Origin of the sequence: Streptomyces sp. NPDC001728 (assembly GCF_040297565.1) — a bacterium.
GTDB lineage: Bacteria > Actinomycetota > Actinomycetes > Streptomycetales > Streptomycetaceae > Streptomyces.
This window is the reverse complement of record NZ_JBEOZK010000012.1, coordinates 1-56403: the sequence shown is the minus strand read 5'-3', so window position 1 is coordinate 56403 and position 56403 is coordinate 1. Positions and strand designations below refer to the sequence as shown.

At 71.9% G+C, this 56403-nt stretch carries 49 protein-coding genes and 2 pseudogenes (1 of these 51 only partly in view); 22 read left to right on the top strand and 29 right to left on the bottom strand.

Going from position 1 to position 56403, the window contains the following annotated elements; translation table 11 throughout:
* Positions 1-800 carry the 5' portion of a dihydroxyacetone kinase subunit DhaK gene (gene dhaK, locus ABT154_RS19445; protein WP_351858067.1) on the bottom strand. Its footprint begins 193 nt before the window's first position, so the window shows 800 of its 993 coding nt (coding positions 1-800); the start codon lies at positions 798-800; its stop codon lies beyond the left edge, outside the window.
* Positions 801-977: 177 nt separating this feature from the next.
* On the bottom strand, positions 978-1355 hold the full coding sequence (locus ABT154_RS19440; RefSeq protein WP_351858066.1) for an ArsR/SmtB family transcription factor: 378 nt from the start codon (positions 1353-1355) through the stop codon (positions 978-980).
* A 122-nt stretch (positions 1356-1477) separates the two neighbouring features.
* Here ABT154_RS19440 and ABT154_RS19435 point away from each other — a divergent pair, with 122 nt between their 5' ends.
* A complete protein-coding gene (locus ABT154_RS19435) occupies positions 1478-3445 on the top strand; it encodes a heavy metal translocating P-type ATPase (protein ID WP_351858065.1) in 1968 nt (655 codons plus the stop codon).
* A 50-nt stretch (positions 3446-3495) separates the two neighbouring features.
* Here the strand turns inward: ABT154_RS19435 and ABT154_RS19430 are convergent, their stop codons facing one another.
* Positions 3496-5487 carry an APC family permease gene (locus tag ABT154_RS19430; RefSeq protein ID WP_351858185.1) on the bottom strand — a complete coding sequence of 664 codons (1992 nt, stop codon included), beginning with the start codon at positions 5485-5487 and terminating at the stop codon, positions 3496-3498.
* Positions 5488-5770: 283 nt separating this feature from the next.
* On the opposite strand from ABT154_RS19430, the gene ABT154_RS19425 reads away from it, so the two are divergent.
* Together ABT154_RS19425 and ABT154_RS19420 are read left to right on the top strand one after the other, a co-directional pair.
* Positions 5771-6655, top strand: coding sequence for a maleylpyruvate isomerase family mycothiol-dependent enzyme (locus ABT154_RS19425; RefSeq protein ID WP_351858064.1), 885 nt, complete (start codon positions 5771-5773; stop codon positions 6653-6655).
* 123 nt (positions 6656-6778) lie between these two features.
* Positions 6779-7078, top strand: coding sequence for a DUF1876 domain-containing protein (locus ABT154_RS19420; RefSeq protein WP_351858063.1), 300 nt, complete (start codon positions 6779-6781; stop codon positions 7076-7078).
* A gap of 163 nt (positions 7079-7241) precedes the next feature.
* Here the strand turns inward: ABT154_RS19420 and ABT154_RS19415 are convergent, their stop codons facing one another.
* The gene (locus tag ABT154_RS19415) at positions 7242-7847 is read right to left on the bottom strand and encodes a CBS domain-containing protein (RefSeq protein WP_351858062.1); all 606 of its coding nucleotides are present in this window, start codon (positions 7845-7847) and stop codon (positions 7242-7244) included.
* Positions 7848-8037: 190 nt separating this feature from the next.
* Between ABT154_RS19415 and ABT154_RS19410 the strand changes: the two genes are divergently transcribed.
* Positions 8038-9330, top strand: a complete 1293-nt coding sequence (locus ABT154_RS19410; RefSeq protein ID WP_351858061.1) for a YncE family protein — start codon at positions 8038-8040, stop codon at positions 9328-9330.
* 59 nt (positions 9331-9389) lie between these two features.
* Here ABT154_RS19410 and ABT154_RS19405 read toward each other — a convergent pair whose 3' ends face one another.
* From ABT154_RS19405 to ABT154_RS19385, 5 genes are all read right to left on the bottom strand, one after another.
* Complete coding sequence (locus ABT154_RS19405; protein ID WP_351858060.1) at positions 9390-11459, bottom strand: discoidin domain-containing protein; 2070 nt, start codon at positions 11457-11459, stop codon at positions 9390-9392.
* Between the two features lie 158 nt (positions 11460-11617).
* A complete protein-coding gene (locus ABT154_RS19400) occupies positions 11618-12211 on the bottom strand; it encodes a TetR/AcrR family transcriptional regulator (protein ID WP_351858059.1) in 594 nt (197 codons plus the stop codon).
* 70 nt (positions 12212-12281) lie between these two features.
* On the bottom strand, positions 12282-12860 hold the full coding sequence (locus tag ABT154_RS19395; RefSeq protein WP_351858058.1) for a 3'-5' exonuclease: 579 nt from the start codon (positions 12858-12860) through the stop codon (positions 12282-12284).
* Positions 12861-12901: 41 nt separating this feature from the next.
* Positions 12902-13594 carry a GntR family transcriptional regulator gene (locus ABT154_RS19390; protein WP_351858057.1) on the bottom strand — a complete coding sequence of 231 codons (693 nt, stop codon included), beginning with the start codon at positions 13592-13594 and terminating at the stop codon, positions 12902-12904.
* 83 nt (positions 13595-13677) lie between these two features.
* Positions 13678-14871: a CaiB/BaiF CoA transferase family protein gene (locus ABT154_RS19385; RefSeq protein ID WP_351858056.1), complete on the bottom strand. Its 1194-nt coding sequence runs from the start codon at positions 14869-14871 to the stop codon at positions 13678-13680.
* Positions 14872-15007: 136 nt separating this feature from the next.
* Here ABT154_RS19385 and ABT154_RS19380 point away from each other — a divergent pair, with 136 nt between their 5' ends.
* Positions 15008-16207, top strand: coding sequence for an acyl-CoA dehydrogenase family protein (locus ABT154_RS19380; RefSeq protein ID WP_351858055.1), 1200 nt, complete (start codon positions 15008-15010; stop codon positions 16205-16207).
* Between the two features lie 122 nt (positions 16208-16329).
* Here the strand turns inward: ABT154_RS19380 and ABT154_RS19375 are convergent, their stop codons facing one another.
* The 3 genes from ABT154_RS19375 to ABT154_RS19365 all read right to left on the bottom strand — a co-directional run bounded on the left by ABT154_RS19375 (position 16330) and on the right by ABT154_RS19365 (position 20416).
* Complete coding sequence (locus ABT154_RS19375) at positions 16330-16833, bottom strand: FBP domain-containing protein (RefSeq protein ID WP_351858054.1); 504 nt, start codon at positions 16831-16833, stop codon at positions 16330-16332.
* An 84-nt stretch (positions 16834-16917) separates the two neighbouring features.
* Positions 16918-18387, bottom strand: a complete 1470-nt coding sequence (gene yczR / locus ABT154_RS19370) for a MocR-like transcription factor YczR (protein WP_351858053.1) — start codon at positions 18385-18387, stop codon at positions 16918-16920.
* Positions 18388-19123: 736 nt separating this feature from the next.
* A complete protein-coding gene (locus tag ABT154_RS19365) occupies positions 19124-20416 on the bottom strand; it encodes a DUF6777 domain-containing protein (RefSeq protein WP_351858052.1) in 1293 nt (430 codons plus the stop codon).
* Positions 20417-20672: 256 nt separating this feature from the next.
* On the opposite strand from ABT154_RS19365, the gene ABT154_RS19360 reads away from it, so the two are divergent.
* Positions 20673-22022: a streptophobe family protein gene (locus ABT154_RS19360; RefSeq protein ID WP_502969542.1), complete on the top strand. Its 1350-nt coding sequence runs from the start codon at positions 20673-20675 to the stop codon at positions 22020-22022.
* 38 nt (positions 22023-22060) lie between these two features.
* Here the strand turns inward: ABT154_RS19360 and ABT154_RS19355 are convergent, their stop codons facing one another.
* From ABT154_RS19355 to ABT154_RS19345, 3 genes are read right to left on the bottom strand one after another with little or no spacing between them, the layout of a single operon-like run.
* Positions 22061-23047, bottom strand: coding sequence for a serine/threonine-protein kinase (locus ABT154_RS19355; RefSeq protein ID WP_351858050.1), 987 nt, complete (start codon positions 23045-23047; stop codon positions 22061-22063).
* Positions 23047-23835 carry an SH3 domain-containing protein gene (locus ABT154_RS19350; protein WP_351858049.1) on the bottom strand — a complete coding sequence of 263 codons (789 nt, stop codon included), beginning with the start codon at positions 23833-23835 and terminating at the stop codon, positions 23047-23049. The genes ABT154_RS19355 and ABT154_RS19350 overlap by 1 nt, the downstream gene beginning before the upstream one ends.
* 5 nt (positions 23836-23840) lie before the next feature.
* Positions 23841-26525 (bottom strand): FHA domain-containing protein, encoded by a 2685-nt coding sequence (locus ABT154_RS19345; RefSeq protein ID WP_351858048.1) that lies wholly within the window; start codon positions 26523-26525, stop codon positions 23841-23843.
* A 102-nt stretch (positions 26526-26627) separates the two neighbouring features.
* Between ABT154_RS19345 and ABT154_RS19340 the strand changes: the two genes are divergently transcribed.
* On the top strand, positions 26628-27293 hold the full coding sequence (locus ABT154_RS19340) for a TetR/AcrR family transcriptional regulator (RefSeq protein WP_351858047.1): 666 nt from the start codon (positions 26628-26630) through the stop codon (positions 27291-27293).
* Here ABT154_RS19340 and ABT154_RS19335 read toward each other — a convergent pair.
* Positions 27257-28063, bottom strand: a complete 807-nt coding sequence (locus ABT154_RS19335; RefSeq protein ID WP_351858046.1) for a class II aldolase/adducin family protein — start codon at positions 28061-28063, stop codon at positions 27257-27259. The genes ABT154_RS19340 and ABT154_RS19335 overlap by 37 nt on opposite strands.
* A 112-nt stretch (positions 28064-28175) precedes the next feature.
* Positions 28176-29042, bottom strand: a complete 867-nt coding sequence (locus ABT154_RS19330; RefSeq protein WP_351858045.1) for a DUF3626 domain-containing protein — start codon at positions 29040-29042, stop codon at positions 28176-28178.
* A gap of 122 nt (positions 29043-29164) precedes the next feature.
* On the opposite strand from ABT154_RS19330, the gene ABT154_RS19325 reads away from it, so the two are divergent.
* Positions 29165-29833, top strand: coding sequence for a ThuA domain-containing protein (locus ABT154_RS19325; RefSeq protein WP_351858044.1), 669 nt, complete (start codon positions 29165-29167; stop codon positions 29831-29833).
* Between the two features lie 139 nt (positions 29834-29972).
* Here ABT154_RS19325 and ABT154_RS19320 read toward each other — a convergent pair whose 3' ends face one another.
* On the bottom strand, positions 29973-30710 hold the full coding sequence (locus ABT154_RS19320; RefSeq protein WP_351858043.1) for an alpha/beta hydrolase: 738 nt from the start codon (positions 30708-30710) through the stop codon (positions 29973-29975).
* Positions 30711-31111: 401 nt separating this feature from the next.
* Between ABT154_RS19320 and ABT154_RS19315 the strand changes: the two genes are divergently transcribed.
* From ABT154_RS19315 to ABT154_RS19305, 3 genes and pseudogenes are all read left to right on the top strand, one after another.
* On the top strand, positions 31112-31570 hold the full coding sequence (locus ABT154_RS19315; protein WP_351858042.1) for a MarR family winged helix-turn-helix transcriptional regulator: 459 nt from the start codon (positions 31112-31114) through the stop codon (positions 31568-31570).
* Positions 31571-31596: 26 nt separating this feature from the next.
* A complete protein-coding gene (locus ABT154_RS19310; RefSeq protein ID WP_351858041.1) occupies positions 31597-33039 on the top strand; it encodes an MFS transporter in 1443 nt (480 codons plus the stop codon).
* A 534-nt stretch (positions 33040-33573) separates the two neighbouring features.
* Positions 33574-33701 (top strand): annotated as a pseudogene (locus ABT154_RS19305) (IS5/IS1182 family transposase); the annotation flags it as partial.
* A gap of 40 nt (positions 33702-33741) precedes the next feature.
* Here the strand turns inward: ABT154_RS19305 and ABT154_RS19300 are convergent.
* The 5 genes from ABT154_RS19300 to ABT154_RS19280 all read right to left on the bottom strand — a co-directional run bounded on the left by ABT154_RS19300 (position 33742) and on the right by ABT154_RS19280 (position 36815).
* The gene (locus ABT154_RS19300) at positions 33742-34512 is read right to left on the bottom strand and encodes a hypothetical protein (protein WP_351858040.1); all 771 of its coding nucleotides are present in this window, start codon (positions 34510-34512) and stop codon (positions 33742-33744) included.
* Positions 34496-35725 carry a hypothetical protein gene (locus tag ABT154_RS19295; RefSeq protein ID WP_351858039.1) on the bottom strand — a complete coding sequence of 410 codons (1230 nt, stop codon included), beginning with the start codon at positions 35723-35725 and terminating at the stop codon, positions 34496-34498. The genes ABT154_RS19300 and ABT154_RS19295 overlap by 17 nt, the downstream gene beginning before the upstream one ends.
* 33 nt (positions 35726-35758) lie before the next feature.
* On the bottom strand, positions 35759-36082 hold the full coding sequence (locus tag ABT154_RS19290) for a hypothetical protein (protein ID WP_351858038.1): 324 nt from the start codon (positions 36080-36082) through the stop codon (positions 35759-35761).
* 47 nt (positions 36083-36129) lie between these two features.
* Positions 36130-36291 carry a hypothetical protein gene (locus tag ABT154_RS19285; RefSeq protein ID WP_351858037.1) on the bottom strand — a complete coding sequence of 54 codons (162 nt, stop codon included), beginning with the start codon at positions 36289-36291 and terminating at the stop codon, positions 36130-36132.
* A 140-nt stretch (positions 36292-36431) separates the two neighbouring features.
* A complete protein-coding gene (locus ABT154_RS19280) occupies positions 36432-36815 on the bottom strand; it encodes a VOC family protein (RefSeq protein WP_351858036.1) in 384 nt (127 codons plus the stop codon).
* Positions 36816-37050: 235 nt separating this feature from the next.
* On the opposite strand from ABT154_RS19280, the gene ABT154_RS19275 reads away from it, so the two are divergent.
* Positions 37051-38448: an NADP-dependent succinic semialdehyde dehydrogenase gene (locus tag ABT154_RS19275; RefSeq protein ID WP_351858035.1), complete on the top strand. Its 1398-nt coding sequence runs from the start codon at positions 37051-37053 to the stop codon at positions 38446-38448.
* 84 nt (positions 38449-38532) lie between these two features.
* On the opposite strand, the gene ABT154_RS19270 is transcribed toward ABT154_RS19275, so the two are convergent.
* Together ABT154_RS19270 and ABT154_RS19265 are read right to left on the bottom strand one after the other, a co-directional pair.
* Entirely contained in the window at positions 38533-39558 is a 1026-nt protein-coding gene (locus tag ABT154_RS19270; RefSeq protein ID WP_351858034.1) for a PHP domain-containing protein, read from the bottom strand.
* A gap of 11 nt (positions 39559-39569) precedes the next feature.
* Positions 39570-41645: a SpoIIE family protein phosphatase gene (locus tag ABT154_RS19265; RefSeq protein WP_351858033.1), complete on the bottom strand. Its 2076-nt coding sequence runs from the start codon at positions 41643-41645 to the stop codon at positions 39570-39572.
* A 149-nt stretch (positions 41646-41794) separates the two neighbouring features.
* Between ABT154_RS19265 and ABT154_RS19260 the strand changes: the two genes are divergently transcribed.
* The 7 genes and pseudogenes from ABT154_RS19260 to ABT154_RS19230 all read left to right on the top strand — a co-directional run.
* Positions 41795-45283, top strand: a complete 3489-nt coding sequence (locus ABT154_RS19260) for an ATP-binding protein (RefSeq protein ID WP_351858032.1) — start codon at positions 41795-41797, stop codon at positions 45281-45283.
* 8 nt (positions 45284-45291) lie between these two features.
* On the top strand, positions 45292-45492 hold the full coding sequence (locus tag ABT154_RS19255) for a hypothetical protein (RefSeq protein ID WP_351858031.1): 201 nt from the start codon (positions 45292-45294) through the stop codon (positions 45490-45492).
* 346 nt (positions 45493-45838) lie between these two features.
* On the top strand, positions 45839-47017 hold the full coding sequence (locus ABT154_RS19250) for an acyl-CoA dehydrogenase family protein (RefSeq protein ID WP_351858030.1): 1179 nt from the start codon (positions 45839-45841) through the stop codon (positions 47015-47017).
* 661 nt (positions 47018-47678) lie between these two features.
* The gene (locus ABT154_RS19245; protein WP_351858029.1) at positions 47679-48215 is read left to right on the top strand and encodes an EF-hand domain-containing protein; all 537 of its coding nucleotides are present in this window, start codon (positions 47679-47681) and stop codon (positions 48213-48215) included.
* Positions 48212-49342, top strand: coding sequence for an isocitrate/isopropylmalate family dehydrogenase (locus ABT154_RS19240; protein WP_351858028.1), 1131 nt, complete (start codon positions 48212-48214; stop codon positions 49340-49342). Before ABT154_RS19245 ends, ABT154_RS19240 begins: the two co-directional genes overlap by 4 nt.
* On the top strand, positions 49339-49983 hold the full coding sequence (locus tag ABT154_RS19235) for a cysteine hydrolase family protein (protein WP_351858027.1): 645 nt from the start codon (positions 49339-49341) through the stop codon (positions 49981-49983). Before ABT154_RS19240 ends, ABT154_RS19235 begins: the two co-directional genes overlap by 4 nt.
* Positions 49926-50855 (top strand): annotated as a pseudogene (locus ABT154_RS19230) (class I SAM-dependent methyltransferase); the annotation flags it as partial. The gene ABT154_RS19235 and the pseudogene ABT154_RS19230, both read left to right, overlap by 58 nt.
* Here the strand turns inward: ABT154_RS19230 and ABT154_RS19225 are convergent.
* Together ABT154_RS19225 and ABT154_RS19220 are read right to left on the bottom strand one after the other, a co-directional pair.
* Positions 50840-51391, bottom strand: coding sequence for an ATP-binding cassette domain-containing protein (locus ABT154_RS19225; protein WP_351858184.1), 552 nt, complete (start codon positions 51389-51391; stop codon positions 50840-50842). The pseudogene ABT154_RS19230 and the gene ABT154_RS19225 overlap by 16 nt on opposite strands.
* 47 nt (positions 51392-51438) lie before the next feature.
* A complete protein-coding gene (locus ABT154_RS19220; protein ID WP_351858026.1) occupies positions 51439-51858 on the bottom strand; it encodes an arsenate reductase ArsC in 420 nt (139 codons plus the stop codon).
* A gap of 71 nt (positions 51859-51929) precedes the next feature.
* Between ABT154_RS19220 and ABT154_RS19215 the strand changes: the two genes are divergently transcribed.
* The 3 genes from ABT154_RS19215 (at position 51930) to ABT154_RS19205 (ending at position 54454) form a co-directional block, all read left to right on the top strand.
* Complete coding sequence (locus ABT154_RS19215) at positions 51930-52238, top strand: ArsR/SmtB family transcription factor (RefSeq protein ID WP_317874394.1); 309 nt, start codon at positions 51930-51932, stop codon at positions 52236-52238.
* Positions 52235-53320 carry an ACR3 family arsenite efflux transporter gene (arsB, locus tag ABT154_RS19210; RefSeq protein ID WP_351858025.1) on the top strand — a complete coding sequence of 362 codons (1086 nt, stop codon included), beginning with the start codon at positions 52235-52237 and terminating at the stop codon, positions 53318-53320. The genes ABT154_RS19215 and arsB overlap by 4 nt, the downstream gene beginning before the upstream one ends.
* A gap of 75 nt (positions 53321-53395) precedes the next feature.
* Entirely contained in the window at positions 53396-54454 is a 1059-nt protein-coding gene (locus ABT154_RS19205; RefSeq protein ID WP_351858024.1) for an ArsO family NAD(P)H-dependent flavin-containing monooxygenase, read from the top strand.
* A 254-nt stretch (positions 54455-54708) separates the two neighbouring features.
* Here ABT154_RS19205 and ABT154_RS19200 read toward each other — a convergent pair whose 3' ends face one another.
* The gene (locus tag ABT154_RS19200) at positions 54709-55122 is read right to left on the bottom strand and encodes a hypothetical protein (RefSeq protein ID WP_351858023.1); all 414 of its coding nucleotides are present in this window, start codon (positions 55120-55122) and stop codon (positions 54709-54711) included.
* A 7-nt stretch (positions 55123-55129) separates the two neighbouring features.
* Positions 55130-56403 (bottom strand): polymorphic toxin type 27 domain-containing protein (locus ABT154_RS19195; protein WP_351858022.1); only part of this gene is annotated, 1274 nt, incomplete at its 5' end.

Here is a 56403-nt window from a genome sequence, read left to right as displayed (position 1 = left end):
AGTTCGAGGAGCGGGGTCGCTCCCATCCCGTTCACCAGGGCGATCACCGGCCCCGACGGGCGCAGGTCCGTCAGGACGGCGTCGACGGCGAAGTCCGCGATCTCCCGCGAGGTCATCATCGGCCGCCGCTCGCGTCCGGGTTCGCCGTGGATGCCGACGCCCAGCTCCAGTTCGCCTTCCGGGAGGTCGAAGGTGGGGCTGCCCTTGGCGGGGGTGGTGCACGCGGCGAGAGCCACGCCGAAGGACCGGGAGCGTTCGTTCACCCGGCGGGCGATCGACTCCACCCGCTCCAGCGGGGCGCCCTCCTCGGCCGCCGCGCCCGCGATCTTCTCCACGAAGAGGGTGGCGCCGGTGCCGCGCCGGCCCGCCGTGTACAGGCTGTCCGTGACGGCGACGTCGTCGTCGACGAGGACCTTGGCGACCTGGATGCCCTCGTCCTCGGCGAGTTCCATGGCCATCTCGAAGTTCAGGACGTCCCCGGTGTAGTTCTTGACGACGAACAGCACCCCGGCGCCGCTGTCCACCGCCGCCGCGGCCCGCACCATCTGGTCGGGCACGGGGGAGGTGAAGACCTCTCCGGGGCAGGCGGCAGCGAGCATCCCCGGCCCCACGAACCCGCCGTGCAGGGGCTCGTGCCCGGACCCTCCGCCGGACACCAGGGCGACCTTCCCCGCGACGGGCGCGTCCCGCCGCGTCACGATCCGGCGCTCCACGTCGACGGTGAGCTCGGGATGCGCGGCGGCCATTCCGCGCAGGGCATCGGCGACGACGGTCTCGGGGACGTTGATGAGCATGCGCATCGGTACCTCCAGGTGAGGCTGACAGAAAATGTCGACTCGGTACCGACTCTAGTGAGGGGGCGCCCGGTTGTGGCGGTGATCGCCGCACGCCCCGCCTTCTTTCCGGTCACCACGACGGGACGGCCCGGCCTTCTCGGGGGACCACGAGCGGACCTCCGGCCTGTCCGCCCGCTCCGGCTACGCCCCGCGCACCCCGGCGGCCGGGTCCGTCACGCCGAGGCGGAGGTGCTCCACGTGGTGGAGGGCCTGGTCGAGGAGGCCGGCGACATGGTCGTCGTGCAGGGCGTAGACCACGGAGCGGCCCTGCCGGGTGCCGGTGACGAGGCCGAGGTTGCGCAGCAGACGGAGCTGGTGGGAGCAGGCGGACTGCTCCATGCCGACGGCGTCCGCGAGTTCGGTCGCCGCGCAGGGCCCTTCGCGCAGGCGGGCCAGGATCAGGAGCCTCGACGGTGTGGAGAGGGCCTGGAGGGTGGTGGCGACCTGCTGCGCGTTCTCGGGGGTCAGGCGGGTGCGCGCGGGTGTGCCGTCGTCCGTGGTGTTCGCTCCGTGGCCCATGGACGTCATCCTACGGAAATGAACACATGAATGGATGTTCAAGTATTCCTGTACGGTGGGACGGTACGAACCCTCCCGTGGGTGAGCGCGTACGCCCCCTCCCCCGAAGGACTCCTTCCGCCATGGTCTCCACCCTGACCGAGCCCGCCCGGCCCTCCGCCGTGACGACGCCGCCGGTCCGCCGCACCCGCGTCCTCGCGCTGCCGGAGGCCCGCTGGGCGCTGGCCGCCCTGGTCCTCTTCCTGGCCGCCCTCCCCCTGTACCTCCTCGACGCGCCCGCGTGGACCTGGGGACCCCTGTACGCCGCGGCCTACCTCGCGGGCGGCTGGGAACCCGCGAAGGAGGGCCTCAAGGCGCTCAAGGACAAAACCCTGGACGTGGACCTGCTGATGGTCGTCGCCGCCCTCGGTGCCGCCGCCATCGGGCAGGTGCTCGACGGGGCCCTCCTCATCGTCATCTTCGCGACCTCGGGCGCTCTCGAAGCGGTGGCCACCGCCCGTACCGCCGACTCGGTGCGCGGACTGCTCGACCTCGCCCCGACCACCGCGACCCGCCTCCTCGGCGACGGCACCGAGGAGACCGTGGCGACCGGGGACCTCCTCGTCGGCGACACGGTCGTCATCCGCCCCGGCGAGCGGATCGGCGCCGACGGCCGCGTCCTGACGGGGGCGAGCGAGGTCGACCAGGCCACCATCACCGGCGAGCCCCTGCCCGTGCTCAAGGAGACCGGCGACGAGGTCTTCGCCGGCACCCTCAACGGCGCGGGCGCCCTGCGCGTCCGGGTCGAACGCGACGCCTCGGACTCGGTGATCGCCCGGATCGTCCGCATGGTGGAGGAGGCCTCCGCGACCAAGGCCCCCACCCAGCTGTTCATCGAGAAGGTCGAGCAGCGCTACTCGCTCGGCATGGTCGCCGCCACCCTGGCCGTCTTCCTCGTCCCGCTCGCCCTCGGCGCCGACCTGACCGACGCACTGCTCCGGGCGATGACCTTCATGATCGTCGCCTCGCCCTGCGCCGTCGTCCTCGCCACCATGCCCCCACTGCTCTCCGCCCTCGCGAACGCGGGCCGGCACGGCGTACTGGTCAAGTCCGCCGTCGTGATGGAGCGCCTCGGCCAGGTCGACGTGGTGGCCCTCGACAAGACCGGCACCCTGACCGAGGGCACCCCGCGCGTCACCTCCGTCCGCGCCCTGGCGGACTCCGGCCCCGGCGAGGGCGCCATCCTCGCCCTCGCCGCCGCGGCCGAGCACCCCAGCGAGCACCCGCTGGCCCGCGCGGTCGTCGCAGCCGCTCGGGCCAGGGGCCATCGGCCCGCGCCCGTCGAGGATTTCCGCTCCACCCCCGGCACCGGGGTCACCGCCACCCTGGACGGCGACACGGTCGCGGTCGGCGCGCCCGCCCGGCTCCTCACCGGGGAACAGGACCCGCTCTCCGTCCGCGCCGCAGCCGTTTCGGGCGAGCTGGAGGCCGACGGACAGACCGCCGTCCTCGTCATGATGAACGGGGTCCCGGCGGGCGTCCTCGGCATCGCGGACCGGCTGCGCCCGGACGCCGCCGCCACCGTCGCGGCCCTGACCGCGCTCACCGGCACCCCGCCCGCGCTGCTCACCGGCGACAACCCGCGCGCCGCCGCCCGTCTGGCCGCCGACATCGGCATCACGGACGTACGCGCGGGCCTCCTGCCCCAGGACAAGGTCGCCGCCGTCCGGGAGCGGGAGCGGGCGGGCCGCAAGGTGATGGTCGTCGGGGACGGCGTCAACGACGCCCCCGCCCTCGCCGCCGCGCACACCGGCATCGCCATGGGGCGGGCCGGCTCGGACCTGGCTCTGGAGACCGCCGACGTGGTCATCGTCCGCGACGAGCTCGCCACCGTCCCCACGGTCCTCGCCCTGTCCCGTACCGCCCGGCGCCTGGTCGTGCAGAACCTCGTCATCGCGGGCACGGTCATCACCGGCCTGGTCGTCTGGGACCTCGCGGGCACCCTGCCGTTGCCCCTCGGCGTCCTCGGCCACGAGGGTTCCACCGTCCTCGTCGGCCTCAACGGCCTCCGGCTCCTGCGCGAATCTGCCTGGCGGCGCGCCACCGCGTGACGCGCGCGTACCTCCGGATCACCGGGACGCGGCCCCGGGAGGGTACGCCCTCAGCCCACGTGGACGTAGGGGCGGCGGGCGCGGTCGGGCTCCGCCTCCCGCAGCACCTCCCTGGTGACCGGCGCGACGTCGCCCTGACCGAAGAGGAAGAACCGCAGGAAGTTGGCGAACGGATTGCCCTCCGTCCACTCGAAGTAGATGTGCGGACGGGTGCCCGTCAGGTCCCGGACGTGCAGCAGGAGGGCCGCCAGCGCGTTCGGGATCGAGGAGCTCTCCACCGTGAGGACGCGGTAGCGGCCGTGCAGCACCTCGCCGCGCACCCGTAGACCGGCCTCGAACTCCGACGGGTCGGTGACCGTCACCTCCACGAAGACCAGGTCCTCGTGGACGGGGATGTCGTTGTCGTGGCGGATCTGCTCGACCTTCTCGCGGTACTCGGCCACGTCACGGCGATCGGGCTCGTTGGCGACGAAGCGGGCCGTACGGCGCGAGATGTCCTGCACGAAGCGCGTCGCCATCTCGTCGAGATCGATGTGGGTGACGCGGAGTTCGAAGGCGCGGCCCAGGCGGGAGAGGAGGGAGATGAGGATGATGCCGGCGATGAAGCAGGCACCGATCTTGACGCCGTCCGGGCGTTCGATGACGTTGACGACCGTCGTGTAGACGAACACGGCGGAGATCACGGCGAAGCCGATCGTCCAGCCGCGCTGCCCCGCCTTGCGCGCGGCGATGGTCACCGCGATGGCGGCGGAGCAGATGAGGACGAGGACGCCGGTGGCGTACGCGCCGCCCTGGGCGTCGACATCGGCGTCGAAGATCCAGGTCACCAGGAAGGCGACCAGAGTGAAGACGATCACCATCGGGCGCACCGCACGGGCCCAGTGCGGGGCCATGCCGTACCGGGGCAGGTAGCGGGGCATCAGGTTGAGCAGCCCGGCCAGGGCGGAGGCCCCGGCGAACCACAGGATGGCGATCGTGGCGACGTCGTAGACCGTGCCGAAGGTGTTGCCCAGGTACTGGTGTGCCAGATAGGCGAGCGCGCGGCCGTTGGCCTGGCCGCCGGACTCGAACTCCTTCGCCGGGATCAGGACCGTGGTGATGAAGCTCGTGCAGATCAGGAACACGCTCATGATCAGCGCGGCCGTAGTGAGGAGCTTCTTCGTGTCACGGATGCGGCCGGTCGGCTTCTCCTCGGTGTCCTCGGGATCCCCCGCCACATGCGGCATGACCGCCACGCCCGTCTCGAACCCGGACAGTCCGAGCGCGAGCTTCGGGAAGACGAGGAGAGCCACACCGACCATCGCGAAGACGTTTCCGTGCTGGGCGGTCAGGGCCGAGGCCCAGTCCGTCACCACGTGTCCCTCGGTGATCACATGCCACAGGCCGGTCACGACGACGACGGCGTTGAGCGCCAGATAGGTCCCCACCAGCGCGACGGCGACACCGATGGCTTCCAGGAAGCCCTTGAGGAACACCGCGCCGAGCAGGGCGATCAGCACCAGCGTGACGATCATCTGCTTGTCCTGCAGAGCGTCCGCCAGATGCGGGTTCTCCACCAGGTGCGTGGACGCGTCGGCGGCCGACAGGGTGATGGTGATGAGGAAGTCGGTCGCCGCGAAGCCCAGCAGGGTGAGGACGAACAGCTTGCCCTTCCAGAAGGACAGCAGCCGCTCCAGCATCGCGATCGAGCCCTCGCCGTGGGGGCTCTCCTCGGCCACCCGCCGGTACACCGGAAGGGCTCCGATCAGCGTGACGACGACCAGCACGATCGTCGCGACGGGGGAGAGCAGGCCGGCCGCGAGGGCCGCGATGCCCGGCTGGTAGCCGAGGGTCGAGAAGTAGTCGACACCCGTCAGGCACATCACCCGCCACCAGCGCTGACCCCTGTGCCCGGCGTCCGGGGCCGGTTCCGCGGGACGGGAGGGCTTGCCCTTGCCCATGTCGGAAAGACCCTCCAGCATCCACGCCCGAAGCCGGCTCGTGCGCGGGCCTTCCGAGGCGCCCCCGCCGTCGGACGGGGGCCTGCCGTGGGGTGTGGCCATGCCGTCGGATGTGGCCATGAGGGTGCTCCTGATGTCCTGCTGGGGGTGGATTTCCGCCACTTACGAGGGTGGCCGGGCCAGCGTAGGCAACGTGTGTACGACGCAACCGGGCGGGCGCGTCAGGAACTCGTCAAGATCATCCTGCCGGGTCCGGCGCGAGGGGACTCCCGGCTCCGGCAGACCGGCGCCGCGCGACCGGAGCCGAAAGGGCTACTGGCTGGTACGGTCCCTGACCGACCGGTGCTCCGTCTGGTGCGGCCGGAGGCAGGGGAGAGGCGTGGCGATGGTGGTGCGACAGGCGGGCGGGGTCCTTCCCGGAGGGCTCGCGGAGGCGATATCGGGGACGGCGGAGGAGATCGCCGCGGTGCTGCGCGGGGCCACGGGCGCGGCCGGCGCCCCCGGCGGTGGGGCCGGAGCCGGGCGGGACGCCGGCGGACGAAGCGGCTCCGGTGATGTCGCCGGTCTCCCCGTGCCCCGTTCCACCTGGACCGTCGGGGAGGCCGCCGCCCACCTGGCCCAGGCCAACGCCCTGATGGCCGACCTCGCCGCAGGCCGCGAGCGCCCCTACGGCGACGGCACCCCCGGCAGCCTCGCCGAGGCCAACGAGATCGACCTCGCCGGATTCACGGAGCGCGACCCCGGCCCGCTCGCCACGCTCATCACCGACCGCGCCGCCGACTTCCTCGCGGCCGTCGAGGACCGCGACCCGGACGCGCTCCTCTCCACCCCGCTCGGCGGCATGCGCCCGGCCGTCCTCGGCTCGTACCTGCTGACGCACATGCTCGGCCACGGATACGACCTGGCCCTCGCCCTGGGCCGCCCCCACATGCTCGACGCGCACCGGGTCGGGCTGACCCTGCCGTTCATGCTCCAGGCGATGCCCCAGGTGACCGACCCGGCCGCCGTCGCGGGTCTGACCGCGCGTTTCGGGGTACGGCTCCGGGGCGGCGCGAGCTTCGGCGTCTTCGTCACGGACGGCGCCGTCGAGGTGACACAGGAGCCGCCCGCCCGGCCGGACTGCACGATCCTCACCGACCCGGTCGTCTTCCTGCTGCTCGGTCTGGGCCGGGTCGACCCCTGGCCCGTGATCGCCCGGGGCAAGGCCCTCGGCTGGGGACGCAAGCCCTGGCTGGCGCCGCGGTTCCCGCGGCTCTTCCGGGCCCCCTGAGCCGCCGCGCCGCCGCCTTCGCGGCTCCCCCGTGCGTTCGGGCCCCCGCCGATGGATCCTGGAGGTATCGGAAGGGGCCGCGCCGCGTGCTTCCGCGCGGTCCCGCGCGCGAGGAGGCAGACCATGACCCGCACCCTGGAGTGGACGGTCGGCGTGGAACTGGTCGAGGACGCCGGCAGGACCAACGCCGAGGCCCGGCTCACCACCGGAACCTCCACCATCACCGGCCACGGCTCCGCACGGTGCAACCCGGCGGACACGGACGTGCCGGCGATCGGTGACGAGCTCGCCGCGAGCCGGGCGATGAAGGACCTGGCGGGCAAGCTCATGCGGGAGGCCAACCGGGAGATGGAGGCGGTGGGCGCGGGGACCGTACCCCAGCACACCGGACCCGGATACGGCTGGCCGGAGGCGGTCTCCTGACGGAACCGCCACGCCGGGGCACGGCCGTACCGCCTGAGCGGCCCTCGGGCGGCACCCACCGTGCCCTTGGGGCGCTCGTAGCCGGAGCTACTTGGGCGTTGCGGCCGTGCGGCGAGCGTGCGTGCCGGGCGGGCCGGACCCGGCGGGAATCGTCAGACAGGCCCTAGCCCTCCGAGTCCCCGTCCCCCTCGTACCTCAGCCGGTCGGCGACCTCGACCACCCCGTCGACCGTCTCGCACAGCCGGACGATGATCGGGCCGAGACCCGGGCGGTCCAGGGTGCCGCTCAGCGTCACCCGGCCCTCGTCGACGTCGATGTGCACGGCGGAGGGGGACAGGCGCAGGATGCGGACGACGACGTCCTCCCGGATCTCCTCCTGGATGGACCTGTCCCTGCGCAGGAACAGCTGGAGCAGGTCGCTGCGGCTCAGCACCCCGATCAGGTGTCCGTCCGCGTCGACCACCGGGAGCCGCTTCACCCGGTGCCGTTCCATGAGGCGGGCCGCCTCCACAGCGGTCCAGGAAGGGCGGGCGGTGACGACCGGGCTCGACATCATGGCCTCGGCGGTGCTGGGCCCGTCCTTCGTCGTGTGGCGCCGGAGCAGGTCCGCCTCGGACACGACGCCCACCGGCCGGTTCTCGTCGTCCACCACCGGGACCGCGGTGATGCCGTACTCGTCGAGGAGCCGTGCGATCTCCTTGAACGACGTCCCTGGCTGCACCGCGACCGCGGCCGGTGTCATCAGGTCGGCGACACTGCGGTGCCTCATCGTCCGTTCCGTCCCTTCTGGGTTCCGGATTCCATGATCTCGCACCATGGGCGGGAACGGGATGCCGGGTCGGATCGGGGGGATGGACGGGGAGCGCGCGAAGCGGAGCGTGACAAGGGCTTGCCTGACTTGTCATGTACATGGTTACTTCGGGTAAGTCACCCCCGAGAGCCGGAAGAAGGACCACCGCATGCCCCCTGCACGTACGTCGAGCCCCCGCTCCCGTCCCCGCTCCCGTTCCACGCGCTTCGCGGCGGCCCTCGCCGCCGCCGTCGCCCTCGTCGCCACCGCCGGCGGCACCGGATCGGCCGTGGCCCCCGAGGGCCCGTCGCCCGCCGCGCTCCGAGAGGCGATGTTCGTCGGCAACAACTGGGACGGCACGGCCGACGTGATCGCCTCGCGGGGCGACTTCCACCGCATCGGCCGGCTGAACGTCGTCCCCGACAAGGAGGAACGCCTCCGCGAGATCTATCTGAACCCCGTCAAGCTCGCGTTCTTCCTCGGCGTCCGACTCGGGCCGGGCGAGGGCCACGACCAGTTCGTGGACGACATGTACGCCACCCCGGACGGCGCCTCCATGGTCGTCTCCCGGCCGAGCTTCGCCGACGTCGTCTCCCTCGACCTGCGGACCGGCCGGATCAACTGGCGCTTCCCCGTGGCCGGTTACCGCGCCGACCACATGGCCGTATCGCCCGACGGCACCCGTGTCGCGGTCTCCGCCTCCACCGCCAACACCGTGCACGTCCTCGACATCTCCACCGGTCGTCAACTCGGCTCCTTCGCGACGGGCGACAAGCCGCACGAGAACGTCTTCACCTCCGACGGAATGCTCTGGAACATGGCCATCGGCGAGGTCACCACCGCGCTCGACGCCCCCTGGCTCGACTGGACCAAGGGCGACCGCCGCATCACCGTCGTCGACGCCGAGACCTTCCGGACCGTCCGCGTCATCGACATGCGCGACCGCCTCGACGCCTTCGGACGCGGTGACCTCTCCGACGCCGTACGCCCCCTCGTCCTCACCCCGGACGAGAAGAAGCTCTACTTCCAGGTCTCCTTCTTCAACGGCTTCCTGGAGTACGACATCGCCACGGACCGGATCACCCGGGTCAAGGAGCTCCCCGGCAACCCGGCGACCGACCCCGACCGCACCACCTGGGTCAACGACTCGCGTCACCACGGCCTCTCGATGAGCCCCGACGGCACCAAGCTCTGCGTCGCGGGGACGATGGACGACTACGCCACCGTCGTCGACCGCGCCACCCTCCAGGAGGGCCCGCTCGTCGCGGCTTCCAAGCCCTACTGGGCGACCGTGAGCGGCGACGGACGCTCCTGCGTCGTCTCCGAGAGCGGCGCCGACCGGGTGACCGCCATCGACTTCGCCACCGGCCGCCGCGTGGCCTCCGTGGACGTGGGCGACCATCCGCAGCGCGTGCGGCTCGCCCGCGTCCCCGCGGACTGGACCGGACCCAGCGGGAGTTGAGGGACGCGGGCGGGGCCTGTCGGATCCGGTCGGATCCGACAGGCCCCGCCTTCGTGCGTTCAGGCCCTGCGGACCGAGACCTCGTAGAGCGAGTAGCCCCACTGGGTCGCCCGCTGCACGCCGTGGACCCGGACGTAACGGGCCGACGTCGACGGGAACTCCGCCGTGTCCAACCCGCCGTCCCCGGCTTCCGTCGACCACACCGTCCGCCAGTCCGTACCGTTCTCGGACACCTCGATCCGGTACTGGCGTGCGTACGCGCGCTCCCAGTCCAGGTTGACCCGGCCGATCCGGCGGACGGCGCCCAGGTCCACGCCCAGCCACTGGTCGTCCGACCAGTCGCTGGCCCAGCGGGAGCCGACGTCACCGTCGACGGCCCGGTCCGGGGCGAAGCTCGTGAACGGGTTCCACTCCGCGGAGCTCGCCGAAGCCGGTGCGCCCGCGGCGAGGTTGACGCCCACCTCGTGGTTCTCGGTCGCCTTCCACGTGGTCAGGTACGACTCCGCGCCGCGGGACAGCTCGTCCACGACGCCTTGACCGCCGCCGGACAGCCGGATCTGCTCGATCCAGTCCGGGACCAGACCGTTGTGCGCACCGCCGTCGGTGTTGAAGTCCCAGGTCCGCTCACCGGTCACCTGCCGGTCGATCACCGAACCGCCGTCGAAGCTGCGGAAGGGGTACTTCACGGCGTTCGGAGCGTCGGCCCCGCCCGGTGCCGGCCAGCCGCCGACCCCGTTCATGTCGGTGCCGTAGCCCAGGCCGACCTTGTACTTCGCGCGGAGCGCGGCCTTCTGGCCGGCCTCGCCGATGAAGCCCTGAGCGCCGCTCATGTACTGGCCGAGGAAACCGCCCAGCCGGTAGAGCCGCTCGGTCCAGTCCAGGTCCATCCAGCTGTGGCTGGAGAGCACGCCCGGGTACTCCTCGGCCTCCAGCATGTCGAGCGCACGGCCGGCGGCCTTGACGCTCATGTGGTCCAGCTCCAGCATCATGCCGCGCTGGATCATGCCCTTCACGGCGTACTCCCCGAGCCGGGTGAGTCCGCGCGTGTTGCACTTGGCGTCGGAGGCGTACGAGGGGACGCTCACCCCCGCCGGCAGCTTCTCCGCCATCGCGGGGGGCGCGGCGGCCAGCCCGATCGGGTTGTCGTGCTGCGGACCCGCGCACTTCTCGGTGGCCCAGAAGGTGCCCGTGGACAGGAACTGGCCGATGTTGACGGCCACGCCCGTGGTCCCGGTGTCGAACCGGACACCGCACAGCGCGTTGTCGAACTTGTGGCAGAGGAACATGCTGCGCACGCCGAGCGCGTACAGCTCGTCCAGCCCCTTGTCGATGTCCGCCTGGCCGCACTGGGCGACGTCGAGGATCTGCTTGCAGCCGAAGGGCTCCGAGGCCTCCACGCCGAGGACGACCGCGAGCTTGCCCTGCTGGATCACCGAGCGGGCCTGGTCGGCGCTGGTGACGATCCGGAACCAGCCCTTGCCGGGGCCGCCGAACATCCCGTCGATGTAGTCCTGCATCTCGTACGTCTTGCGGGCCTCAAGCCGGATCGCGTCCATCTCGTCGCAGCCGCGGTCGCGGGGCAGGAGCGAGCAGATCAGGCCGTTGGTGACCAGGTCGTTGACCAGCACGCGCTGGCCGCCGCGCCAGGCGCGCTCGACCCAGGCGTAGTAGTTCTGCTGGTGGCTCAGGGAGTTGTTGGCGGGCCAGTCCTTGAACGTGGGCCAGCCGACAGGGTCGTGCTTGCCGTTGTCACCTCCTGTGAGGTGCTCGAAGAGGGCGCCGGTGCCGTCCGGGTAGTGCTCCGGACAGTCCTTGAGCGCGTCGGCGACGCCCGCGGTGGAGAACGTCTTGCCGCAGATCATCCGGCCGCCGAAGCCCTCGTTGGACATCAGGTGGTTGTGTGCGTCGACGAAGCCGCGCACCTTCCCCTGGGCGTCCGTGCCGGTGAACGGGGCGCCCGTGACGTTGATCTGTGAGTCGGCCGCGGGGCGGGAGGTGGGCTCCCACCACGAACCGCCCGCGGCGGCCGCGGGGACGGGACCGGAGCCGAAGAGGACGGCGGCCAGGGCCAGGAACAACGCGAGAAGAGCGGATCTGCCGCCCTTTCCGCGCGTGATGGGTCGTGTCATGTGTGCGAAGCCCTCCGGTCGGTGGGGTGTACCGGGCGCCCCGAGGATCGCGGTGTTGACGGAGTGAGTCAAGAGTCCGGGACAGATGACCTGTTGAGGTATGCGTGGGTCCCGCCGGACCCGTGGTGTTCCACGCGGGCGTTCGGCGGGACCGGGCGTCATCCCTCGATCAGCAGCACCAGTTGATCGGCCGTCAGATCCAGCTGGTCAGAGGCGGTCTGCTCGTCGCCGAGGACCAGATACTGGAGCGTCAGACCGTCGATCACCGCCGCCAGATAGCGTGCGAGCGTCTCGACCGGCATCCGGGACTCCACCCCGCGCACCTCACGGACCTGAACGAGCAGGGCGTCCGCCGACACCACGTACTGGTCGTACTGCGCGCGCGCCAGATGCTCGAACCCCGGCTCCCGCAGGGCGTACTGGGTGAGGTCGTATGTCAGCATGTGCTCGCCCGGGTGGGCCGTGACGTGGTCCCAGTACGTCTGGAGCGCGCCCCGTACCGTCTCCCGCAGGGTGGAGCCCGGTTCGACCGCCGACATCACCCGCACCACGTAGTTGCCCGTGATCGTCTCGATCGCGGCCTCCAGGAGGGCCTGCTTGGACTCGAAGCAGTAGTGGAACACGCTCAGCGACACACCCGCCTCGGCGCAGATCGACCGGGTGGTCGTCCTGGCGACGCCGTCCCTGGTCATCGCCCTGATCGCGGCCTCGACCAGCTGCCTGCGTCGTACGGCCGACGGCATCCGCCCCATGGTTCCTCCTCGGGTCCGGCGTCAGGGTAACCGCAGCGCTACGCGGAATCGCCACCCCGGGTCCGTGGGGTCAGCCGGCTCGGTGGGGCGGCGGGTCCGGCCAGGCGTCGCGCTCCGCGAGCCGCAGGACCAGTGCCGCGATGTTCCACGCGTCGTCCTCGCCGCTGTGGTGACGCCCTTCGAGGGGCAGCCCGGCGACCTCCAGGGCCTGCGCCATCCCCGGGCGCCTGACCAGCCCGTACGCTTCGGTGAAGACGACCTTCGCGTTGGTGTGGCGATACCCGAAGGGGTACCGGGTGCCGGTGGCCCGGCACTGGCGGGTGAACTGGCCGCGGTCGTAGTCGCCCCAGCTGGCCCAGGGCCGTACGCCCGCCCCGTACGTCGTCGCGAGCAGCCGGCAGGCGGCGGCGAAGTCCAGGCCGCCGTCCACCTCGGCCTGGGTGAGCCCGGTCAGCCCGGTGCAGAACGCGCTGACCCGCGAGCGGGTCGGCCGGACCAGCACCCGGTGACGGGAGACCCGCTCCCGCGCGTCCAGGTCGACGACCGTCAGCCCGATCTCGATGATCTCGCTGACCACCCCGGGCGGTCGCTCACCCTCCCAGCAGGTCGCCTCGACGTCGACGACGTTGACCAGATTCCCGTGATCCATGAGGGGGAGCCTAGGAGGACGGGGAGCCCCCGGCATCCGGTTTACGCCGGGGAGCCGCCGTCGGCCACCCGGTCCCGCTCCAGGACCGCGCGCAGCGCCGCCACCGCGTGCGCGCGGTGCTCGTCGAGCCAGCGCACGGTGGCCTCCTCGTCGCCCTGCCGGAGTGCGGAGATGACGGCGCGGTGCTCGCGCACGGCCTGCTTACGGTGCGGGTCCTCGGTGTAGTACAGCGAGCGGTACGCGTCGGTGGAGTCCCACAGGGTCGCGATGAGGCGGACCAGCCGCGGCATCCCGGAGGCCTCGATCAGGGTGAAGTGGAAGCGCCGGTTCGAGGCGGCCATCGCCGTCACGTCACCCTCCTCGGCGGCCCGCTCCACCTCGCGCTGGACGCCTTCGAGGACGGCCACGATGCCGTCCGGCAGCAGCCGCACGGCCATCCGCACCGCCTCGGTCTCCAGGAGCTCCCGGATCCGGTAGATCTCCTCCAGGTCGGAGAGCGAGAGCTCCGCGACGAAGTAGCCCCGGTGGATGTGATGGACGACCAGACCCTCGGCCTCCAGCGCCTTGAGGGCCTCGCGCAGCGGCACCCGGCTCACCTCGAACCGGGCCGCGAGGGCGTCCTGCCGGATCTGCCCGCCGGGCCTCAGCTCCCCGCTGGTGATGGCGCGCCGCAGTTCTTCGAGGACGAACTGCTGGGCGGTCTGCGGCCGCCGCTTCTGCACCGCGCTGCTCATCGCCTGTGTGACCTTCCGTTCCCTCGCTCTGCCCACCGGCGGATCACTCCACCGGTCACGACCATCTTCCTACGCGCGCGTGGCTACGGATTCCGCGCGCCGGCCGCCTTGTTCCCCACCAGGCCCAGGGAGGACAGCAGGTCCTCCGTGTGCTCGCCCAGGCGCGGGGGAGCGGCGCGGTAGCTGGGCGGGGTGGCACCTAGCCGGACCGGATGGGCGACCTGCCCGGGGCCGGCCGCCGACTCCGGCACCCTGGGAGCGAGCCCCAGCCGTTCGGCGAGGCCGAAGGCGGCGGCCAGGTCGTTGATCGGCCCGCACGGCACACCGACGGCGGTCAGCTCCTCGAACCACCGGTCGGCGGTACGGGTCCCCAGCGGCCCGGTGAGAGCGGCGACCAGCTCCTCCCGGTGGGCGACCCGGGCGGTGTTGGTGGCGAATCGGGGATCTTCGGTCAGCTCCGGCAGACCGAGCCCCTCGCACAGGGACCGGAACTGCCGGTCGTTGCCGACGGCGAGGACCAGCGGCCGGTCCAGCGCCTCGAACACCTCGTACGGGGCGATGCTCGGGTGCCGGTTGCCCATCGCGCTCGGGACGACACCGGCCCCGAGGTGGGCCGCCGCCTGGTTGGTGAGCGCCGACAGCAGGGAGGACAGCAGGGAGACCTCGACCCGCTGCCCCTCGCCGGTGCGCTCCCGGTGCCGGAGGGCGGCGAGGACGCCGAGGCCCGCGTGGAGCCCGGTGATGACGTCGACCAGGGCGACCCCGGCCTTCATGCCCTGGCCGTTCGGTTCGCCGGTCACGCTCATCAGCCCGCCCATGGCCTGGACAAGCAGGTCGTAGCCGGGCAGCCGGGCGCCCTCCGCGGCTCCGAAGCCGGTCACCGAGCAGTAGACCAGCCCCGGATTGCCCGCCCGCACGTCCTCGTACCCGAGACCGAGCCGGTCCATCGTGCCGGGGCGGAAGTTCTCCACGAGCACGTCCGCGCGGTCCACGATCGCGCGCGCCGCGGCCAGGCCCTCGGGGTCCGCGAGGTCGAGCGCGACGGAACGCTTGTTCCGGTTCACCCCGAGGAAGTACGTGGCCTCCCCGTCGGCGAACGGCGGGCCCCACGCGCGCGTGTCGTCGCCTGAACCCGGCCGCTCGATCTTGATCACGTCCGCGCCGAGGTCGGCGAGGAGCATCGTCATGTACGGCCCGGCCAGCACGCGCCCGAAATCGGCGACGACGATCCCCGACAGAGCGCCCGGCTCCGTCGGACCCGGCTGATCTGCGCGCATGCCGTTCTCCCTCACTGGCGATCGGATCCCATCGGACCGTACGGTTCGGACATCGGATTTTCAATACTGGATCCAATATCCGATCTACGGCTACGCTTCGGCTCGCCGAGTCGCCACAGCCGCCAGGAGGCCGTCCGTGAAGTCGCAGTCGTCGTCACAGTCCAGCTCCGCTCCCGTCCACCCCTTCGACCTGCTCGCCGTCGACGGACTGCTGACCGACGAGGAGCGCGAGATCCGCCGCACCATCCGCGCCGTCGCCGACCGCGAGCTGCGTCCGCACGTCGCCGGCTGGTTCGAGAAGGGCGAGATCCCCGCCCGCGAACTCGCCCGCACCCTCGGCGGCATCGGCGTGCTCGGCATGCATCTGGAGGGCTACGGCTGCGCGGGCACCAACTCCGTCGCGTACGGCCTCGCCTGTCTGGAACTGGAGGCCGTGGACTCCGGACTGCGCTCCCTGGTCTCCGTGCAGGGCTCCCTCGCCATGTACGCGATCTGGAAGTACGGCTCCGAGGAGCAGAAGCGGCGCTGGCTGCCGAAGATGGCGGCGGGCGAGTACATCGGCTGCTTCGGCCTCACCGAGCCCGACGCCGGCTCGGACCCCGGCGCCATGCGCACCCACGCCAAGCGGGACGGCTCCGACTGGGTGCTCAACGGCACCAAGATGTGGATCACCAACGGCTCCGTGGCCGATGTCGCCGTCGTCTGGGCCCGTACCGAGGACGGCGTGCGCGGATTCCTCGTCCCGGCGGGCACTCCCGGGTTCAGCGCCCCGGAGATCAAGATGAAGCTGTCGCTGCGGGCCAGCGTCACCAGTGAACTGGTCCTGGAGGACGTGCGCCTCCCGGCCGACGCGATGCTTCCCGACGCCCGTGGCCTCTCCGGTCCGCTCGGCTGCCTCAACGAGGCCCGGTTCGGAATCGTCTTCGGCGCCCTCGGCGCCGCCCGCGACTGCCTGGAGACGGCGATCTCCTACGCCCGCGACCGGATCGTCTTCGCCCGCTCCCTCGCCTCGTACCAGCTGACGCAGCAGAAGCTCGCGGACATGTCCGTCGAACTGGGCAAGGGCATGCTGCTCGCCCTCCACCTCGGCCGCCTCAAGGATGCGGGGACGCTCACCGCCGAGCAGGTGAGCGTGGGCAAGCTGAACAACGTGCGCGAGGCCATCGGCATCGCCCGCGAGTGCCGCACGATCCTGGGCGCCAACGGCATCACCCTGGAGTACCCGGTGCTGCGGCACGCCAACAACCTGGAGTCGGTGCTCACCTATGAGGGCACGAGCGAGGTCCACTCCCTGGTCATCGGCAAGGCCCTCACCGGCGAACAGGCCTTCCGCTGAGCGAGCCCGGAGCGGCCCCCGGGCCGAGCGGGCCGTAGCGGCTCCCCGGTCGAACCGGGCCGAAGCGGCCCCCCCGGCCGGCTGGAGCGTGCGCGCTCGGCCGGGGGAGCCGACGCGTCCGCTCAGCCCGCCGTCACACGGCCGAGGAAGGCGTCCAGGTTGCCCATGAGACGGGTGACCTGCTCGTCGAGGGACAGGGACTCCTCGTGGCGCCGGTGGCGCAGCTTCGGCTGCCGCTTGCCCCGGACGTAGAGGGAGCAGGCCAGGTCGGAGCAGAGGTAGATCCCGACCGTGTTCCCCTCACGGCCGCGGGGGCCGGCGAGCGGCGCCACGAGCAGCGTGACGCCCGAGGAGGCGTGCCCGGTCAGACACACCTGGCACATGCTCGACTTCACCGCGCTGGTCCGGCCGGCCGCGGGAACCCGCAGGCTCACCCCGACCGGCCCGTCCGGGCGGGGCACCACCAGATGCGCCCGGAGCGGCGCGCCCGGGTCGATCCAGCCGAGGAAGTCCAGGTCGTCCCAGGGGAGTTCGGCGAAGTCGAGCGGCAGCTTGAGGCGGGCCGCCTCGCCCTTGGTGCTGTTCACGAAGGACGCGCGGATCTGCTTGTCGGTCAATGGTTCCACTCGGTGGACCGTACACGGGCCCCCTGGGGCGGGCATCCGAAATTCGTGCTCCTCCGGAGGCCCGCGTGCGGATGCCCGGCGCCGTCAGGCCACCCAGTCCGGGAGCGCGGGGGCGGCGAAGCGGCCCGGGGCGCCGTCGAGGGCCGCCGCGAGCCGTTCCGCCGCCGGCTCGTACACCTCCGCCGGCAGCGTGTACGGGAGGCGGAGCCGGTGCTCGTGCGTACCGGGGTCCACACCGAACCGGGCGCCGCCCTCGACCCGCACCCCGTGCCGCAACGCGCGCGTGGCGAGGCCCGAGGCGACCGGCCGGCCCAGGTCGATCCACAGGCACATCCCGCCCGGCGGCACCGTCCAGCGCCATTCCGGCACATGGCGGCCCAGGGCCGAGGTCAGCGCGTCGCGGCGCAGCCGCAGCTCCTCGACGCGGCGCGGCAGGATCACGTCGAGCCGGCCCATCAGGGCGACGGCCACCAGCTGGTCGAGTACCGAACCGGACAGGTCGGCGGTGATCCGTACCCTGGCCAGCTCGGTCACGACCCGGGACGCGGCCCGCACCCAGCCGACCCGGAGCCCGCCCCAGCAGCTCTTGCTCAGGGAGCCGACGGAGACGATCTGCTCGCCGTCCCCGCCGGCGGCCGTCGCCGCGAAGGGCAGTGGCGCGGGCACGTCCAGGGCGATGTCCGTCAGCGTCTCGTCCACCACCAGCCAGGTCCCGGTGGACCGCGCGGCGCGCGCCAGGTCGCGGCGCTGCTCCTGCGGCATCAGGTGTCCGGTCGGATTGTGGAAGTCCGGGATCAGATAGGCCAGGCGCGGCGCGGTCTGCCGGAGCGCGGCGTCCACGAGCCCGGTGTCCCAGCCCGCCTCCGTGACCGGCACCGGGGTGATGCGGAGCATCCGGCTCCGCATCGCGTCGAGGGCGTTGGTGTACGAGGGGTTCTCGGCGAGCACCCGGTCGCCGGGTCGGCCCAGCAGCGAGAGCACCAGCGAGAGCGCCTGCTGGGCGCCCGTGGTGACGAGGATCTGTTCCGGCAGGGTCGGCAGCCCGCGCGCGGTGTAACGCTCGGCCACGGCGGCGCGCAGCGCGGGCAGCCCGAACGGGTGATAGCCCTGCGAGCCCGCGTAGCGGGGCAGCTCGGCGGCGGCGGCGGTGAGCGCGGCGGACAGCTCGTCCGCCGGGGCCTCGGGCGCGGCCAGGGCGAGGTCGATGGCGGTTCCCGTGCCGTCGTGGAAGGCGCGGAGCGCGGTCGGCGCCTGCCCGTCGGGGAGCGCGGTCCAGGTGCCCGCGCCGCGCCGGCTGTGCGCGTAACCGCTCTCCCGGAGCAGGTCGTACGCGCCGGTCACGGTCGTCCTGCTGACCGCGAGCACGGTGGCGAGTTCCCGCTCGGCCGGCAGCCGGAGGCCCAGGGCCACGCGCCCGTCGAGCAGCGCCTCGCGCACCGCCCGGGCGAGCTCCCGGTAGCCGAAGCGGCCGTCGGCGGGCGGGGTGAGCAGCGACGCGAGCTGGCGGCCCGTAAGAGTGCGGTCCACAGTGCGGACCACGCGTGCCATTGCCATGCCAATCACTCCTCATTGGCTCTGCTGTCCGGGCCAATAAGGTTACAGACTCCTTTCAGTGGCCTGGTGGCCGCATTCGGGAAAGGAGACACATCGATGTCCGGACACTTCACCGACCGCGACGAGCGGATGTGGCAGCGAAAGACCGAGGAGAGGGCGGCGCGACCCCTGCCGCTCGGAGCCTGGCTGAAAACACTGCGCACCCGACCCGGGCCGACCCGGGCCCTCCGGCCGGAGCGGCCGGAGCGGCCGGAGCAGGCCCCCGGCTCGCCTCGGGTCCGGCCCTCCGGGCGGACACCCGCGCCCGCCCGCCCCCGTCCCGCAGAACAGGCGTGAACGGGGCTCCGGCGGGCCCCGTCGGCCGCGTCGTCGTCGGGGTGACCGGATCGCTCGCCTCGCTCGCCGCCCTGCGGTGCGCGACCGCCCTCGCCCGGCGTGACGGCGTCCCCGTCCTCGCGGTTCTCGCCCGGGAGCCTCCGGAGGGCGAGGTGCTGTACGCCCGACCGGGCCTGGGCGTGCACCTGGGCCGAGGACGCCCGCCGCCGTCTGGAGGACGCCTTCGTCGAGGGGCTCGGCGGCCTCCCCGCGGATGCGGTCCTGGGGAGCCGGGTGGTCAGGGGCGCCCCGGCTGCGGCGCTGTGCGCGACGGCCGACCGCCCGGCGACCCGCTGGTCCTCGGCTCCGCACCGAGCCGGTCCCGGTGGGGGCGGCTGCGGCGCCGCCCGGTCGGTGGTCGTCAGGTCGCCGGCGAACTGTTCGTCACGGGCCCGGACCGCGGACCCGAGGACTCGGTCGATGATTCCGTCGCGGCCGAGGACTGCGTCGACGGTGACGAGGCGGTCGACGGCGGAGTCAGGCTCGACGGCGGCGAGGTGTCCGAGGGGGAGGTCGACGGCGATACGGACGGAGGGGTCGTCGGCGAGGAGGGCGAGACGGACGGAGAGGTGGATGTCGAAGCCGAGGTGGACGGCGACGTCGACGGGGACGTGGTCGGCGGGGAAGTCGGCTTGTCGTGCCTGCCGTGGTCGCCGTGCTGCCGTGCGAACCAGCTGTCGTCCTGCGGGTCGTACACCACGAAGACGTTCACGACCGTCACCGACGGCGCCACCACGACCACCTGGCTGGACTGGAAGCCCGGCCACGGGGTGCCCGTCGTCCTGGGCGACTTCTGTGCCACCGGATCGGTCAGCGGATTCCCGCAGGCGCAGCGCACCCGGGGCACCCCGTGACCGTCGACCATCACCGCGGTGCCGGACTGGAGAACCGCCTGATAGGTGGTGGCGGAGCCGTCCTTGAAGCCGTGGTTCGTCACCCGGGTGTCGGCGCGGAGCTGAAGCGGGGTCAGCGAGCGCAGATAGCCCGGCACGTCGGCGGCGGAGATGCCGATGACCGAGGCGAAGGCCGCGTTCTTCGCGGGCTCGCCCGAGAGGTAGCGCACCTGCTGCTCCACGTCGCAGCTGCTCACCGACTTGGTCCCCCCGTAGAGGCCGGGGGTCGACCCCGAGACCCTGGTGGTCGCCGAAGCGGTACGGGGCGGCAGCGAGGCCGGTGAGGCGGAGGCTCCCTCGGTGCGGGCCGTCGACCTGGTGAACGGGTCGGGCCCGGAGGCGGCGGCGTTCTGGAGGAAGACCTCGCCGCCGCCGGAACCACCCGCCGTGTCGCCCTTGTGGTCGGGGCGGTTGGCGAGGACGACGGCGAGCGCCGCGACCGCGACCAGAACGGCGGTGACCGAGGCGACCTTCGGGACGGAGCGCCACCAGGGGCCCTTGCCGTGGCCGCCGTTCCCGCCGGCACCGGGGCCGTCGCCGTCCGCGCCGCCGGGTCCGCCCGGGGTGCCGCCGCCGCTTCCGGGGCCGCCCCCCGACGAGCCGCCGCCCGAGCCGTCGCCGCCCCCCGAACCGTCGTGGGGTGGGCCGGGGGGCGGCGGGGGACCGGCGTTCCCGGGGCGTGTACTCGGGCCCGAGAGGGGGCCGGAGGGGGGACCTGTGGGCGGGACCGACGGTGGGCCGGACGGTGGGTGGGAAGTCACGTTTTTCCCTTTCTTCCGTTCCGGGCTCATTGTGTGCGCCGGACGGCACCCGTCCGCAAGCGGAGACGACTCCGTACGCCTCCCCGGCCGACTCCGTACGCCTCCCGGCCGACTCCGTACGCGGGCGCAGCCGACTCCGCGCCCGGCGCATGCTCCTCACGTACGCGCCCGGCGCATGCGCGCCTCACGTACGCGCGCTGGAGCCGTCTCCCCGTCCCTCCGGTCCGCCAAGCGGCCCGACTCCACCGGTACTAGCGTGGGCAGGGTGAGCAGTCGGCCCTCCACCCCCAGCTCCGCACCGCCCGCCGCGACCGCGGGCGGCCAACTCGCCCGCATCGGCCTCCAGGTCCTGGCGGCGGTGGTCGCCGGCTATGTCGCCATGGGCGTCGTCGCGGCCCTCGGCCTCTGGGCCGCGGGCGCCGGTGACCTGCCAGGCGGCTTCACCGCGATCCTGGCCGCGGTCGTCGTCCTGGCCTCGGGCGGCAAGGTCGAACTCGCCGGCGACGCCGGGTCCCTGGCCGGAGCCCAGGCCGCGCTGACGGCCATGCCCCTCACCGTCACCCTGGTGGGCGCACTGGTCACCGGATTCTGCTTCCTGCGCCCCCTGCGCCACCACGCCGTCACCACCTCCCGCGAACTGGGGTTCCGCGCCGCGAGCACCGTCGTCCTCTGGCTGGCGGCCCTTGCGGGCCTCTCCGCGATCGCCCGGCACGACTTCCCGATCACCCTGCCCGGCGGCGACACCCAGGGGGCCCTCATGGACCTCTTCGGCAAGCTCCTCGACGCCGTGAACCCCACCGTCGGCTTCCGCACCGACCTCGGGCCCACCCTGTTCTACGGGCTTCTGTGGATCCTCGGCGTCCTCGTCATCGCCCTGCTCGTCTCGCGCAGCACCCCGCTGCCACCCCGGCTCGTCCGCTACCAGGAACCCGTCCGGCCCGCCGCCCACGCGATGCTCCTCCTGGTCCTCGCGTACGTGGTCGTGGGCCTCGTCATCGGCCTGGTCGTCGCGGCGACCAAGGGGCACACCGCGGAGACCTTCGCCGTCCTCCTGCTCGGACTGCCCAACGTCTCCTGGCTCGCCCTCGGCGTCGGCATCGGCGGCTCCTGGGAGGGCACGGTCAACGGACCCTTCGGGCTTCCCATGCCGCAGGTCCTCGACGCCGTCCTGAGGCAGGGCGGCGGTACGCGGGAGAACCCCGACCTCTCGACCGTCGACCTCGGCTCACTGGCCGCGCAGGACGGCCGGGCCTGGTGGCTGCTCCCCGTCGCCGCCGTCCTCGTCCTCGCCGTGGCCTTCGTGGCGGCCGTACGCTCCCCGGCCCGGGTCCGGCCGTGGCAGCACGCACTGCACCTCGGCATCGCGTTCGCACTGACCATGCTGGTCGTCACCCCGCTCACCCTGGTCGACGCGCACTTCGGACTCTCGGTGCTCGGCATCGGCGAACTCGAATCGCTCGGCGGGGAGGTGGTGCTGCGCCCGCAGGTGTGGAAGACGGCCGGTTTCGCCCTGCTCTGGGGCCTCGCCTTCGGCTTCGTGGGCAGCCTGTTGGCCTCGCGGGTGCACCGTAAGGGCGAGGTGGAGAGCGGCGGAGGCGGGACGTAGGGACGAGAGCTCGGCAAGACCGCGCTCCCCGAACGGCCCTACAGCTCCCGGAACACCGGCCGTGCCCACGCGGGCGGGTCGCGCGGTGGACCGACCGGCTCGACCCGCTTCCCCGTGACCGATCCCGTTTCGCCCGAGGAGAGGGCGGCGCGCAGTTCCGCGACGAATTCCAGACAGGTCCCGTACCGCTCCTCGGGGGTCTTCGCCAGCGCCCTCGCGAACACCGCGTCCGCCGCGGCCGGCAGCCCCGGCCGGACCTCGGAGAGCGGCGGAGGAGGGTCGTACTGCTGCGCCCACAGCACCGCCCAGTCGGTGTCGCGGCGGAACGGCGGCGCCCCTGTCAGGGTCTCGAAGACCACGCAGGCGAGCCCGTACACGTCGCAGCGGCCGTCCACCGGCTTGCCCGAGATCTGCTCGGGCGCCACGTAGTCCAGGGTGCCGACGAACTCGCCCACGGTCGTGAAACCGGTCAGCGAGAGCGACTTCTTCGTCAGGCCGAAGTCCGTGAGGTAGACGTGCTCGGGGTGGTCGCCGTCGGTGCCCTCGGCGACCAGGATGTTGCCGGGCTTCACGTCCCGGTGCACCAGGTTGTGCGCGTGTGCCGCGTCCAGCGCCGACGCCACCTGTACGGCGATCCGCCCGGCCTTCACGGGGGACAGCGGGCCCTCCCGGTCGAGCAGGGCCACCAGGTCCTGCCCGGCCACGTACCGCATGGCGATGTACAGCACGCCCTCCGTCTCGCCCGCCTCGAAGACCGGCACGATGTGCGGGTGGTCGATGGAGGCGGCGACCCGTGACTCGTGGGCGAAGCGCTTGCGGAAGGTGTCGTTGCGGGCCAGCTCGGGGGCGAGCAGCTTGAGCGCCACCGTTCGGTCGAGCCGCAGGTCACGCGCCCGGTAGACGACCGCCATGCCGCCGCGACCGATCTCGCCCTCCACGCGGTAGCCCGCGATCTCCTTCCCGAGGAGGCCCGAGGGGCGCCCCGCGAGGAGTTCCGGGTCGTCGTCGCGCGGTCCGCCGGCCATCATTCCTCACCGGACGGGGCGGGGGGCGTCTCCACGACCTGCGTCGGCGGCGGTGGTCCGGCCGGCACCTGGGCGACCACCTGCGTCGGCTCGTGCGCCACGGGTACGGCACGGGTCCGCTCGTCCTCGTTCGCGTCCTCGTCGGCTTCGCCGGGCGGCCCGGACACCTCGGTGTCGGTTCCGGCGCCGGAATCCGGGTCGGTGGCGGTGAATCCGGCGGCGGCAGCGGGCACGGGGGAGTCCGAAGGTGAAGGTGCGGGCGAGGGTGAGGGCGTGGCGGCGGCCGAGGGCGCGGCGGAGGCGACGTACGTACTGAGGCCCACGCCGTCGCAGTACACCCAGCGCTCGTGCTCGGCGTCGTACAGCCACACCGACTCGCCGTCGACGACCATGCCGACCCGCAGGCCCCGCGTCCGCAGCCGGAACTGCTCGCCGTCCAGCCGCTGTGCGCCCAGTTCCTCCGCGGCGCGCCGGTAGCGGGCGAGCGCGCCCTCGGCGCGGGCGATCAGCGGGCGTGGATCGGCGGTCCTCGTGAGCGGCCGGCCCGCCGCCGGGGGGTCCTCGGGCACGGAGACGAGCAGCCGCGCGTCCACCCATGCCGTCCACCCGTTGGCGCACTGGATCCGCCCCCAGTCGCCCGCCCGCTCCTCCAGGCGCACCGGCAGGAACGCGTCGAGCGGCGTCGTGGGCAGCCCCGGGTCCGGTGCCTCCCAGGCGGAGAGTCCGTCGCGCGGCACGACGTGGGTGGGCCGGAAGTCCGGCACGTACTCGGGTACGGGGACGCTCACGGGGCCTACCTCCGCATCACGACCGGCTCGTGGCGCCGCAGGAGCCGCGCCACGACCAGACCGAGGACGAGACAGAGCACGACCAGCATGCCCATGTCGAACAACCAGGCCTCCGCCGTGTGATGCATCAGGGGATCCGCCGTCTTCTCGCTCGGTGCGACCTTCCCGATGTCGATCGTCGCTCCCATCGCCGCGAACGCCCAGCGCGAGGGCACCAGCCAGGCCAGCTGCTCCAGGACGGGGGTGCCCCGTACCGTCAGGAGGGCGCCGCAGAACACCACCTGCACGATGGCGAGGAGGACGAGCAGTGGCATCGTCACCTCCTCCTTGCGCACGAGCGCCGACACGAACAGGCCGAGCATCATCGCGGTGAAGGCGAGCAGGGCGACGGCGAGGGTGATCTCGATGAGCGGGGGCATCAGGACGCCCTTGCCGTCGGGCACGTTCAGCGGGACGCCGATCAGGGCCACCAGGGTCAGGACCACCGACTGCACGACCGTGATCAGCCCCAGGACCACCACCTTGGAGGCGAGGTACGCGGAGCGGGACAGCCCGACGGCTCTCTCGCGCCGGTAGATCGTGCGTTCCTTGACCAGCTCGCGCACGGCGTTCGCCGCGCCCGTGAGGACCCCGCCCACACAGAGGATCAGCAGGACGTTCAACGTCGACTCGGGGTTGAAACTGCCCTCGGACAGGGCCCTGGCCATCGCGCCCATCACGAACGGCAGCGCGATCATGATGACGAGGAAGGTGCGGTCGGCGGAGAGCGCTGCCGCATATCGCCGTACGAGGGTCCGCAGCTGGGAGGACCAGCTCTGCGCCTTGGGAGGGCGTGCGGGCTCGTGGCCGACGGGGACGGCGGGACCACCGGGGGACACGGGGCTGCCGGGACTGCCGGGGGAGACAGGGGATACGGGGTTGGCGGGGACGGGAACGTCCGGGCGGGCCGTCGCGTCCGTGACGTACCGGCGGTGGAAGCCGGAGGACCGGAACTGCCCGGCCCAGTCGCGGTCCCGGTCGTTCTCGAAGGCCTCGAAGGCCTCCGGCCACTGCGCGAAACCGAAGAAGCCGAGGGCGTCCTCGGGCGGCCCGTAGTAGGCGATCCGGCCGCCCGGGGCGAGCACCAGCAGCCGGTCGCACACGTCCAGACTGAGCACGCTGTGGGTGACCACGACGACCGTCCGCCCGTCGTCCGCGAGCCCGCGCAGCATGTGCATCACGGACCTGTCCATGCCCGGGTCGAGGCCGGAGGTCGGCTCGTCGAGGAAGAGGAGCGACGGCTTGGTGAGCAGTTCGAGGGCGACGCTCACCCGCTTGCGCTGGCCGCCGGAGAGACTGTGGATCGGCTGGTCCGCACGCTCCACGAGCCCCAGCTCGCGGATCACCTCGTCCACCCGCGCCTGCCGCTCGGCGCGCACGGTGTCCTCGGGGAAGCGCAGCTCGGCGGCGTAGCCGAGGGCGCGGCGCACGGTGAGCTGGAGGTGCAGGATGTCGTCCTGCGGGACGAGCCCGATGCGCTGCCGCAGCTCGGCGTAGTCCCGGTACAGGTCACGTCCGTCGTAGAGCACGGTGCCCCGGTCGGCGGGACGCTGGCCGGTGAGCGCGCCGAGGAGCGTCGACTTTCCGGCGCCGGACGGCCCGACGACGGCGAGCAGGCACTTCTCGCCCACCGGGAACGACACCTCGTCGAGGAGCGTGCGGCGACCGTGGTCGACGGTGACGGCGAGCGACCGTACGTCGAGGGACACCTCGCCGGTGTCGGTGAACTCGACGAGCTGTCCGCCGATCAGGCAGAACGCGGAGCGCCCGATGCCGACGATGTCGGCCGGTGTCACGCGGGCGTCGACGACGGGGCGGCCGTTGAGGAAGGTGCCGTTGTGGCTGCCGAGGTCGTGGATCCAGTACGTGCCGTCCGGGTGCGCGCGGAGCTCGGCGTGGCGCCGGGAGACGACCAGGTCGGAGACGACGAGGTCGTTGTCGGAGGCACGTCCGATACGGATGCTGTGGGCCGGCAACGGCCGCACGGAGGTCGGCCGCCGGAAGGTGCCGGTGGCGCCGGGATGGGCGACGGAGGGAGGTGGGGCGGGTTGGCGTTCTCGGGCTACGGCGGGGGCGGGGGGCTCGGGAGGCTGTAGGTCGGGGGCGACCGGGGGAGGGTGGAATTCGGGCTCCACGGGGGCGCTGGGGGCCTCGGGTTCCGCGGACGCGCGCCGGGCATCGGGTCCTGCCGGGGAGCTGCTTGCGTCGGGCTCTGCCGGGGCCTGACTTGCCACGGGCTCTGCCGGCGCTCGCCGGGCCTCGGGCTCCACCGGCGCTTTCCCGGCCTCGGGTGTCGCCGGCGCTCCCCTGGCCTCGGGTTCCGCCGGCGCGCTCGCCGAAAGCACCGCGCGGGGGCCGTCCGCCGGATGCCCGAACCGTACGACCGTCCCGGGGCCGACCTCCCGCGCCCCGGCCACCCGCGTACCGTCCGTGAAGGTTCCGTTCGTGCTGCCCTCGTCGGTCAGGGTCCAGCGGGCGCCCACGGCGCCGAGCACCGCGTGGTGCCAGGACGCCCGGGCGTCCGCCAGCACGACATCGCTGGTGGGGTCGCGCCCGATGCGATAGACGCGGCTCGGGTTCATGCGCGTTGCGTCCCCGTCGATCTCGAGGACCAGATCAGGCGCCGCGGGCGCGACGGGTCGCTCTCCCATGCATGAATTTTATCCGCCGGCGCTCTTCCCTGCCCGGGATGCGAGCGCCGGTAGGGTGGGCGTCCGCCGCGGGACGCGGCCCTGACGAAGGAGGAGGCACCCGTGCCGAAAGGTGTCACCAGGCGGCGGCCCCGTACCCGCGCGGCGCTTCTGAGGGCCGCCCTGGAGACCTTCGCCGAGCACGGCTTCCACGCGACGACGATCGAGCAGATCTGCGAGCGCGCCGGATACACGCGGGGGGCGTACTACTCGAACTTCGCCAGCAAGGAAGAACTCTTCCTCGCCCTGTTCGACGAGCACAGCGACCGGACGGTGCGGAGGCTCGCGGAGTCGATCGACGCGCTGACGGCGGAGGAGTACACCCTGACCCGGCTCGCGGAACTCGCCGCCCGCGTCGAACCGGATGAGCGGGACTGGTACCTGGTCACCACGGAGTTCACCCTGCACGCGATCCGTGACCCGCAGGCCGCTTGGGTGCTGGCGCGCCACGACGAGCGGCTGCGGGCCGAGATCGCCCGTGGTCTCACCCTCGTCCTGCGCCGGGCGGGACGCGAACTGACCGTGGACGCCGACCGGTTCGCGCGGCTCCTGATCGCCCTGCGCGAGGGCGGACTCGCGCAGAGCTATGTGGAACCGGCGGAGCTGCCGCCCGGCACTCTGGAACGACAGTTCCTCGCGCCGCTCCTGGAGGTGTCCACGAGGGAGGTCCCGGGCGGCCCGACCGCGAACGGTCAGTCGAACAGATCCGGGTCGGACGCGGTGATCTGATCCCACAGGGGGCGCGCCTGGAACCAGCCGGCCAGGTGGCCGCCGATCTGCTCCCGGGTGAGCAGCGCGGTCTCGCGGTCGATCAGCTGCGGGGTGCCCGCGGCCATCGCGAGCAGCTGTGCCTGGCAGGAACGCTCCATGGTGACGAACCACCAGACGGCCTCGGCGACGGAGTGTCCGACCGTCAGCAGGCCGTGGTTCTTGAGGATGACCGCCTTGTGGTCGCCGAGGGCCTTGGCGACGCGCTCGCCCTCCTCGGTCTCGTTCACGACGCCCCGGTAGTCGTCGTAGACGCCGTGGTCCTCGAAGAACGCACAGGCGTCCTGGGTGATCGGGTCGAGGGGGATGCCCAGGCTGGAGAACGCCTTGCCGTGCAGGGAGTGCGAGTGCGCGGCGGCGATGGCGTCGGGCCGGGCGGCGTGGACGCGCGAGTGGATGACGAACGCGGCCCGGTTCACGGGCCGGCGCCCTTCGAGGACGGTCCCCTCGTGGTCGACCAGGATCAGGTCGGAGGTCTTGATCTGGGTGAAGCTCATCCCGAACGGGTTGACCCAGAAGGCGTTCGGGTCGCCGGGATCGCGGACGGTGATGTGCCCGGCGACGCCCTCGGAGAAGCCGAACCGGCCGAAGATCCGGAATCCGGCGGCGAGTTGCTCCTTGCGGTAGGCGCGCTCCTCCTCGACGGACCCGAAGGCGGGAGGCAGCGGAAGGACGGCCCCCTCGGGCAGCGGCCCGACGGCGGCGGCGAGCGCGGGCGGAACGGTGCTCATGACGGCTCCTCGAAGAGAGGTGGGACATGACGGGGGCAGTGGGTGCAGCGCGCCAAAAGATACAGAGGCGTATCCGATACGACAATGGATCGAGGAACGGTCGGGCAGCCGGTCAGCCGGAGTCCGGCGCCCCGAACCGGGCCAAGCAGTGCCACACCCGCTTCACGTCCTGGGGGTCGTACCGCCCGGACCCGGCCGCCTCCTGCACGATCCGGGGGTCGAGCCACCCGTCGACGGAGATGCGGGCGGCGAGTTCCACGTACCGCCGACCGCGGAATCCGGGGTGCTGTCGCAGCACGTCGACGGACACCCGAAAGCCGCGGTGCCACTCGACGGGACAGGGCAGCTGGCGCGAGGCCGCCTCCACCTCCGTACCCCGGTGGCTCGGATCGAGCACCAGGGCCTCCACGTCGCGCCCGATCACGACGGGGCCGTGGATCTGCGCCTCGATGTAGTCGTCCAGCGGGTCCTGGTCGTCGGCCTCCGCGAGCGAGATCAGGTTCATCCGGGAGGCGACGCCGAAGTGGGTGGGTTCGAGGTAGCTGTCGGGGTAGCAGAAGGTCGCCCGCTGGAGGGTGGCGGCGGCCAGGCGCAGATGGGCGGAGCCGAAGCGGGGTGCGGCGCCGACGGGCCGGCGGCGGAAGTCGAGGGCGCCGTAGACGGGACGGGAGTCGGCGGGGGCCTGGTCGTAGGCCGCACCGAAGATGCGGCTCTCCCAGCGGTGGCGGTCCCCGCCGGGGTGGGCGGTGAGGCCTCCGTTGCTGGTGCCGGTGACGAACTGGGAACGGTAGACCCCGTCGTCGGCGAGCAGGGGGAGGAAGTGCGGGTGGAAGTTCAGGGTGACCCGCAGGGACGGATCGAGCGGATCGCCGTCGGCGCGCGCGGCCACATGGGCGAGGGCGCGTCGCGCGTGGGCGTGGGTTTGGGAGGGAGTGTCCGCCGGGTCGTGCCGCGGTGTCCCGGGTGGCTTCGTCGTCATGGGGCAGTGTGCCGGACGGCGGGGCTTGCGGCCCAGTGATTTCGGTGGCTACGGTCACGCGGGGGCAAGCGCTTGCTGTCCGACTGCTCCGCCCCGTCCGGCCCCAGCTTGGAGTGCACCGCGTGCCCACCCCAGACGTCCTGATCTACACCCGAACCGCCGGCTACCGCCACGACTCGATCCCGGACGGCGCCGTCGCGCTCACCGAGCTGGCGGGGGAACTCGGACGCCCGGCCGAGGTCACCGAGGACCCGGGCGCGTTCACCCCGGGGCGACTGGCCCGGTGCGCGGTCGTCGTGCTGCTGTCCACGACCGGGAACGTCCTGACCGCCGAAGGGCGTGCCGCGTTCGAGTCGTACCTGAGGGGCGGCGGCGCGCTGCTCGCCGTGCACGCGGCGGCCAACGCCGAGCCGGACTGGCCCTTCTACGGCCGGCTCCTCGGCACCCGCTTCGCCGGCCACCCGGAGATCCAGCGCGGAACGGTACTGGTCGACGCCCACGACCACCCGGCGACAGCCCCGCTCCCGGAACGCTGGACGTGGACGGACGAGTGGTACAACTTCACGTCCGACCCCAGGGAGGGTGAAGTCCCGGGCGTGCGGGTCCTCGCCCGAGCCGACGAGACCACCTACCGGGGCGGGACCCACGGCGAAGACCACCCGCTCGTCTGGTGCCGCCAACTGGACCGGGGCCGCGTCTTCTTCACGGCCCTCGGCCACGCCTCGGAAACCTATCGAACCCCCCTCTTCCGGGCCCACTTGAAGGGCGCTCTGACCTGGCTGACGGCGTAGGCGCAAGGCAATGGGGCCCCTGCCGAGGTGGCAGGGGCCCGTGGTGCTCAGCGTCGAGGAGAACCGGGGCCCGTCCTGGACGAATGGCATCCTGGCCGCCGGGGTCGCCTACCGTCTGCTGCCGCCCGACGGCCCGGTCTCACCTCAGGTGCCGGGCGAAGAACCGGGCGCCGGGGTCGAGTTCGAACTGCGGGACGCCGGTGTGCCCGCCCATGTTGGCGTGCAGCGTCTTCTCCCTGGAGCCGAAGGCGTCGAACAGGTCCAGGGCGGCCTGCCGGTCGTTTCCTTCGTCGTCCCACTGCAGCAGGACGTGCAGCGGAATGGTGACCTGGCGGGCCTCCTCGAACATGACGGCGGGCACGAGACTCCCGGCGAAGAACCCGGCGGCCACGATGCGAGGTTCGACCACCGCGAGGCGGACACCGATGGAGATCACGCCTCCCTCGTACCCGACCGGGCCGCCGACCTCGGGCAGAGCGAGGAGGGCGTCCAGGGCCGCCTGCCATTCCGGGACCGCCTTGTCGACGAGCGGGAGGACGAGCGCGTCGATGATCTCGTCGCTGACGGGCTCACCGGCCTCCATCGCCCGGCGCAGGTCGGCGCGGGCCTCCTCGGTGGCGTCCCAACGGGGCCGGTCACCGCTCCCGGGAAGCTCGATGGTGGCCGAGGCGAAGCCGTACTCCGCGGCGTAGTACCGGGCCCGCCCGGCCAGCCGCGGGTACATCCGGCTCAGTCCGAGAGGGGGGTGGCCGATCAGGATCAGCGGCACCGGTTCGGACGAGGAGGCGGGCGTCCACAGGATGCCGGGGATCTCGCCGAGGGTGAGTTCGCGCTCGAGGACGCCGTCGTCGAGGCGCCGTTCAGAAGTGAAGTGCATGGTCGTGCCTTTCGGGAGAGCTCATGTACGGCGCTCCCGGACGACCTACCGCCCGACCGTGACCCCGGAGGGGAGCACCCATGTCGATACTGCGTTCACGGGTACCACCTCCTCGTTCTCTCACACGGCCTCCGGAAACGTAGCAGTGGCAGCGGTGGTCCGCCAAGCGGGCTTTCGGGGCTCCGTGACGGGACGGCACGGAGCCCGAACACCATGTCGTCAGCAGCCGAATATCGTCACGGCCTCCATGCCCTCGCGGGCGGCGCCCCAAGGCGGTGAGATCTGGAAGTCGTCGCCGACCCGTGGCATGTCGGGCCGAGGTCCCGATGGTCGCGATCGAGATACCGAACCCCAATCCCGAGATGCATAAAAGGTTCATATAAAGTTGCTATGCTTCAGGTATGAGTCGCCGAGACGCCGCGCACGGCGCTTCCGATGCCATCGGGTCAGCCCTCTACGGTCTGGCCACCAGGGCCGTGAGACGCCTTCCCCGCGACATGAGCCTGACGTCCGCCACCACCTTGGCCACCCTGGACAAGACCGGCCCGCGACGGATCACCGATCTGGCGGTGGCCGAGGGCGTCACCCAGCCCGCGATGACCGTCCTGGTCCGGGTGATGGAGGAATCCGGGCTGGTCGAGCGGAAGGGCGATCCCTCCGACAAGCGGGTCACGCTGGTGTGCCTGACCGACGCCGGCGCGTCGTACGTCCGGACGCGACGCCAGGCTGGTGTCGACGCGTACGCGCGGTTGATCGACGAACTCACCGGTGACGAGGTCGAGGCCTTGGCAGCAGCCCTTCCGGCGCTGCTGCATCTGGCAGAGCTCGAAAGCCACGCCCGAGAGGAGTCGGACCGGTGACCGAGTCCCAGGCTCATGACCAGCCCATGAGCACTGCCCTGATACGTTTCGAGGCACGTCTGCTGGTCCCCGCTCTGGTGTTCATCGCCCTGGTCGTGGCGGCGGTCGCCAGCCTCGGGACGCCGCTCATCACCAGCGTGGCGACCACGTTCCACGTCTCCCTCGACAGCGCGCAGTGGACGCTGACCATCGCCCTGCTCAGCGGCGCCGTCGCCACCCCCGTCCTCGGCCGGCTCGGCGCCGGCCCGCACCGGCGGGCCACGATTCTCGCCACGCTGGCGATCGTCGTCGTCGGCAGCGTGCTCACCGTGCTGCCGCTGCCGTTCGCCTGGCTTCTCGTGGGCAGGGCGGCCCAGGGCGTCGGACTCGGTCTCACGGCGCTGATGATGGGCGTGGCCCGCGACCATCTTCCCGAGGAGCGCAGCGCGGCCACGATCGCCCTGATCTCAGTGGTCTCCATCATCGGAGCCGGCGTCGGCTACCCGCTGGCCGCGCTGCTCGCCGAGTTCGGCGGACTGCGGGCCGCCTACGGCCTCGGACTGCTCGTCACCGCGATCGCCTTCGTGACCGCGTGGCGCTCCATGCCCGCAGCTCCCGAAGGCCGCTCCGCTCACGTGAACGTGGCCGGCGCGCTCGTCCTGGCGGGAGGACTGCTCCTCGTCCTGTTCCTGGCCGGCGAGAGGAGCCTGTGGAGCCGACACCTCGCCGTGGCGGTGACCCTTGCCGTCGCCGCCGTACTCCTGCTCTGCGCCTGGACCGTTTCCGAACTGCGAACCAGGACGCCGCTGATCGACGTCCGGGCGGTACGGCACCCGGCGGTCGCCGGGGCGAACATCGCCATGTTCGTCGGCGGGTGCGGCATGTACCTCCTGCTCACGCTCATCACCCGCTACGCGCAGACGCCGCACAGCGCCGGCTACGGCTTCGGACTGACCACCTTCGTGGCGGGGCTGGTCCTCATCCCGTTCTCCGTGCTGGGGTTCGTCGCCGGCAAGCTCACGCCGCGGGTCCGCGAACGGATCGACGGCCCCCTGCTCCTGGCCGGCAGCGCCGCCATCGTCGGCGGCGGGTTCGTCCTGTTCGCCACCGCCCGGTCCAACCTGGCCGAACTGCTCGCGGCCATGGGGGTGCTGGGCTTCGGCGTCGGCAGCTTCTCGGCCGCCATGCCCGGCGTCATCCTGGCCGTCACGCCCAAGAGCGAGACGTCGAGCGCCATGAGCTTCAACTACGTCGTCCGCAGCGTCGGATACTCCCTGGGCAGCGCCGTCGGCGGTCTGGTCCTGGCCGCCGGCACCGACACGGGTCGCCTCTTCCCGGACGAGGACGCCTACACGACCGCGGCGCTGGTCGGCGTGGCCGCGATGGCGATCACGACGACGGCCTGCCTCGCCCTCGCCCGCCGACGCTCACCCGAGACCGATCCGAACACCGGCACGGGTGAGGTCCGAAGGCCCATGGTGAGGGCGTGAGCTGGCGGTTTGCCTGACGGTACGGTCGGAGGGTGGAGTCGAAGAGGGTGAGCGCGTGTCCGCTGCACGGGGCCGGTGTGCGCCCTGACCACCTGGTCGGGCGGCGTCTTGAGCAAGTGGTCGCCTCGTGGCACGTGTACGGCGCGGAGGTGCCCTCCGGCCCGCTGGACGTGTGGCTGATCGACAGTGGGGCGGACGCCACGCACATCACGACAGGTTCGGACCGGCGTGTGATCGTGGAAAGGCGGGTCCCTCGCGGGATACGACATGGCGGAGCCAGGTCACGTCGAAGTGCCGCCGATCAGCGGCGAGACCCCGTTCGCGGACCACCTCGGTGAGACGGTACTGGCAGTCAGTCAAGAGGGCGGAGCCTCGGACAGCGGGCGGGTCGCGCTGGAAATCACCTTCGTCTCCGGCCGTGTCCGGTGCGAGACCCGGTCCGGAGATCTCCACCTGTCCAGTGAGTGATCAGCCCGCCAGCACCTGTGCGAACGGTGTGAGGCTGGAGTGATCACGGCGCCGCAGTCGTCCTGGATGGCCCCGTTCACCCGGCTGAGCCTGCGAGCCTTTGGGATCTGGTGAACGTGCTGCGGCGCGAGGGTGAGGCTGTGGTTCGCATGGGTCGGCCCTGGAGTCTTCTGCTGGAGGACCGGGCACGGTTGGCCGAGCGGTTGTCGTAGACGCTGACACTCGCGACGAGGTTCAGGCGGGTGGCATGAGGTCGCTCTCGCTGATCGTGTACGTCAGCGGGGGGTAGGCGAATTCTGTTTCGTTGTTCTCGCGGCGTCGGAGGCTGTAGAACTCGCGTCTCTGGTCATCGTCGGCCGGCGTGAGGCGCGTGCCCCGTGGGAGGTATGTGTGGCCGTCGCCGTATCGGACGAAGGTTCTTGATGTTCGGAAGGTGACACCCAGCCATTGGTTGCCCGTCGTCCTCGCCGATGCGTCCAGGACTATTTTGTGCCTGAGTCGCCTGTTCGAGGCGACAGAGAAAGCTACGAAACCGTTGTGGGCGAGGGGGATCTCGAACTTCTCGCCATCGGGCCCCTTCGATTCGAAGATGAGCTTCCTCGACGGGCTCGCTTCGGGGCGCTCGTAGCAGGAGAATACGGCGATATACGATTCCGTGGCCAGATCGAGGGCTTGGTCGGAGTGGCTGCCCATGGTTGTGTAGGCGTTCGTGTAGCTCTCGATGAGGGCGTTGTTGAAGCCGATCGGAAGTGCCGCACGTTCTTGAATCTGTTGCGCGAGCCGTTCATGCACCGTTTGGAAGCGCTGTGCCGGGTTGGCGTATTGGGTGGTAGTACGTACGAGAGGCACGCCACCCACCTCGTCGGTCTTGGCCAGGACGGCGCCTTGCCGGCCTTTGCCTGTGTCCTCCAGTCGAGCCGACGCGGACAGCTCCGCGAAGAGATTATCCTCGGTTGGCAGAGTGTAGGAGATGATCTCGTCCGAGATCCTAGATTCGGGGGGCAACGTAGTCTCCGGTGTTCATGCTGAAGGAAAACTTGTCGCCGTAGTCGACGAAGGACGAGGTCCTGTTCTCCTCGGCGTACAGTCTGCGCAGCTCGTTCATGCCGTCCGGGGTGGGCGGCCCCAGTTTCACCAGATCTCCGCCCGTTTTCAGGAACGTGTGGCCGTTCTTGTGAATGGCTTCCGCGCTCGAACAGCGCACCACGTATCCCAGGCGGGTCGGAAGCAACTCGGCGTCCAACGGCGAGGGCCTGATTTCGTGCGTATACAGGCGGTTGGTGGACAACGGCATGAAGAAGACGGAGCCGGGGTAGAGGGTCAGGGTGAACTGTGCGGGGAGCGCGACCCCTTCGCGTTCCTTGGTCGGCTCCTTGAGGCGGAAGTGGAGTCCGGTCAGACCGCTGGCACTCTTCACGCCGTAGTCGAAGGCGTCGTCGGCCAAGGGACGCAGCCTTTCGAGCCGGTCGTAGAAGGTACAGAAGGCCATGATGCCGTTGGCGGGCATGTCCTTGGTCTTGTCGGCGTGGGCCGAGATCTTGGCCTTGGACTCTTTGCGCTCAGTCGTGGCAAGGGTGTTGTGGTAGATCTGGGCGAGAACGTGATTCAGCGGTGCCTGGTTCCGGAAGACGGCCGCGGCCTCGCGGTTCAGGGCCTCGACGATGTCCGTGTCGGTCGGACCGAAGCTCTCGGTCGGCCCCGAGAGATTCGTGGAGCAGCGGAGCAGGCGGAAATGCAGTTCGTCATCGTTCTGTGTGACGGGCGTCAGATAGATTCCGCTGCGGTGGGCCGTTCCGGGTTTGGTGGACTCCGTCAGGGACTGGAACGTGTGCTCCGTACGGATCCGTCCGAAGTGATCGGCGTCGAGTCCGAAGAAGCGGCGATAGTACACCCCTACGCCATGTATGTGGAGGGGAACCCGGCCGAGGCCGACGGGAGTCCAGGGTTCTTCGGCGCCCTCGTGGAAACCGTGTGAGAGCTCCCGGATCGCGAATACCCGCGCAGCCGCTCGCAGTTGGTTGCTGCTGATCCCGGATACGTCGCCACACAGGTAGACGGTCTTCTGCGCGAGGTCATGCGCACCGGAAGCAAGGTCCTCCGGCGTGATGACAGTCCCGAAGAAGTCCCTGATCAAGTCATTGTCCTGCGGCATCGAAGGCGCAACCAAGATGTTGCTCGCATCCTCGATGCAGGCTTCCGCCGGTTCTGTCGTGCGCATCAGATCGAGTCCCTGACCGGAGTGTGGCCGTCGTCAGTCACAGGTACGGAAAACCTCTTGAGGCCCGTACTCCCGGGCCGTCGCGATCCTCGCCCGTACCGCTTCCAGCAGGGCTTCCAGGCCCTGCGCCCGCTGCCATTCCTCGGCCGAGTGGTGCCATGTGTGCTGTGTCGACCGGGCTTCGGGCGTACCTTCGGCGATCACGACGGTCCGCCGCCCCTTTCGGTCGGGGCCCGTGACCCACAGGTCCATGTTCCTGATGTGGAACCGCTTCGGATTGCTGCCGAAGACCTCCAGGATCCGGCCGTCGAACGTGTAGAACTCTCTGCCTGCCCTGGCCGTGGTCTCCTCGGTCATGGGGCGACGCTACACACGGGGACCCACAGCTGTCAGGCCCCCGCCAGTCAGCAGGTTCCGTTGCCGCTCCCGCCGCCGGAGGCCGGCGACGGCTCTTGCGGACGTCGCGCCCCGAACTGCTCGAAGTCCGACCGCAGGTTGATGTAGTCGAGCGCGACTCCCACGCCGCGAGCGACCCACTGAACCGTCCTCATCAGGACCTCGTCCACGTCATCCTCCTTCTACGGCATGTGTTCCCCCTTCAGAATCCGCTCCGGCCCGGAAGGTCGTGCGGTCGTCGCAGGGCAAGGGGGCGGCGTCGCGCGCCCGTGTCGTGGCTCGCCGCGGCGCGGTCCCGGGACAGCCGTCGTCACATCGGTCGGATCCGGGTGCGCAGGAGGCAGAACTCATTGCCTTCCGGGTCCGCCAGCACGTGCCAGCTCTCCGTGCCCGTCTGGCCCACGTCGGCCCGCCTCGCACCGAGTGCGAGCAGCCGCTGCAGCTCGGCGTCCTGGTCGCGGTCGGTGGGATTCACGTCGATGTGCAGTCGGAGCTTCCCGGTGCGAGGACTGCTGCTCGGGCTCAGGACGAGGGTCGGCTGCGGGCCGCCGAAACCCACCTCGGGCGGACCGATCTCGATGCTCCCGTCGTCCTCCCGGCCCAGTTCGACGTAGCCGAGGACCTGGCTCCAGAACACCGCCAGCTTCTCGGGGTCGGCGGCGTCGACGATCAACTCGCTGATACGGCATGCCATGGTCGTGAGTGTACGGAGACGAGCAGGCGCGGGGGCGTCCGTGGCCCGGCGGCCCGCCCGCCCGGCGGCCCGCCCGCCCGGCGGCCCGCCGGCCCGAGCCCAGCTCCCCGCCCCCGCCCAGCACCTCACCCGCCCCCCAGCCCTCTCAAGTCACCCCACCGCCCCACCCCTGTTGCGCCCCGCCCCGCTTCGCGCGAAGTTGCACTCGGGGGCCGATGGCAGGAGGAGACGCGTCATGGGCATCGCCACCGTGAACCCCGCGACCGGCGAGACACTGCGTACGTACGAGGCCCACTCGCCCGAGGAGGTCGAGCGGCGGATCGCCGCCTCCCACGAGGCGTACCGCCAGTACCGCACCACTTCGTTCGCCGAGCGCGCCCGCCTCATGCGCGCCGCCGCCACGCTCCTCGACGAGGACAACGAGGACATCGCCCGCACCATGACCGTCGAGATGGGCAAACCCCTCGTCGCCGCCCGCGCCGAGGCCGCCAAGTGCGCCAAGGCCATGCGCTGGTACGCCCGCAACGCCGAGCAGCTGCTCGCCGACGAGCACCCCGCCGAGAGCGACGTCCAGGACTCCGGCGCGGACATCGCCCGCGTCCACTACCGGCCCCTCGGTCCCATCCTCGCCGTCATGCCCTGGAACTTCCCGCTCTGGCAGGTGATCCGCTTCGCCGCGCCCGCGCTCATGGCCGGCAATACCGGCCTCCTCAAGCACGCCTCCAACGTGCCGAGGACCGCGCTCTACCTCGGGGACCTCTTCCGCCGCGCCGGATACCCCGAGGGCTGCTTCCAGGCCCTGCTGATCGGCGCGCGCGACGTAGAAGGTGTTCTGCGGGACTCCAGGGTCGTCGCCGCCACCCTTACCGGCAGCGAGCCCGCCGGCCGGGCTGTCGCCGCTGTCGCCGGCGACGAAGTGAAGAAGACCGTCCTGGAGCTCGGCGGCAGCGACCCGTTCATCGTCATGCCCTCCGCCGACATCGTCGCGGCCGTCAAGACCGCCGTCACCGCCCGCGTCCAGAACAACGGGCAGTCGTGCATCGCCGCCAAGCGGTTCATCGTCCACCAGGACGTCTACGACGACTTCTCCGAGCGCTTCACCGCCGCCATGAACGCCCTCACCGTCGGTAACCCGCTCGACGAGTCCACCGACGTCGGCCCCCTCGCCACCGAACAGGGCAGGACCGATCTGGAGACGCTCGTCGACGACGCGGTACGGCTCGGCGCCACCGTCCTGTGCGGCGGCCACCGGCCCGAGGAACCCCACCTCCGGAACGGCTGGTACTACCGGCCCACCGTCCTCACCGGCATCACCCCCGGGATGCGGATCCACCAGGAGGAGACCTTCGGTCCGGTCGCCACCGTCTACCCCGTGAGCGACATCGAGGAGGCCGTCACCGTCGCCAACGACTCGCCGTTCGGCCTCAGTTCCAACGTGTGGACCCGGTCGCCCGAGGACGTCGCCTTCTTCGTCCGCGACCTGGAGGCCGGCGGCGTCTTCGTCAACGGCATGACCGCCTCCCACCCCGCGCTCCCCTTCGGCGGGATCAAGCGCTCCGGGTACGGGCGTGAGCTGTCCGGCCACGGCATCCGCGAGTTCTGCAACGCGACCACGGTCTGGCAGCGCGCCTGACACCCGGGAAATCCCCAGGTATTCCCAGACACCCCGGGCATCCCCGGACACCGCCAGACGAACCAGGATGATCCTGGATGCCGCCTACCCTCGCGTCCACTCCAACAGGCGTTCCGCGGTCCAGGTGTTGACCACCCGGTCCTCCGGCACCCCGCACTCCTCCGCCCGCGCGCAGCCGAGGATCTGCCACTCCAGCTGGCCGGGGGCGTGGGCGTCCGTGTCCACCGCGATGTACGTCCCCGCCGCCACCGCGAGCCGGAGCAGCCGCCGAGGCGGATCGAGCCGCTCCGGGCGGCTGTTGATCTCGACGGCCGTCCCGGATTCGGCGCACGCGGCGAACACCCGCTCCGCGTCGAACCCCGACTCAGGCCGCAGCCGCCCGCCCGCCACCAGTCGGCCCGTGCAGTGCCCGAGAACGTTCATCAGCGGGTTGCGCACCGCCCGTTCGAGCCGACGGGTCATCGCCCCCGCCTCCATCCGGAGCTTCGAGTGGACCGAACCGACCACCAGATCGAGTCGGTCGAGCAGCTCGGGCTCCTGGTCGAGCGAACCGTCGTCCAGGATGTCGCACTCGATGCCGGTCAGCAGCCGGAACGGCGCCCACTCCTCGTTCAGCCGCGCCACCACGTCCAGCTGCTCCCGCAGCCGCTCCGGTGACAGGCCCCGTGCGACGGTCAGCCGGGGCGAGTGGTCGGTGAGCACCGCCCACGCGTGGCCGATCGCCGCCGCCGCGCGGCCCATGTCCTCGATCGGGGCTCCGCCGTCCGACCAGTCCGAGTGGAGGTGACAGTCCCCGCGCAGCGCCGCCCGCAACGCCTCGCCCCCGCTGGTGGGTTCGGCCGTCCGCAGGGACTCCTCGAGCTCCGCCTCAAGTCCTTCCAGATACTCCGGCACCCGCCCGTCGAGCGCCTCCCGCACCACCGCCGCCGTCTTCGGCCCGAGGCCCTTCACGGCCTCCAGGGTGCCGGCCGCCGCGCGCCGCTCCACCTCGCCGGCCGGCAGGGCGGCGACCGCGCCGGCGGCCGTACGGAACGCCCGCGCGCGGTACGTCGGAGCCTGGGCGCGTTCGAGCAGGAACGCGATGCGGTTCAGGGCGGCCACGGGGTCCACGGCGTACCTCCTCAGACAGTTCCCGGTTGCGGCAGCGGCGCCGGGCCGATCTCGCACCACACCGCCTTGCCCTCGCCACGCGGCTCAACCCCCCACCGCGAGGCCAGCGCGTCCAGCAGCAACAGCCCTCGGCCCGAGGTGGCCGCCTCGCCCGGGGTACGGCGGCGGGGCCAGGCGCTCGACCGGTCCTGCACCGACAGCCGGACCCGCCGCACCGGCTCGGGCAGCACCTCCAGGGTCAGTACGGCGCCCCCCTCGGTGTGCAGCAGCACATTGACGAGCAGTTCGCCGGTCAGCAGCTCGGCGTCGTCCGCCAGCTCCGGCATGCCCCAGTCGCGGAGCGCCTGCCCGACCGCCGCACGCGCGTCGGAGAGGCCCTGCGGATCGGCCTGGTGGATGTACTGGTGGATCCGCGGCGCCCGGTGCGTACCCGGGTCGGGGCTGCGCCGCAGGACGAGCAGCGCCACGTCGTCGCCCGAGCCCCAGCGCTCCCACAGTCGCTCGGACAGATGGTCGGCGAGGGCCTCCGCCTGCGGCGGCCCGCTGCTGATCGCCTCCGACAGCGCGGTGAGACCGGTCTCGATGTCCGAACCCGGCTGCTCGACGAGACCGTCCGTGCACAGCACGAACGTCTCCCCGGGGACCAGGTCGAGCCGGGTCTCCGGGAACTCCTCGTCCCCGAACACGGTCGCGATACCCAGCGGCAGCCCGCCCCGCAGTTTGGGCTGCCCGACCCGCCCGTCGGTGTGCCGGATCAGCGGCCCGAGATGCCCGGCCCGTACCGCGCGCAGGGTGCCGCTCGCCAGGTCCACCTGCGCGTACGTGCAGGTCGCGAAGCGGTTGGTGTCCAGTTCGGCGAGGAACCGGGAGGCACGCGCGAGGACCGTCGACGGGGCGTGGCCCTCGCCCGCGTACGCGCGCAGGGCGATCCGCAGCTGCCCCATGATGGCGGCGGCGTGCGTGTCGTGGCCCTGGACGTCGCCCACGACGATCCCGACCTGGCCGCGGGGCAGCGCGATCACGTCGTACCAGTCGCCGCCGACCTGCCGACCGCTCCACGCCGCGTGGTAGCGCACCGCGATCTCGCCGCCGGTGATCTCCGGGATGCGGCGGGGCAGCATCGTCGCCTGGAGGCCGGTCGCCAGCTCCCGTTCCTCGTCGAAGAGGATCGCCCGCTGGAGGGACTGGGCGACGATCGCCGCGAGCCCCAGCGCGAGGTTGCGTTCGTCGGCGTTGAAGGACGTACGGCCCCGGTAGAACAGGGCCATGCCGCCGAGCGACCGCGCCTGGGCCACCAGCGGCAGATAGCAGGCCGCACGGAAGTCCAGCCGGGCCACGTACGGCGCGAGTTCGGGGAAGCCCCGCCCCAGCGACGGGAACGACGACACGAACCGGGGCCGCCCGCTCAGAACAGCCTCGGCCAGCGGCAGCCCCCGGTCCAGTCGGCGGATCCGGAGGCCGTCGAGCACGTCGAGGGATTCGCCGCTCAGCGCGATGATGTTGAGGGACCCGTTCTCCACGAGGCCCAGCGCGAGCCCGTCGGCGCCGAGCCGGGCGAGCCCGCCGGGACCCGTCAGGGCGGCGGTCACGTCGTCCACCGTGACCGCACGCGACAGCGCGTTCGTCGTCCGCTCGACGATGCTCGTCTGGACCTCGCGCCGCTTCTCCAGCTCCTGGACGAACGCGAAGCGCGTGACCTCGGCGGTCGTGTCCCGCACGACGCCGAGGATCCGCCGCGCCCGCCCGTCCGGCGAGCGCAGGATCCGTGCCTGCACATGCGTCCAGTGGGGTGTTCCGTCGCTCTGCGGAATGGGGAAGTGCGCCGTGTACGAGACCTCTCCGCTCGTGACGGCTTCGCGTACGACGCTCTCGAGACGGCCTCGCTCCTCGGGCGAGAGCCGTGCGACGAGCGAGGCCGGACGGCCGTCGTACGCGTCCGGGGCCAGCCCGAAGACCAGCAGCCCCGACTCGTCGACATCGATGGTGCCCGTGTCGAGATCCCAGTCGAAGCTGCCGGTCCGGTTCATGGCGAGCCACTCGGCGGGCCCGATCTCGCCATTGCGCGTACGCCCGTCTTCATCGGTCATCCTCCCCATTGTCGAACCCGCACCCCTCGGACGCCATGGCGGTGACACGGCGTGGCGCGGGTTCGCCGTGGCGGGCCGTACCGCCCGGGACTGGCGGGGCATCCCGTATCGCCGACGAGGACCCGGCGCCCACGGGGCAGAATGGGCCGGTGCAGCCGTCCTACCGTGTCCTCGGTCCCTGTCAGGCCTTCCGTACCGACGACGGGACGGAGGCGGGTCTCGGCGGTGCCCGGCTCCGCGCGCTGCTCGCCGCGCTGGCCGCGACGGGTGGCCGGGCCGTCGGTACGCGCGTGTTGATCGAGCAGGTGTGGTCCGACACCGACCCGGCCGACGATCCGGGCCAGGCCCGTACGGAGGCCCTCCAGGCTCTCGTCGGGCGGCTGCGCCGGGCCGTGGGGCGGGAAGCGGTCGTCTCCGTGCCCGGTAGCGGCTACCGGCTGGCCGCCGAGCCGGACGACATCGACCTCCACCGCTTCGAGCGGCTCGCAGCCGAGGGGGCCGCCGCCCTCGCCGACGGGCACGCCGGCCGTGCGGCCGTCCTCCTCGACGAGGCCCTGGGACTCTGGCGCGGGCCCGCCCTCGCCGACCTGCCCGGCCGGGACACCGACCCCCTCGTCGTACGGGTCGAACAGCGGCACCACCAGGCCCGACGCGACCGGTTCGCCGCCGACCTGGCCCTCGGCCGGGCCACCGAGGTCCTTCCGCCGCTGGCCGCCCTCGCGACCGGGCAGCCGCTCGACGAACCCCTCCAGGCGCTGCGGATCCGCGCCCTGCGGGCGTCCGGGCGTCCGGCGGAGGCCCTCGCGGCGTACGAGGAGGTACGCGTGGGCCTCGCGGACCGACTGGGCACGGAACCGGGGCCGGAACTGCGGGCGCTGCACGCGGAACTGCTCGGGGACGCGGCCGTTCCCCGGCCGCCCGCACGCCCGTACGCCGCCGCGAGGCCGACGCCCGCTGCCGAGACGCCGGCCCCGGCCCCGTACCCCACGGCCGGTGTCCTCCCCGCCCGGCTGACCTCGTTCGTCGGGCGCGGCGGCGAGCTGGACGCGCTCGCCGCCGGGTGGGGCGAGCAGCGGCTCGTCACCCTCACCGGCCCCGGCGGTGTGGGCAAGACACGGCTGGCCCTGGAGGCGGCCGGGACGTACGAAGGGCGGGTCCGTCTCGCCGAACTCGCCTCCGTGCGCGAGGGGTCCACCGTCGCCGCCGCCGTCCTCACCGCGCTCGGCGGGCGCGGCACCCGGTTCTGGGGCGGCCCGTCCGTCCCCGGCAGCGGACCCGAGGACCCGTTCGCCGAACTCGTGGAGCACTGCGCGGGGCGGCGCCTGCGGCTCGTCCTCGACAACTGCGAGCACGTGGTCGACGCGGCTGCCGCGCTCGTCCAGGCGCTGCTGACACGCTGCCCGGGAGTGACCGTGCTCGCGACGAGCCGGGAGGCGCTGGGGGTGCCGGGGGAGGTGGTGCGGCCGTTGGGGCCGTTGCCCATGGACATGGCCTTGCGCCTGCTGGGGGAGCGGGGTGCGGCGGCGCGGCAGGGCTTCACCGTGGGGGAGGACCGGAGCGCGGCCGAGGAGGTGTGCCGTCGTCTCGACGGGCTGCCCCTGGCGATCGAGCTGGCGGCGGCGCGGCTGCGGCTGCTGTCGGTGCGGCAGATCGCGGACCGGCTGGACGACCGGTTCCGGTTGCTGACGACGGGGGCGCGGACGGTGTTGCCGCGCCAGCAGACCCTGCGGGCGGTGGTGGACTGGTCGTGGGAGCTGCTCGACGCGCCGGAGCGGGCGGTGTTGCGGCGGCTCGCGGTGTTCACGGGGGGCACGGAGCTGGCGGCGGCGGAGGCCGTGTGCGCGGGGGAGGGCGCCGGGGGCGTGTCCGAGGCCTCCGGCCGGCAGGCGGTCTCGGACACGACGGATGCGACGGACCCCGTCGACGCCCTGGATGTCCTGGACGTTCTGGGTGCCCTTGTCGACAAGTCGTTGGTCGTGGCCGAATCCGGCCGGGACGGTGAAGACACGCGGTTCCGGCTCCTTGAGACCGTGGCGGAGTACGCGGCGGAACGACTGGTGGAGTCCGGGGAGCGGACGGCGGTGGAACGGCGCCATCTCACGTACCACCGTGAACTGGCCAGGCGTACCGAACCGGAGCTGCGCGGCCCGGGACAGGTCGCCGCCATCGCCCGCTTCGAGCGCGAGCACGGCAATCTGCGCGGCGCCCTGCGGACGGCCGTCGCCCTCGGCGACGAGCAGGAGGTGCTCTGTCTCGTCCACTCGCTCAGCTGGTTCTGGCAACTGCGCAACCACCAGGTCGACGCCAGGACCTGGGCGGTCGAGGCGGGCCGGCTCGGCCCCGACCCGTTCGAAGAGCCCGTCCGCCCCGCCGGACCGCTGGACGGCCGGGTCACGGACGTTCCCCCGCCGTGGAGCGGCGAACGGCTCCGGGAGGCGCGCCGCGGCGGACACCTGTACGCGCTGGCGACCCAGGAGGTCGAGGGCGCCACCGCGCTCGAACGCCCCGAGACCCGCACCCGGCTCGCCGCGGTCGTCGCGGCGTACCGTCCGGGACTTCCGCAGACCTGCCGCCAGCCGGGCACGATGTGGCACTTCGCCCGCCTCATGACGGGGGAACTCGCCGGGCTCGACGAGATCCTCACGGCGATCGTCCAGGGCTGCCGCGACCACGCCCCCGGCTGGGACCTGGCCTTCGGCCTCCTCGTCCGCGCCAAACTCGCCGGTCAGGGCCCCGACGCCGCCGAGGCGCTCGCCCTCTTCGAGGCCGCGGGCGACTCCTGGGGGATCGCGGAGTCCCTCGCCGCCCGGGGTGAGGCCTACGAGCGCGAGGGCCGGCTGGAGGAGGCCGCCGCCGACTTCGAGCGGGCCGCGGACGCCGCCGCCCGGGTCGGCGCGCGTTCCCAGGTGCCCGTCTTCACGGCCCGCCTGGCGGCCGTACGGCTCCGGCTCCGCCCGGACGGGGACGAGGCCGCCGAACGGCTCCTGGCCGAGGCGGCCGACGGGGCGGGGGAGTGGGGCGCCGAGTCGGCGGGCTCCGCCCGGCTGCTCCTGGCCCAGCACTACGGCCACACCGGTCGTACCGACCTCGCCAGGAATCAGCTCACCCTCCTCGAAGGAGAGTTCGGGGAGGTCACGCCCGCGCTCTTCTGGGGGCTCGTCGGCGGCGCGTGGGCCTGGCTGGACTGCCTGGACGGCGTGTACGACCGCGCCGTGGAGCGGCTCGGACGGGCCGTCGACGACGTGGAGACGCTCGCCCACCTGGTCGCCCCGCACCTCGTCGTCGTCCAGTTCGCGACGGCCGCCTGGGCCCTCGGCGGGCGCGGCGGGCCGGGCGACGCCGGTACGGGCGCCAGGCTCCTCGGGGCGTACGACACCCACGCCCGGGACGACACCGGAGGCGGCTTCCGTCCCTTCGCCCCGCAGACGGAGGCCCTGATCCGGGGGCGGGCCGAGCAGAGCCTCCGGGCGGCCCTCTCGCCGGGGGAGTACGCCCGGCGGTACGCCGAGGGCGCGGCGCTCACTCTCAGGTCGGCCGCGACGCTCGTACGTCACTCGGCGGGAGCCGTACCGGATGCGGTACCGGATGCGGTGCGGGTGGCCGGACACGAGAATGGCGAGTGCCGGAAGAACACGTAGGAGGCGGCATGAACGCTGAGCCCGACAAGACGTCCCCGGGGGACTTCCCGACGCCCGACCGGTTGCTGCACGCCGGGTCGGAGGGTGAGTTCACGGCGGAGGACCTGGTCCTGGCCTCCGGCCGTGACGTGAATCCGAAGAATCTCGCCTGGGCGGAACGCCGTATGGCGGAGAGGGGTCGCGCCTCCATGGACGAGCTGCTGCCTTAGGCCTGACCCGCCGGTCCCGCCTGTACCGCCTGCCCGGGACGGACGTGACCGGCTCGGGCCTGCCTGCCGGCCTGGCAGGAGAGCGATCGGCCCCGGTCCGGCGCGTCCGGACCGGGGCTTCGGCGGTCTGTCGGGGGCCCGGTGTGTCCGTAAGCGGGTCTCCGGCGCGCCCGGATGGAGCCTCCGGTTCTCCCGTGACGGGTCTCCGGTGCGCCCGTGACGGGATCTCCGGCCGTCCCGCCCTGCCCACGGGCTTCCGCATTTATGGAACACGTTCTACCGTGGCCGCCGTCGCGCGTCGCCCCGCACCGAGGACGCCGTAGGACCGCCGCCACGGGAGGCCCCCATGCACCTCGAGTACACGCCCGCCCAGAACAGCCTGCGCGCCGAGCTGCGCGCCTACTTCGCCGAACTGGTCCCCGACGACGTCCACAGCCGGTACGCGGACCCGGCCGCCCAGAAGCGCTTCTACCGCGAGACCGTGCGCCGGCTCGGCGCCGACCGCTGGCTCGGGGTGGGCTGGCCCACCGAGTACGGGGGCCGCGGGCTGACCCCGATGGAGCAGTTCATCTTCTTCGACGAGGCGGCGCAGGCCGGCGTACCGCTGCCCCTGATGGCGCTGAACACGGTCGGCCCGACGATCATGCGTTACGGCACCGACGAGCAGAAGGGGTACTTCCTGCCGCGCATCCTCTCCGGCGAGATCGACTTCGCCATCGGGTACAGCGAGCCCGACGCGGGCACCGACCTGGCCGCGCTGAAGACCCGCGCGGTGCGGGAAGGGGACACGTACGTCGTCAACGGCCAGAAGATCTGGACGACGAACGGCGACACCGCCGACTGGGTCTGGCTCGCCGTCCGCACGGACCCCGAGGCCGCACCCCACAAGGGCATCACCATGCTCCTCGTCCCCACGAGCGACCCGGGCTACTCCTGCACCATCATCAACACGCTCGCCTCGCACGACACCACCGCGAGCTACTACGACGACGTCCGGGTCCCCGAGTCCCACCGGGTGGGCGAGGAGAACAAGGGCTGGCGGCTCATCACCAATCAGCTCAACCACGAACGCGTCACCCTGGCGGCGCACGGCACGATGGCGATCCGCGCGTTCCACGACGTGCAGCGCTGGGCCGCCGCGACCCCGCTCACCGACGGCCGGCGCGTGATCGACCTCCCCTGGGTCCGCCGCGCCCTGGCCCGCACCCACGTCCGGCTCGACGCGATGAAGCTCCTGAACTGGCAGATGGTGAACGCCGTCCAGAACGGCACCCTCACCCCTCAGGACGCCTCCGCCGTCAAGGTCTACGGCTCCGAGGCCCGCCGCGACGCGTACGCGGCCCTGATGGAGGTCGTGGCCGCCGCGGGCGCGCTCAAGGAGGGCTCGGCGGGTGCGGTCCTCCACGGCGAACTCGAACGCGGCTACCGCTCGGCCGTCATCTTCACGTTCGGCGGCGGCAACAACGAGATCCAGCGCGAGATCATCTCCTGGATCGGCCTGGGCATGCCGAGGGTCCGCCGATAGGCGGCTGCGGATCTCGCGTCGTGTCGGGCGCAAGGCCCGGCCGCCCTGACGGCCCCGGGCCCTGCCGGCTCAGGAGTCCTGGATGAGCAGCTTGCCCTGGGCGCCGTCCTCCGACACGAAGGCGGACACCTCCGGCGACGCGCCGAGTCGAGGTGGAACGGTACCCGGTTCGAGTCCAGTTGCAGCAGCCGCCGCCAGGGGCCGCCGTCCGGCCACTCGTCACCCGGGAAGAACAACGGTGTTCCGCCGATCGTGTCGCCATCGATCCGCTCGACGTAGCGGTCCCGTCCGGCAGAGGGCAGTGCTTCCAGTTCCTCATCCGTCATGGACCCGGGCTCGTCGGCGGGGCGCAGTCTCCGTCGCCGCCGCGAAGCCCACCGCCATGCCAGGATCCGCGCGCCACCCAGGGGCTCGTGCGCAGGGAAAGCCCCTTCGGAGTTCGCGGCAGCTTGCTCGCCGATTGCTCACCCGTCGTCACCAGCTCGCTGATTCAGGTTCCAGGTTCCTACCTCTTCGTGCGTAGGCCTGCAGATTTCCTCCTTTCGTGTGTATGCGCCCGGGTTTCTCTTCCTGGGCTCCGTCGGCGAGGCGAAAGTGATCAAGTTCGCGGGCAAGGATCCCGCAGCATCCCGCCGCATACCGATACAGCGAAGGTGACAGCATGCCCACCACCAAGGCGAACGACCGCGTCCAGCTCGTCTTCTCCCTGTTCGACGCCGACGGCAACGGCGTTCTGGAAGCGGACGACTTCGAACTCATGGGCAAGCGGGTCGTCGCGGCCGTGCCCGAGGCCGGCGGCAGCGCGCAGGGCAGGATGCTCGACGCCTTCCGCGGCTACTGGGAGACGCTCGTGCGCGAGCTGGACGCGGACGGCGACGGGCGGATCAGCCCCGAGGAGTTCACCGCGATCGTGCTCGCCCCGGAGCGCTTCGGCGCGACGGTCGACGCGTTCGCGGACGCTCTGGCCGCCATGGGCGACCCGGACGGCGACGGGTTCGTCGAGCGGCCCCACTTCACCGCCCTGATGACGGCCATCGGCTTCCAGCGCCCCAACATCGACGCGCTGTTCGACGCCTTCCAGCCGGTCGACGGCGACCGCATCCCCGTGACCACCTGGGCGGACGGCATCCGGGACTACTACCGCCCGGAGAAGGCCGGCATCCCCGGCGACCACCTCACCGCGGGCGGGGCCCGATGAACCGCCCCCAGCTTCCCGCCCAGGCAGGAGAGTTAGCCGAGCGGCCCGTCATCGGGCTGGCTGTGGGCCGGGGCACCGGACCCGAGGTCGCGGACGTCTTCGAGCGGGTGCTCGGCACGCTGACCGCGGGGCGGTCCCACGGCGTGACGATCGAACGCTCCCCCCGCCTCTACCATTCCTACGTCTCGCTCCGCACCGAGCGGGACGTGGCCAGGATCAAGGCACTGACCGCCGAGGACGCGGACCACTACGAGCGGTTCTGCCGCGAACAAGCCGCGCGGGGCACCAGGGCGGTCTTTCGTACCGCTGTCAACGCCCAGTCCCTCTACCTCGTCCGGCAGCGGCTGCGCGCCGTGAAGGTCGACCTGCTCACCGACGCCGGGCGCTCCCTGCTCCTGGTACGGGACCAGGCCCAGGGTTTCTACACGGGCACCAACCGGCACGCACCCGGCGAGGTCACCCGCACCATGACCTTCAGCCGCGAGATCACCGAGGCCGTCGTCACCTACGCCCTGCGGCGCGCCCGGCAGGAGTGGCCGGACGGGCGCCTCGACCGCATCGTCCTGGCGTACAAGTTCCACCTCCTGGACGGCGCCCTCGATGCCTGGGTGACCGAGCTCGCGGCCCGGCTCGGCATCCGCATCGACCTGTTCCAGCCGGACACGGTCAACCGCAACCTGATCGCACACGGCCTGCCCGCACGCACGCTGGTCGTCGCCGGGAACGAATGGGCCGACATCATGCACGTCGTGCTGCTCGACCGGTTCGGCTCCGACCGGCAGGAGAACCGCTGTACCGAGAACGTCTTCCTCGATCCCGGGACGCGCGGGCTCGTCGAGTACCAGACGGTGCACGGGTCCGCCGACGACCTCGCGGGGCAGGACCGGGTCAACCCGGTGGCGACCATCCGCGCGGCGGCGCTCGTCGCGGAACGCCACGCCGGACGCCCCGGCGCGGTCCGGGCCACCGAGCGGGCCCTGCGCGCCCTGGAGGAGAGGAGTGTGCGCACTCCGGACCTCGGCGGGCGGCACTCCACCACCGCCGTGGTCGACGCCCTGCTCGACGTGCTCGACGCGCCCGAGGCCGACGGGCCACCGAAGGACGCCGCCCTGGTCGGCGAAGCATGACCGGCGAGAACCCGGAGGGGACCGTCCTGGTCGTCGTGGACCTGCAGAACGACTTCTGCACGGGGGCGACGGCCATGGCCCGCTACGGCAGGGACCCCGCTGCCCTGGACAAGGCCGTCGCCGGCTGTGTCCGGGCGGTGGCCCGGGCCCGCGAGCTGGGCGTGGAGGTGGTCTTCGTCCGGTTCGTCGGCGACCCCGAGCACCAGGGGGCCGGCTGGCGGCTGCGGGACCGGACCCTCGGCAAGCGGCCCAAGTGCCTGGAGGGCTCATGGGGCGCCGGGTTCCACGCCGTGACCCCGGCGCCGGACGAGCGGGCCTTCACCAAACGCGCCTGCTTCGACGCGTTCCTCGCCGAGGGCTTCGAGGGGCACCTCGCCGCCCGGGGCGTGAGACACCTGGCCCTCGCCGGGCTGTACGCGGACGTGTGCGTGGACTCCACCGCCCGCACGGCGTTCCAGAAGGGCTTCCACGTGACCCTCCTGACGGACTGCACCACCTCGCTCCATCTGCCGTACGACGACGTGCAGCGGTTCATGCGGACCGTGTACGGCGCCCGGACCACCACCACGGACGACCCGCGGGCATGGACCACGCCCATGTCCCCGACCGAGGAGGAGCCGTGCGCACGTCCGCCGCGCTGAACCCCGGTGTCACCCAGGGCGTGGGACGCACCGCCCTGCTGGTGGCAGCCGCCCGCGCCATCGAGACCCACCGACCCGACGCCCTGGCGCGGGACCCGTTCGCGGAGGCCTTCGTGCGCGCGGCACCGGTCTCGGCCGACTGGCCGGTGCACCCGGAGCAGGTGCCCGCCGGAGAGGCGGACCCCCTGTGGGGCCGGCTCGGCCGGTACTTCGGCCTGCGCACCCGCGTCCTGGACGATCACCTGCTCCGCTCGGCCCACCGAGGCGTTCGGCAGGTGGTGGTGCTGGGAGCCGGCCTGGACTGCCGGGCGTTCCGGCTCGACTGGCCGCCGGGCTGTGTGGTCCACGAAGTGGACACCGCCGAGGTACTGGCGTTCAAACAGGCCGTACTCGACCGGACCGGCGCCCGCCCCACGGCCGAGCGCCGGACCCTCGCCGCCGACCTGCGCCTCGACTGGGCCGAGGCACTGCTGGACGTCGGCTTCGACCCCACCGCTCCCACCGCGTGGCTCGCCGAGGGGCTGTTGCTCTACCTCCCCGCGTCGGCCGAGCGGCGACTCGTGGCCACGATCGCCCGGCTGAGCACGCCGGGCAGCTCACTGGCGTACGAGATCAAGGAGATCTCCGAGTCACCCCGGGTGCGGGCCAACCCGGTGTACACCCGGGCGAGAGAGCGGATCGGCATCGACCTGCTCGCCCTGTTCAGCAGCGAACCACGCCCCGACACGGCGGGTGAACTCGCCGAACGGGGCTGGACGGTGGCCGTTCGCACCCCGTACGACTACTCCCGACGACATGGCCGCGGTCCCCTCCCGGAACCCGGCGACGCCCTGGCCGCCAACCGCTGGGTCTTCGCTCACCTCGCTCGACCGCCCGGGCCCCAGCGGGCACGGAGTGCGGAGTGGGCGAGTGCTCGGACCGCGGCCGGGGAAGGCTCGCAGGCGTTCGGCAGGTCGATCCGGACCGTCCGGTCGCAGAGCCGCTCCACCTGTGCGGGGTCGTGGGAGACGAGCAGGACCGGGCGGTCGCCCCGAAGCGCCGCCACGGACTCCTCGACCGTGTAGCGGCTTCGCGCGTCCAGGGCGCTGGTCGACCCGTCGAGCAGCAGGGCCGCCGGTTCGAGGGCGAGGGCCCTGGCCAGGCACAGCCGCTGACGCCGCCCTTTGGAGAGCGTCTGGGCAGGCGTGTCCAGACGGTGGGAGACCTCGCTCCACAGGCCTGCCTCGCGAAGCGCCTGCTCCACGCGGTCGTGCAGCTCCGTCCGGGACGCCCGCACCAGGTGACGGAGGTCGAACAGGGCGTTGTCCAGGTTGCCGCCCGGGGGTCTCCGCGTAGCAGTGACGGACAGAAGCCGGCGTTCATGGCGCGTGACGGACAGAAGCCGGCGTTCATGGCGCGTGACGGACAGAAGTCGGCGTTCATGGGCGGTTGCGGCAGCCGGAGCCGGTCAAGGAATCACGCCTCCTGCTTCGCCTCGATCTCGGCGATGAGGCCCTCGATCAGGACCTTGATCTCGTCGCGGATCGGACGGACGGCCTCGACGCCCCGGCCGGCCGGGTCCTCCAGGGCCCAGTCGAGGTACGTCTTGCCGGGGAAGACCGGACAGGTGTCGCCACAGCCCATGGTGATGACGTAGTCGGACGCCTGAACGGCCTCGGCGGTCAGGACCTTCGGCTTCTGGTCGGAGATGTCGACGCCGACCTCCCACATCGCCTCGACCGCGGCCGGGTTGAGCTGGTCGCCGGGAATCGAACCGGCGGAGCGGACCTCGACGCGGTCGCCGGCCAGGTGGCCGAGGAATCCGGCGGCCATCTGGGAGCGGCCCGCGTTGTGGACGCAGACGAAGAGCACGGTGGCGAGCGGAGTGGTGGTCATCGGTTCTTCCTTGCCGGCGAGAAGTCAGCCCCGGCTGGTATCAGTGGCGAGTGATGTGACAGTATCAGGCCATGATGACGTCAGTCGATACTGATCTGATCAGGGTTCTGGCCGATCCGCTCAGGCTCCGGATCGTGACCCTGCTCGCCCGCGAGACCCTCTGCACCACTCACCTCGTCGAGGAGACGGGTGCCAAGCAGACCAACCTCTCCAACCACCTGCGCGTCCTGCGCGAGGCCGGTGTCGTGGAGACCGAGCCCTGCGGACGTTTCACGTACTACCGCCTGAAGCCGGACGTCATCGCCCAGCTCGCCGGCCAGTTCGCCGACCTGGCCGAGTCCGCCCGTACCGCTGCCGAGAACAAGAGGGCCTGTCCGTGACCTCCACCCAAGCGCCCGCTCCGGCGGCGGAGCCCTCGGTCGTCGCGAAGCTGTCGACGCTCGACCGCTTCCTCGCCGTCTGGATCCTCCTCGCCATGGGCCTCGGCCTCGGGCTCGGGCGGCTGATCCCGGGCCTGAACGACGCCCTGGCCGAGGTCGAGATCGGCGGCATCTCGCTGCCCATCGCCGTCGGCCTGCTGGTCATGATGTACCCGGTCCTCGCCAAGGTCCGGTACGACCGCCTCGACGCCGTCACCGGCGACCGGAAGCTCATGGTCTCGTCGCTCGTCATCAACTGGATCGTCGGCCCGGCGCTCATGTTCGCCCTCGCGTGGACCTTCCTGCCGGACCTTCCCGAGTACCGCACGGGCCTGATCATCGTGGGCCTGGCGCGCTGCATCGCCATGGTGATCATCTGGAACGACCTGGCCTGCGGCGACCGCGAGGCCGCCGCGGTGCTCGTCGCCCTGAACTCGGTCTTCCAGGTCCTCGCCTTCGGCGTCCTGGGCTGGTTCTACCTCGACCTGCTCCCCGGGTGGCTGGGCCTCGGCGCGGGCGAGACGCTCGACATCTCCATGGGGAAGATCGCCCTGAACGTCGTCATCTTCCTCGGCGTCCCGCTGGTGGCCGGGTTCCTCACCCGCCGGATCGGTGAGAAGCGCCTGGGCCGGGAGTCGTACGAAGCGACGTTCCTGCCGAGGATCGGACCGTGGGCGCTCTACGGGCTGCTCTTCACGATCGTCATCCTCTTCGCCCTCCAGGGGAAGACGATCACCTCGCAGCCGCTGGACGTCGCGCGGATCGCGCTGCCGCTCCTCGTCTACTTCGCCGTCATGTGGTTCGGCACCTTCGCGCTGGGCAAGACCATCGGCCTGCGCTACGACCGCACGGCCACCCTCGCCTTCACCGCCGCCGGCAACAACTTCGAACTCGCCATCGCCGTCGCCATCGCCACCTTCGGAGTGACCAGCGGACAGGCGCTCTCCGGAGTCGTCGGCCCCCTCATCGAGGTCCCGGTCCTGATCGGACTCGTGTACGTGTCGCTGCTCTGGCGGAAGAAGTTCGCCCCTGCCCAGCAGTAGCCCTGCCGTGTCGCCACTCCCCGCCGTGCCCCTCCGGCGGGGCGAGGCGCGGCCGTATGAAGGGAAGTCAAGGAGATGAGCAAGGCACTTGACGTCGTCGTGATCGGCGGCGGTCAGGCGGGGCTTGCCGCCGGCTATCACCTGCGGCGACTCAGCGGCCTCGATTTCGCCGTCCTGGACGCTCAGCCCACGCCGGGCGGGGCCTGGCAGCACACATGGGACTCGCTGCACCTCTTCTCGCCGACCGCCTACTCGTCTCTGCCCGGTCGTCTCATGCCGCCGCGGCAGGGGAAGGCCTACCCCGACGCCTGCCACGTCGTCGAGTACCTGACCGACTACGAGCAGCGCTACGAGCTCCCCGTTCATCGGCCCGTTCGAGTTCATGCGGTTCGCCGCGACGGCGATCACCTTCGTGTCGAGACCGACGCCGGTACCTGGCGCGCCCGTGCCGTCGTCAGCGCCACGGGAACGTGGTCACGGCCGTTCCTTCCCTCCGTCCCGGGCCGCGGCGTCTTCCAGGGGCGGCAGCTCCACACCGTCGAGTACCGCACTCCCGGCGAGTTCGCCGGAACGCGGATCGTCGTCGTCGGAGGCGGGAACTCGGGAGCGCAGGTAGCCGCCGATCTCGCGTACGGCACCGACCTCACCTGGGTCACCCAGCGACCCGCGCGGTTCCTCGCCGACGACATCGACGGCCGTGCCCTCTTCGACCACGCCACCGCCCGACGCCGTGCCCTCGACGAGGGCCGCGCGGACGCAGGGGGCGTGGCCTCGCTCGGCGACATCGTCGCCGTACCGCCCGTGCGTGAAGCCCGTGACGCCGGACTCCTGAAGGCGCAACCGATGTTCACGCGGCTGACGAGGACCGGCGTCGAATGGGCCGACGGTACGCGCGCCGACGCCGACGCGATCATCTGGTGCACGGGCTTCCGCCCCGCGCTCGCCCATCTCGCTCCGCTCGGGCTCCGGGGGTCTCGCGGACGCATTCCCACCCAGGGCACGGAAGTCGTCGGAGAACCCCGCCTCCATCTGCTCGGGTACGGCGACTGGACCGGCCCGGCTTCGGCCACTCTCGTCGGCGTCGGCCGTCCCGCGCGCGAGGCCGCTCGGAATATCGAGGCCCTTCTCCGATGAGGCGGTCGCGGGTGAGCGGATGGTGAATGCGTGACGGATATCGACCCCGTGATTCGCCGTGGGATCTTGTCGGCTCGTCCGGTGTCCGGACGGCAACTCCGGTGGCGGGCACACCGATCGAGGACGCGAACGAGGCGCACTGTGTGCCCTGCGCCCCGTGGCGCCTGATCGACCTCGACGAGGAAGAAGGGGGCCTCCCCGGTGCACAGAGCACCGGGGAGCCCCCCTTCCTCATTCACTCAGGCCGCAGACGGTCAGCTGACGTGTCCCGATTCCGCCGGGAACTCCGGCGGCCAGGGCCCACGCGGGTCGTACAGCGGCTGCCGTTCGCCCATCAGGGCGTACTCCGCCTCCCGCCAGCTCGGATGGGCGCAGACGACGAAGCCTTCGCCGTCCGGATCCAGCACCCAGGTGTAGGCGGCGTCCTCCGCCGGATCGCCATGACGTGCGCTGAGCACGCCGAACTCTGCGGTGGACGCCCACCGGATGTGGAGCCCGTTCCGGTAGAGGGGCTTGAGGAACATCAGTTTCACAAGCCCGAAGCAGACCTCGACCCTCGGCGTGGTCCCGTCCACCAGTGTGGCCTCACTGATCAGCAAGAGCTGCCGGTGCGACGGGAGGAACCCGCTGACTCTGGGGAAAGCCCCCTCCCGGACGAGATCCTTCATCTCCCCATCAGTCGACCGGCGTTCCGTTGGCGTACGTGAAGCGCTTCGGGTAGACGCGCACGACCTTGCCCTCCGAGTTGGTCATCCACCACTCGATGGAGTCCCAGGTGCGGTACTCCATCCGGGTGGCCGCACGGAGTCTGGCCATCTCCCATGCCGTTCCGAAGCCACCCTTCTGAATCGCGTTCCAGTCGCCGACCGCGATCCCTTCTCCTCGCTGCAGAAGCAGGTTCAGCGCCTCGTCGGCGTCCTTGGCGCCCGCGACACCGTCCAGGGACACCGAGATCTTCACGTGGGGATTGACCACTGCTCGCTCCACTCCCACCGTCCACAGGGCACGAGTCCCCATCCCCATGCTGGCCGGCATCTCGGTGCCGTACACCTTGTTGTTGAAGGTGTCCGCGGCGCCGCCGATGGACTTGGCCAGTTCGTCGGAGTAGGGGTTGACTCCGAGGACGACGTGATCGCCGTCCTTGACTATGTCCTTGAGGACCTCCTGGCACTTCTTGACGATGTCGTCGTCGGCCGACGCGGCGGAGAACGCCGCGAGCTTGAGGGGCGCGGTGCCCGCGAGCTCGCACGCCTCGCCGACCTTCCGGAAGATCCGGCTGATGATGCCCTGGACGGCGGCCTCGGTCAGGCCGACGGTGCGGAGCGCCTTGAAGGCGTCCATGAACCCGATGCCCGTCCTCATGGCGGCGTCGAGCGCCATCACCGTGGCCTTGCCCGCCCTGAAGAGCGGACCCGCGACGAACCAGCTCGCCGCCCAGGCGCAGTCGCCCCAGCTGCCGCCCGACACACCCGGGGTGATCAGCTTGGCGCAGCCGATGAAGTCGCCGAGGAGGATGTCGACCGGGTCGATGCCCGAGTTGAACTCGGTCATCGACAGAGTGGTGGTGAGCCGCTCCGTCTTGGGATCCGACACCTCGCGGCCGAGGTAGACCGTGTCCGCCTGCGGGCAGGTGCCCACGTAGCTGTCCGGCAGGGAACCACACATGTACAGGTCGACGTGCGACTTGTAGGTGATGTCGGCAGTGATCCTGCAGTCCCCGATGTGGATGATCGGGTTGCAGTTGTCCTTCTTGACGTTCTTCGGCTCACCGATGTACTCGATGTGGTCGAGCACCGCCCACACATCGCTGATCCCGGTGGTGACGCCCTGCGAGATCTGCTCGTTGTTGCCAGTCTTCTCGGTGCGGTCGGCGGCGTCCTGGGCCTCCTCCGCCGCGTCCCTGGCGCCGGCCGCGGCCTTCTCGGCGGCCGTCGCGTCCGTCTCCGCCT

What these genes read in the sequence shown, in the direction of transcription:
- ABT154_RS19335 (WP_351858046.1), bottom strand. Translation starts at nt 28,063, where the DNA reads ATGAGCACCGTTCCGCCCGCGCTCGCCGCCGCCGTCGGGCCGCTGCCC.
- ABT154_RS19265 (WP_351858033.1), bottom strand. Translation starts at nt 41,645, where the DNA reads ATGACCGATGAAGACGGGCGTACGCGCAATGGCGAGATCGGGCCCGCC.
- ABT154_RS19430 (WP_351858185.1), bottom strand. Translation starts at nt 5,487, where the DNA reads ATGGCCACACCCCACGGCAGGCCCCCGTCCGACGGCGGGGGCGCCTCG.
- ABT154_RS19320 (WP_351858043.1), bottom strand. Translation starts at nt 30,710, where the DNA reads ATGCACTTCACTTCTGAACGGCGCCTCGACGACGGCGTCCTCGAGCGC.
- ABT154_RS19395 (WP_351858058.1), bottom strand. Translation starts at nt 12,860, where the DNA reads ATGGATCACGGGAATCTGGTCAACGTCGTCGACGTCGAGGCGACCTGC.
- ABT154_RS19295 (WP_351858039.1), bottom strand. Translation starts at nt 35,725, where the DNA reads ATGCGCACGACAGAACCGGCGGAAGCCTGCATCGAGGATGCGAGCAAC.
- ABT154_RS19440 (WP_351858066.1), bottom strand. Translation starts at nt 1,355, where the DNA reads ATGGGCCACGGAGCGAACACCACGGACGACGGCACACCCGCGCGCACC.
- ABT154_RS19405 (WP_351858060.1), bottom strand. Translation starts at nt 11,459, where the DNA reads ATGACACGACCCATCACGCGCGGAAAGGGCGGCAGATCCGCTCTTCTC.
- ABT154_RS19310 (WP_351858041.1), top strand. Translation starts at nt 31,597, where the DNA reads ATGAGCACTGCCCTGATACGTTTCGAGGCACGTCTGCTGGTCCCCGCT.
- ABT154_RS19240 (WP_351858028.1), top strand. Translation starts at nt 48,212, where the DNA reads ATGAACCGCCCCCAGCTTCCCGCCCAGGCAGGAGAGTTAGCCGAGCGG.
- ABT154_RS19435 (WP_351858065.1), top strand. Translation starts at nt 1,478, where the DNA reads ATGGTCTCCACCCTGACCGAGCCCGCCCGGCCCTCCGCCGTGACGACG.
- ABT154_RS19330 (WP_351858045.1), bottom strand. Translation starts at nt 29,042, where the DNA reads ATGACGACGAAGCCACCCGGGACACCGCGGCACGACCCGGCGGACACT.
- ABT154_RS19245 (WP_351858029.1), top strand. Translation starts at nt 47,679, where the DNA reads ATGCCCACCACCAAGGCGAACGACCGCGTCCAGCTCGTCTTCTCCCTG.
- ABT154_RS19345 (WP_351858048.1), bottom strand. Translation starts at nt 26,525, where the DNA reads ATGGGAGAGCGACCCGTCGCGCCCGCGGCGCCTGATCTGGTCCTCGAG.
- ABT154_RS19420 (WP_351858063.1), top strand. Translation starts at nt 6,779, where the DNA reads ATGACCCGCACCCTGGAGTGGACGGTCGGCGTGGAACTGGTCGAGGAC.
- ABT154_RS19215 (WP_317874394.1), top strand. Translation starts at nt 51,930, where the DNA reads ATGATGACGTCAGTCGATACTGATCTGATCAGGGTTCTGGCCGATCCG.
- ABT154_RS19355 (WP_351858050.1), bottom strand. Translation starts at nt 23,047, where the DNA reads ATGGCCGGCGGACCGCGCGACGACGACCCGGAACTCCTCGCGGGGCGC.
- ABT154_RS19400 (WP_351858059.1), bottom strand. Translation starts at nt 12,211, where the DNA reads ATGGGGCGGATGCCGTCGGCCGTACGACGCAGGCAGCTGGTCGAGGCC.
- ABT154_RS19390 (WP_351858057.1), bottom strand. Translation starts at nt 13,594, where the DNA reads ATGAGCAGCGCGGTGCAGAAGCGGCGGCCGCAGACCGCCCAGCAGTTC.
- yczR (WP_351858053.1), bottom strand. Translation starts at nt 18,387, where the DNA reads ATGGCAATGGCACGCGTGGTCCGCACTGTGGACCGCACTCTTACGGGC.
- ABT154_RS19205 (WP_351858024.1), top strand. Translation starts at nt 53,396, where the DNA reads ATGAGCAAGGCACTTGACGTCGTCGTGATCGGCGGCGGTCAGGCGGGG.
- ABT154_RS19385 (WP_351858056.1), bottom strand. Translation starts at nt 14,871, where the DNA reads ATGCGCGCAGATCAGCCGGGTCCGACGGAGCCGGGCGCTCTGTCGGGG.
- ABT154_RS19280 (WP_351858036.1), bottom strand. Translation starts at nt 36,815, where the DNA reads ATGGCATGCCGTATCAGCGAGTTGATCGTCGACGCCGCCGACCCCGAG.
- ABT154_RS19290 (WP_351858038.1), bottom strand. Translation starts at nt 36,082, where the DNA reads ATGACCGAGGAGACCACGGCCAGGGCAGGCAGAGAGTTCTACACGTTC.
- ABT154_RS19425 (WP_351858064.1), top strand. Translation starts at nt 5,771, where the DNA reads ATGGTGGTGCGACAGGCGGGCGGGGTCCTTCCCGGAGGGCTCGCGGAG.
- ABT154_RS19255 (WP_351858031.1), top strand. Translation starts at nt 45,292, where the DNA reads ATGAACGCTGAGCCCGACAAGACGTCCCCGGGGGACTTCCCGACGCCC.
- ABT154_RS19220 (WP_351858026.1), bottom strand. Translation starts at nt 51,858, where the DNA reads ATGACCACCACTCCGCTCGCCACCGTGCTCTTCGTCTGCGTCCACAAC.
- ABT154_RS19200 (WP_351858023.1), bottom strand. Translation starts at nt 55,122, where the DNA reads ATGAAGGATCTCGTCCGGGAGGGGGCTTTCCCCAGAGTCAGCGGGTTC.
- ABT154_RS19415 (WP_351858062.1), bottom strand. Translation starts at nt 7,847, where the DNA reads ATGAGGCACCGCAGTGTCGCCGACCTGATGACACCGGCCGCGGTCGCG.
- ABT154_RS19250 (WP_351858030.1), top strand. Translation starts at nt 45,839, where the DNA reads ATGCACCTCGAGTACACGCCCGCCCAGAACAGCCTGCGCGCCGAGCTG.
- ABT154_RS19235 (WP_351858027.1), top strand. Translation starts at nt 49,339, where the DNA reads ATGACCGGCGAGAACCCGGAGGGGACCGTCCTGGTCGTCGTGGACCTG.
- ABT154_RS19275 (WP_351858035.1), top strand. Translation starts at nt 37,051, where the DNA reads ATGGGCATCGCCACCGTGAACCCCGCGACCGGCGAGACACTGCGTACG.
- ABT154_RS19410 (WP_351858061.1), top strand. Translation starts at nt 8,038, where the DNA reads ATGCCCCCTGCACGTACGTCGAGCCCCCGCTCCCGTCCCCGCTCCCGT.
- ABT154_RS19315 (WP_351858042.1), top strand. Translation starts at nt 31,112, where the DNA reads ATGAGTCGCCGAGACGCCGCGCACGGCGCTTCCGATGCCATCGGGTCA.